61 protein-coding genes and 1 riboswitch (2 of these 62 only partly in view) are annotated in these 57,139 nt (G+C 43.7%); of the genes, 37 read left to right on the top strand and 24 right to left on the bottom strand.

Translation table 11 applies throughout. The features are described from left to right. The 4 genes in view from gspK to AC4MRV_RS07660 are tightly spaced (at most 9 nt apart) and all read left to right on the top strand, a layout consistent with a single transcriptional unit that may run on beyond the window. Positions 1-187, top strand: the 3' end of a protein-coding gene (gspK, locus tag AC4MRV_RS07675; RefSeq protein WP_491186836.1) for a type II secretion system minor pseudopilin GspK. Its footprint begins 833 nt before the window's first position; the window shows 187 of its 1,020 coding nt (coding positions 834-1,020); its start codon lies off the left edge, out of view; its stop codon occupies positions 185-187. Then, positions 153-1,364: a type II secretion system protein GspL gene (gene gspL / locus AC4MRV_RS07670; protein WP_491186835.1), complete on the top strand. Its 1,212-nt coding sequence runs from the start codon at positions 153-155 to the stop codon at positions 1,362-1,364. Before gspK ends, gspL begins: the two co-directional genes overlap by 35 nt. Before the next feature lie 9 nt (positions 1,365-1,373). Beyond that, positions 1,374-1,865, top strand: a complete 492-nt coding sequence (locus AC4MRV_RS07665; RefSeq protein ID WP_491186834.1) for a type II secretion system protein M — start codon at positions 1,374-1,376, stop codon at positions 1,863-1,865. A gap of 3 nt (positions 1,866-1,868) precedes the next feature. Next, positions 1,869-2,630 carry a type II secretion system protein N gene (locus AC4MRV_RS07660; protein WP_491186833.1) on the top strand — a complete coding sequence of 254 codons (762 nt, stop codon included), beginning with the start codon at positions 1,869-1,871 and terminating at the stop codon, positions 2,628-2,630. Between the two features lie 40 nt (positions 2,631-2,670). Here AC4MRV_RS07660 and envZ read toward each other — a convergent pair whose 3' ends face one another. Together envZ and ompR are read right to left on the bottom strand one after the other, a co-directional pair. Continuing rightward, positions 2,671-3,990 (bottom strand): two-component system sensor histidine kinase EnvZ, encoded by a 1,320-nt coding sequence (gene envZ / locus AC4MRV_RS07655; RefSeq protein ID WP_491186832.1) that lies wholly within the window; start codon positions 3,988-3,990, stop codon positions 2,671-2,673. A gap of 68 nt (positions 3,991-4,058) precedes the next feature. Then, the gene (gene ompR, locus AC4MRV_RS07650; protein WP_005472616.1) at positions 4,059-4,778 is read right to left on the bottom strand and encodes an osmolarity response regulator transcription factor OmpR; all 720 of its coding nucleotides are present in this window, start codon (positions 4,776-4,778) and stop codon (positions 4,059-4,061) included. 171 nt (positions 4,779-4,949) lie between these two features. On the opposite strand from ompR, the gene greB reads away from it, so the two are divergent. Next, positions 4,950-5,432 (top strand): transcription elongation factor GreB, encoded by a 483-nt coding sequence (gene greB, locus AC4MRV_RS07645; protein ID WP_491186831.1) that lies wholly within the window; start codon positions 4,950-4,952, stop codon positions 5,430-5,432. Between the two features lie 55 nt (positions 5,433-5,487). After that, positions 5,488-7,818, top strand: coding sequence for a Tex family protein (locus tag AC4MRV_RS07640; protein ID WP_491186830.1), 2,331 nt, complete (start codon positions 5,488-5,490; stop codon positions 7,816-7,818). 85 nt (positions 7,819-7,903) lie between these two features. Here the strand turns inward: AC4MRV_RS07640 and AC4MRV_RS07635 are convergent, their stop codons facing one another. Both AC4MRV_RS07635 and bioH read right to left on the bottom strand, forming a co-directional pair. Further along, a complete protein-coding gene (locus AC4MRV_RS07635; RefSeq protein WP_491186829.1) occupies positions 7,904-8,374 on the bottom strand; it encodes an ATP-dependent Lon protease in 471 nt (156 codons plus the stop codon). Between the two features lie 117 nt (positions 8,375-8,491). Next, positions 8,492-9,289, bottom strand: coding sequence for a pimeloyl-ACP methyl ester esterase BioH (gene bioH / locus AC4MRV_RS07630; RefSeq protein ID WP_491186828.1), 798 nt, complete (start codon positions 9,287-9,289; stop codon positions 8,492-8,494). 227 nt (positions 9,290-9,516) lie between these two features. Between bioH and AC4MRV_RS07625 the strand changes: the two genes are divergently transcribed. The 4 genes from AC4MRV_RS07625 to cysQ all read left to right on the top strand — a co-directional run bounded on the left by AC4MRV_RS07625 (position 9,517) and on the right by cysQ (position 12,285). Continuing rightward, complete coding sequence (locus AC4MRV_RS07625) at positions 9,517-10,062, top strand: ComF family protein (RefSeq protein WP_491186827.1); 546 nt, start codon at positions 9,517-9,519, stop codon at positions 10,060-10,062. Positions 10,063-10,154: 92 nt separating this feature from the next. Next, on the top strand, positions 10,155-10,742 hold the full coding sequence (gene nfuA / locus AC4MRV_RS07620) for a Fe-S biogenesis protein NfuA (RefSeq protein WP_491186826.1): 588 nt from the start codon (positions 10,155-10,157) through the stop codon (positions 10,740-10,742). 139 nt (positions 10,743-10,881) lie between these two features. Then, positions 10,882-11,430 (top strand): ADP compounds hydrolase NudE, encoded by a 549-nt coding sequence (gene nudE, locus AC4MRV_RS07615; protein ID WP_491186825.1) that lies wholly within the window; start codon positions 10,882-10,884, stop codon positions 11,428-11,430. A 27-nt stretch (positions 11,431-11,457) separates the two neighbouring features. Next, positions 11,458-12,285, top strand: coding sequence for a 3'(2'),5'-bisphosphate nucleotidase CysQ (gene cysQ, locus AC4MRV_RS07610; protein ID WP_491186824.1), 828 nt, complete (start codon positions 11,458-11,460; stop codon positions 12,283-12,285). 63 nt (positions 12,286-12,348) lie between these two features. Here cysQ and recG read toward each other — a convergent pair whose 3' ends face one another. The 5 genes from recG to gmk form a co-directional block, all read right to left on the bottom strand. Beyond that, positions 12,349-14,427 (bottom strand): ATP-dependent DNA helicase RecG, encoded by a 2,079-nt coding sequence (recG, locus tag AC4MRV_RS07605; protein ID WP_491186823.1) that lies wholly within the window; start codon positions 14,425-14,427, stop codon positions 12,349-12,351. 80 nt (positions 14,428-14,507) lie between these two features. After that, entirely contained in the window at positions 14,508-15,191 is a 684-nt protein-coding gene (gene trmH, locus AC4MRV_RS07600; protein WP_491186822.1) for a tRNA (guanosine(18)-2'-O)-methyltransferase TrmH, read from the bottom strand. 63 nt (positions 15,192-15,254) lie between these two features. Beyond that, complete coding sequence (gene spoT, locus AC4MRV_RS07595; protein ID WP_491186821.1) at positions 15,255-17,375, bottom strand: bifunctional GTP diphosphokinase/guanosine-3',5'-bis pyrophosphate 3'-pyrophosphohydrolase; 2,121 nt, start codon at positions 17,373-17,375, stop codon at positions 15,255-15,257. A gap of 39 nt (positions 17,376-17,414) precedes the next feature. Then, positions 17,415-17,687 (bottom strand): DNA-directed RNA polymerase subunit omega, encoded by a 273-nt coding sequence (rpoZ, locus tag AC4MRV_RS07590; protein WP_047049053.1) that lies wholly within the window; start codon positions 17,685-17,687, stop codon positions 17,415-17,417. Positions 17,688-17,839: 152 nt separating this feature from the next. Further along, positions 17,840-18,463 carry a guanylate kinase gene (gene gmk / locus AC4MRV_RS07585; protein ID WP_491186820.1) on the bottom strand — a complete coding sequence of 208 codons (624 nt, stop codon included), beginning with the start codon at positions 18,461-18,463 and terminating at the stop codon, positions 17,840-17,842. Positions 18,464-18,756: 293 nt separating this feature from the next. After that, a riboswitch (purine riboswitch) is annotated at positions 18,757-18,856 on the top strand. A 66-nt stretch (positions 18,857-18,922) separates the two neighbouring features. On the opposite strand from gmk, the gene AC4MRV_RS07580 reads away from it, so the two are divergent. Together AC4MRV_RS07580 and AC4MRV_RS07575 are read left to right on the top strand one after the other, a co-directional pair. Continuing rightward, complete coding sequence (locus AC4MRV_RS07580; protein ID WP_491186819.1) at positions 18,923-20,293, top strand: NCS2 family permease; 1,371 nt, start codon at positions 18,923-18,925, stop codon at positions 20,291-20,293. Positions 20,294-20,396: 103 nt separating this feature from the next. Continuing rightward, complete coding sequence (locus tag AC4MRV_RS07575; RefSeq protein ID WP_491186818.1) at positions 20,397-20,822, top strand: phosphate-starvation-inducible protein PsiE; 426 nt, start codon at positions 20,397-20,399, stop codon at positions 20,820-20,822. Between the two features lie 62 nt (positions 20,823-20,884). Here the strand turns inward: AC4MRV_RS07575 and AC4MRV_RS07570 are convergent, their stop codons facing one another. Next, positions 20,885-21,751 carry a YicC/YloC family endoribonuclease gene (locus AC4MRV_RS07570; protein WP_491186817.1) on the bottom strand — a complete coding sequence of 289 codons (867 nt, stop codon included), beginning with the start codon at positions 21,749-21,751 and terminating at the stop codon, positions 20,885-20,887. Positions 21,752-21,893: 142 nt separating this feature from the next. Between AC4MRV_RS07570 and rph the strand changes: the two genes are divergently transcribed. Next, on the top strand, positions 21,894-22,610 hold the full coding sequence (gene rph, locus AC4MRV_RS07565; protein WP_004410877.1) for a ribonuclease PH: 717 nt from the start codon (positions 21,894-21,896) through the stop codon (positions 22,608-22,610). A gap of 219 nt (positions 22,611-22,829) precedes the next feature. Further along, positions 22,830-23,471 (top strand): orotate phosphoribosyltransferase, encoded by a 642-nt coding sequence (gene pyrE / locus AC4MRV_RS07560; RefSeq protein WP_005472617.1) that lies wholly within the window; start codon positions 22,830-22,832, stop codon positions 23,469-23,471. A 56-nt stretch (positions 23,472-23,527) separates the two neighbouring features. On the opposite strand, the gene lpxL is transcribed toward pyrE, so the two are convergent. The 4 genes from lpxL to coaBC all read right to left on the bottom strand — a co-directional run bounded on the left by lpxL (position 23,528) and on the right by coaBC (position 26,957). Further along, positions 23,528-24,466: an LpxL/LpxP family Kdo(2)-lipid IV(A) lauroyl/palmitoleoyl acyltransferase gene (gene lpxL / locus AC4MRV_RS07555; RefSeq protein ID WP_491186816.1), complete on the bottom strand. Its 939-nt coding sequence runs from the start codon at positions 24,464-24,466 to the stop codon at positions 23,528-23,530. After that, the gene (locus AC4MRV_RS07550) at positions 24,450-25,055 is read right to left on the bottom strand and encodes a YrbL family protein (protein ID WP_491186815.1); all 606 of its coding nucleotides are present in this window, start codon (positions 25,053-25,055) and stop codon (positions 24,450-24,452) included. The genes lpxL and AC4MRV_RS07550 overlap by 17 nt, the downstream gene beginning before the upstream one ends. A 12-nt stretch (positions 25,056-25,067) precedes the next feature. Next, positions 25,068-25,658, bottom strand: a complete 591-nt coding sequence (slmA, locus tag AC4MRV_RS07545) for a nucleoid occlusion factor SlmA (RefSeq protein WP_491186814.1) — start codon at positions 25,656-25,658, stop codon at positions 25,068-25,070. 99 nt (positions 25,659-25,757) lie between these two features. Further along, positions 25,758-26,957: a bifunctional phosphopantothenoylcysteine decarboxylase/phosphopantothenate--cysteine ligase CoaBC gene (gene coaBC / locus AC4MRV_RS07540; RefSeq protein WP_491186813.1), complete on the bottom strand. Its 1,200-nt coding sequence runs from the start codon at positions 26,955-26,957 to the stop codon at positions 25,758-25,760. Between the two features lie 223 nt (positions 26,958-27,180). Between coaBC and radC the strand changes: the two genes are divergently transcribed. From radC to AC4MRV_RS07485, 11 genes are all read left to right on the top strand, one after another. Beyond that, positions 27,181-27,849: a RadC family protein gene (gene radC, locus AC4MRV_RS07535; RefSeq protein ID WP_491186812.1), complete on the top strand. Its 669-nt coding sequence runs from the start codon at positions 27,181-27,183 to the stop codon at positions 27,847-27,849. Between the two features lie 277 nt (positions 27,850-28,126). Continuing rightward, on the top strand, positions 28,127-28,363 hold the full coding sequence (gene rpmB / locus AC4MRV_RS07530; protein ID WP_006881432.1) for a 50S ribosomal protein L28: 237 nt from the start codon (positions 28,127-28,129) through the stop codon (positions 28,361-28,363). A 14-nt stretch (positions 28,364-28,377) separates the two neighbouring features. Then, entirely contained in the window at positions 28,378-28,548 is a 171-nt protein-coding gene (gene rpmG / locus AC4MRV_RS07525) for a 50S ribosomal protein L33 (RefSeq protein ID WP_004410866.1), read from the top strand. 172 nt (positions 28,549-28,720) lie between these two features. Continuing rightward, the gene (locus tag AC4MRV_RS07520; protein WP_491186811.1) at positions 28,721-29,203 is read left to right on the top strand and encodes a hypothetical protein; all 483 of its coding nucleotides are present in this window, start codon (positions 28,721-28,723) and stop codon (positions 29,201-29,203) included. Positions 29,204-29,225: 22 nt separating this feature from the next. Beyond that, positions 29,226-30,035 carry a bifunctional DNA-formamidopyrimidine glycosylase/DNA-(apurinic or apyrimidinic site) lyase gene (gene mutM / locus AC4MRV_RS07515; protein WP_491186810.1) on the top strand — a complete coding sequence of 270 codons (810 nt, stop codon included), beginning with the start codon at positions 29,226-29,228 and terminating at the stop codon, positions 30,033-30,035. A gap of 176 nt (positions 30,036-30,211) precedes the next feature. Continuing rightward, a complete protein-coding gene (locus tag AC4MRV_RS07510; protein ID WP_491186809.1) occupies positions 30,212-31,243 on the top strand; it encodes a glycosyltransferase family 2 protein in 1,032 nt (343 codons plus the stop codon). Between the two features lie 8 nt (positions 31,244-31,251). Continuing rightward, positions 31,252-32,679 (top strand): ArnT family glycosyltransferase, encoded by a 1,428-nt coding sequence (locus AC4MRV_RS07505; RefSeq protein ID WP_491186861.1) that lies wholly within the window; start codon positions 31,252-31,254, stop codon positions 32,677-32,679. Next, positions 32,666-33,055: a GtrA family protein gene (locus AC4MRV_RS07500; RefSeq protein WP_491186808.1), complete on the top strand. Its 390-nt coding sequence runs from the start codon at positions 32,666-32,668 to the stop codon at positions 33,053-33,055. Before AC4MRV_RS07505 ends, AC4MRV_RS07500 begins: the two co-directional genes overlap by 14 nt. A 44-nt stretch (positions 33,056-33,099) precedes the next feature. Next, the gene (locus tag AC4MRV_RS07495) at positions 33,100-35,079 is read left to right on the top strand and encodes an LTA synthase family protein (protein WP_491186860.1); all 1,980 of its coding nucleotides are present in this window, start codon (positions 33,100-33,102) and stop codon (positions 35,077-35,079) included. A 15-nt stretch (positions 35,080-35,094) separates the two neighbouring features. Continuing rightward, a complete protein-coding gene (locus AC4MRV_RS07490; protein WP_491186807.1) occupies positions 35,095-35,637 on the top strand; it encodes a YrbL family protein in 543 nt (180 codons plus the stop codon). After that, on the top strand, positions 35,627-36,382 hold the full coding sequence (locus AC4MRV_RS07485; protein ID WP_491186806.1) for an acyltransferase: 756 nt from the start codon (positions 35,627-35,629) through the stop codon (positions 36,380-36,382). Before AC4MRV_RS07490 ends, AC4MRV_RS07485 begins: the two co-directional genes overlap by 11 nt. A 43-nt stretch (positions 36,383-36,425) precedes the next feature. Here the strand turns inward: AC4MRV_RS07485 and coaD are convergent, their stop codons facing one another. Continuing rightward, complete coding sequence (coaD, locus tag AC4MRV_RS07480) at positions 36,426-36,899, bottom strand: pantetheine-phosphate adenylyltransferase (protein ID WP_491186805.1); 474 nt, start codon at positions 36,897-36,899, stop codon at positions 36,426-36,428. A gap of 46 nt (positions 36,900-36,945) precedes the next feature. Here coaD and AC4MRV_RS07475 point away from each other — a divergent pair, with 46 nt between their 5' ends. Further along, complete coding sequence (locus AC4MRV_RS07475; protein ID WP_491186804.1) at positions 36,946-37,971, top strand: glycosyltransferase family 4 protein; 1,026 nt, start codon at positions 36,946-36,948, stop codon at positions 37,969-37,971. Position 37,972: 1 nt separating this feature from the next. Here the strand turns inward: AC4MRV_RS07475 and AC4MRV_RS07470 are convergent, their stop codons facing one another. Then, on the bottom strand, positions 37,973-38,755 hold the full coding sequence (locus tag AC4MRV_RS07470; protein ID WP_491186803.1) for a glycosyltransferase family 2 protein: 783 nt from the start codon (positions 38,753-38,755) through the stop codon (positions 37,973-37,975). 13 nt (positions 38,756-38,768) lie between these two features. Beyond that, a complete protein-coding gene (locus AC4MRV_RS07465) occupies positions 38,769-39,812 on the bottom strand; it encodes a glycosyltransferase family 9 protein (protein ID WP_491186802.1) in 1,044 nt (347 codons plus the stop codon). 94 nt (positions 39,813-39,906) lie between these two features. Here AC4MRV_RS07465 and AC4MRV_RS07460 point away from each other — a divergent pair, with 94 nt between their 5' ends. From AC4MRV_RS07460 to AC4MRV_RS07450, 3 genes are read left to right on the top strand one after another with little or no spacing between them, the layout of a single operon-like run. After that, positions 39,907-40,296 carry a diacylglycerol kinase gene (locus AC4MRV_RS07460; protein ID WP_491186801.1) on the top strand — a complete coding sequence of 130 codons (390 nt, stop codon included), beginning with the start codon at positions 39,907-39,909 and terminating at the stop codon, positions 40,294-40,296. A gap of 57 nt (positions 40,297-40,353) precedes the next feature. Then, a complete protein-coding gene (locus AC4MRV_RS07455; protein WP_491186859.1) occupies positions 40,354-41,061 on the top strand; it encodes a 3-deoxy-D-manno-octulosonic acid kinase in 708 nt (235 codons plus the stop codon). 53 nt (positions 41,062-41,114) lie between these two features. Next, entirely contained in the window at positions 41,115-42,947 is a 1,833-nt protein-coding gene (locus AC4MRV_RS07450; protein WP_491186800.1) for a DUF3413 domain-containing protein, read from the top strand. Between the two features lie 34 nt (positions 42,948-42,981). On the opposite strand, the gene waaA is transcribed toward AC4MRV_RS07450, so the two are convergent. From waaA to rfaD, 7 genes are all read right to left on the bottom strand, one after another. Beyond that, positions 42,982-44,232 (bottom strand): lipid IV(A) 3-deoxy-D-manno-octulosonic acid transferase, encoded by a 1,251-nt coding sequence (waaA, locus tag AC4MRV_RS07445; protein WP_491186799.1) that lies wholly within the window; start codon positions 44,230-44,232, stop codon positions 42,982-42,984. Continuing rightward, positions 44,229-45,413: a glycosyltransferase gene (locus tag AC4MRV_RS07440; protein ID WP_491186798.1), complete on the bottom strand. Its 1,185-nt coding sequence runs from the start codon at positions 45,411-45,413 to the stop codon at positions 44,229-44,231. The genes waaA and AC4MRV_RS07440 overlap by 4 nt, the downstream gene beginning before the upstream one ends. Next, complete coding sequence (locus AC4MRV_RS07435) at positions 45,403-46,152, bottom strand: O-antigen ligase family protein (RefSeq protein ID WP_491186858.1); 750 nt, start codon at positions 46,150-46,152, stop codon at positions 45,403-45,405. Before AC4MRV_RS07435 ends, AC4MRV_RS07440 begins: the two co-directional genes overlap by 11 nt. A 430-nt stretch (positions 46,153-46,582) precedes the next feature. After that, positions 46,583-47,260: a CatB-related O-acetyltransferase gene (locus AC4MRV_RS07430; protein ID WP_491186797.1), complete on the bottom strand. Its 678-nt coding sequence runs from the start codon at positions 47,258-47,260 to the stop codon at positions 46,583-46,585. After that, positions 47,257-48,288, bottom strand: coding sequence for a lipopolysaccharide heptosyltransferase II (gene waaF / locus AC4MRV_RS07425; protein WP_491186796.1), 1,032 nt, complete (start codon positions 48,286-48,288; stop codon positions 47,257-47,259). The genes AC4MRV_RS07430 and waaF overlap by 4 nt, the downstream gene beginning before the upstream one ends. A gap of 21 nt (positions 48,289-48,309) precedes the next feature. Then, positions 48,310-49,275: a lauroyl-Kdo(2)-lipid IV(A) myristoyltransferase gene (gene lpxM, locus AC4MRV_RS07420; RefSeq protein WP_491186795.1), complete on the bottom strand. Its 966-nt coding sequence runs from the start codon at positions 49,273-49,275 to the stop codon at positions 48,310-48,312. Between the two features lie 12 nt (positions 49,276-49,287). Beyond that, positions 49,288-50,229, bottom strand: coding sequence for an ADP-glyceromanno-heptose 6-epimerase (rfaD, locus tag AC4MRV_RS07415; protein WP_491186794.1), 942 nt, complete (start codon positions 50,227-50,229; stop codon positions 49,288-49,290). Between the two features lie 446 nt (positions 50,230-50,675). Here rfaD and AC4MRV_RS07410 point away from each other — a divergent pair, with 446 nt between their 5' ends. The 8 genes from AC4MRV_RS07410 to AC4MRV_RS07375 form a co-directional block, all read left to right on the top strand. Further along, positions 50,676-51,782, top strand: coding sequence for a hypothetical protein (locus AC4MRV_RS07410; RefSeq protein ID WP_491186793.1), 1,107 nt, complete (start codon positions 50,676-50,678; stop codon positions 51,780-51,782). Between the two features lie 94 nt (positions 51,783-51,876). Continuing rightward, positions 51,877-52,893 carry a glycosyltransferase gene (locus tag AC4MRV_RS07405; RefSeq protein ID WP_491186792.1) on the top strand — a complete coding sequence of 339 codons (1,017 nt, stop codon included), beginning with the start codon at positions 51,877-51,879 and terminating at the stop codon, positions 52,891-52,893. Next, a complete protein-coding gene (locus tag AC4MRV_RS07400) occupies positions 52,890-53,654 on the top strand; it encodes a hypothetical protein (protein ID WP_491186791.1) in 765 nt (254 codons plus the stop codon). The genes AC4MRV_RS07405 and AC4MRV_RS07400 overlap by 4 nt, the downstream gene beginning before the upstream one ends. Beyond that, positions 53,647-54,459: a glycosyltransferase family protein gene (locus tag AC4MRV_RS07395; protein ID WP_491186790.1), complete on the top strand. Its 813-nt coding sequence runs from the start codon at positions 53,647-53,649 to the stop codon at positions 54,457-54,459. Before AC4MRV_RS07400 ends, AC4MRV_RS07395 begins: the two co-directional genes overlap by 8 nt. Then, a complete protein-coding gene (locus AC4MRV_RS07390; protein WP_491186789.1) occupies positions 54,434-55,294 on the top strand; it encodes a hypothetical protein in 861 nt (286 codons plus the stop codon). The genes AC4MRV_RS07395 and AC4MRV_RS07390 overlap by 26 nt, the downstream gene beginning before the upstream one ends. Before the next feature lie 62 nt (positions 55,295-55,356). Then, a complete protein-coding gene (locus AC4MRV_RS07385) occupies positions 55,357-56,118 on the top strand; it encodes a glycosyltransferase family 2 protein (RefSeq protein WP_491186788.1) in 762 nt (253 codons plus the stop codon). A gap of 27 nt (positions 56,119-56,145) precedes the next feature. Then, positions 56,146-57,060 (top strand): NAD-dependent epimerase/dehydratase family protein, encoded by a 915-nt coding sequence (locus AC4MRV_RS07380; protein WP_491186857.1) that lies wholly within the window; start codon positions 56,146-56,148, stop codon positions 57,058-57,060. Between the two features lie 3 nt (positions 57,061-57,063). Beyond that, positions 57,064-57,139, top strand: partial view of a sugar transferase gene (locus AC4MRV_RS07375; RefSeq protein WP_491186787.1) — the start only. Its footprint extends 473 nt past the window's final position; 76 of the gene's 549 nt are visible here — the first part of the coding sequence; it begins with the start codon at positions 57,064-57,066; its stop codon lies beyond the right edge, outside the window.

Here is a 57,139-nt window from a genome sequence, read left to right as displayed (position 1 = left end):
GCCCATCAAAGGCTATCTATCTGTAGATAGTAAGTATTTTGAAATGGATGCAGAGATATTAGTTGGTGATTCGCGAGTAAGGATTCGCAGCCTGCTATTTAGTAATAATCGAGAAACTGCCACGGTAATTAGCCGTCGCTTTGGAGGTATCGGTGAACGAGTTTCTGATCGTTCGACTGAGCAATAATGCTAAGGCAGCCATTCAATGGTTGGTTTGGTCTGAGCAGCAAAAGGAAGTGATCGCCAGTGGAGAGTTGGCGAATTGGGAGCATATCTCTGAACTGACTGATTATGTCGAAAATCGCCGCACAATCTTGCTCTTATCAGCGGCGAGTATGGTGCTGACCGATGTCGAAATCCCAGCGGGAGCAAGCCGTCAATTTGAGACAATGCTACCGTTTATATTGGAAGATGAGTTGGCTCAAGAAGTCGATCAACTTCATTTTACTATCATGAATAAACAGGCCGGATACGCACAGATTTGTGCGGTTGAGAAAAGCTGGCTTAAGCAGGTTTTACACTCGTTGGCCGAGTTGGGCTGCCAAGTGCAAAAAGTATTGCCTGATGTCTTGGCATTACCTAGCACTGAAGGGATCAGTGCAGTCGAGTTAGGTAACAGTTGGTTGTTAAAGAAATCAGCGCATCAAGGCCTAGCGATTAATGCGGAATGGTTAGCCATGGTCGCTCAGTCTGACTGGGTGAAACAGGATGATGAATTCCTTCCACTTACGGCGTATTCTCCGTTGCCTGCACTTGAGCTTGCACAAGAGCAGGTATGGCAAAACGGTGAGCCTAAGTTGGTCATGCAAATGTTGGCGGAAGAGTCAGTAACGAGCAAGATCAACTTATTGACTGGTGACTTTAAAGCAAAATCTTCACTTTCACGTTACTGGAAAGTGTGGCAGAAGGTCGCGGTTGCAGCTGTGTTCCTACTGGCGGTGGTGATGGTTGATTACATACTGCAAATCCAGCGTTATGAAGCGCAAGCCGCAGTCTACCGTGCAGAAAGTGAACGTATTTTCCGTCAGTCTTTGCCGGGTAAAAACAAAATTCCTACTGTCAGTTATCTTAAGCGTGAAATGGAGCGTGAGGAGAAGAGGCTATCCGGTGGTAGCGTTGATGAGTCGATACTAGATTGGATGGCAGGTTTCCCATCATTGTTAAAGCAAGTACCGGAATTAAATCTTACCAGCTTTAAGTTTGATAGCGCTCGTGGTGAAGTTCGTATTCAAGCGCAAAGTAAGGACTTCCAAACATTTGAGAAAGCACGCGAACTGTTTGCAGGCAAGTATCAGGTAGAGCAGGGGCAGTTGAATCGCTCTGGCTCACTAGTAAACGGCTCTTTTGTGTTAAAGCCATTGTAAGGAGCGAATATGAACGCATTATTAGTCCCGCTCCAAAGTTGGTGGAGCAAAATTACCCCACGTGAGCAGCGTTTAGTGATTATCTGCTCGGCGTTTATTGTATTGGGTGGCTTATATTGGGGCATTGTCCAGCCCGTATCTGAACGTGCTGCGGCAGCGCAAATGCGTATTCAGAGTGAAAAGCAGTTACTGTCGTGGGTAAAAGACAAGGCTGATTCTATTAGTCAGCTACGTAGTCAAACGGGTCAGGTGGTTTCTGGGCAACCTCTAAATCAGGCGGTGTCGTCATCTGCTCGCCGCTATAAAGTTGAGCTAGTACGTGTACAACCTCGTGGTGAGCAATTGCAAGTATGGATTGCGCCTATGCCGTTTAATCAGTTCGTTGAGTGGATCACGGCACTGCAGGAAAACCATGGCATTTTGGTCAGCTTTCTGGATATCGATAAAGGCGACCGTGAAGGCTTAATTGAAGTGAAGCGCTTGCAGCTGACTAAGGGGTAATCGGTGAAAAAAGTAATCTTACTCTCTTTAGGTTTAGTTCTGATATTTATGAGCAGTGCTCTCATTCACTTACCGGCTCAGTTGGTAGTGAAGTATGCGCCGATACCCGCACAATTGCAGCTGTCTGGTGTTGAGGGAACGTTGTGGAATGGTCGAGCTGCGGCTGTTCGTTGGCAAAGAGATAACTTAGGTCAAGTTCAGTGGCAATTCCAGCCAAGTAAATTATTGGCAGGTAAAGCAGAAGCGCAAGTGCGTTTTGGTCGCGGTAGTGACATGCAGTTAACTGGCCGTGGCTCTGTCGGCTATGGATTGTCAGGTGCCTACGCAGAAAATTTGATCGCATCGTTACCTGTTGAGCAGGTGATGGAGTTTGCTCCTCGCTTGCCTATTCCTCTCGACTTAACGGGGCAAGTTGAGTTGAGTGTGAAACATCTTACTTACGCAGCGCCATACTGCCAAACGGGTGAAGGAAGCATCGTTTGGAATACGGATAGCATTGGTACTCCTCTGGCTAGCTTAAAAGTGGGCCCTGTGGTCGCCAACTTTACGTGTGCTGAAAGTACGATTACTCTGAAAGGGGATCAGCGCAGCTCGCATGTAGAGAGTGAAGCAGAAGTGGTGTTGAAACCGAATCGAAGTTATCAGAGTACAGCTTGGTTTAAACCAGGAGAGCAGTTTCCAGCATCGTTTCGTGAGCAGCTAGGATGGCTGCCTAAGCCTGATGGGCAAGGTAAATACCGTTTTAATTACAACGGACGCTTGTAATCATTGACTAAAAAGGCCGCTGAATCAGCGGCCTTTTTGATTAGCGATTAGTGCTTTTCATTACTGGGAAACTAATCTGAACTTTTAGACCGCCACCACTGCGGTTGTTTACGATAACCGAGCCATTGTGCTGGCTAACGATACGTTTCACTATTGCTAAACCTAAGCCTGTTCCTTCACTGCCGCGAGCTGTGTCGCCTCGAGTAAAGGGTTCAAACAGTTTACCGATCTGGCTTTGTTCAATACCGGGCCCGTTATCTTCTACGCAGACCCAAACGAGTTTGTTATCTGCGGTAATACCAGTGCTTACCTTCACCCATCCGTTACCATAGCGAAGCGCGTTGACCACTAAGTTGCTCACCGCACGTTTTATGGCTATCGGACTGCCGAGGGTTTCTTTCATTGGTTGATGGAATTGGGTTTCTATTTGAACCTCGTATCCGCCTTCTGATGACGCAACGTCTTCAGTGATATCATTGAGGTCAACCTCGATGAAGGACTGTTTGTTTACTGGTTTTAGATAGTCCATAAACTGGCTGATGATTTCATTACACTCTTCGGTATCTCCGATGATCCCTTCTGCTAAGTAGCTATCTTCAGGTGACATCATCTCTGTCGCAAGACGGATACGGGTTAGAGGTGTGCGTAAGTCATGGCTGATGCCCGCCATTAGTAGTGCGCGATCTTCTTCGAGCGCTTGGATACCTTTGGACATCTGATTGAACGCACGAGTCACGGAACGAATTTCAGACGGGCCTTTTTCCGGTAAAGGTGGGGGAATTTCGCCACGTCCAACGCCTTTGGCTGCGCGCTCTAAAGCGATCAGAGGGCGGTTTTGCAAACGGATAAACAACCAACCACCAGCGATGATCAGCAGCGCCATAATTAAGCTGTTACGAAACAGTGGAGTGAAGTCTTCTTCCTGTAACTCTGATAAAGGGATACGCAACAAGGAGCCGGGCAGGGAATCGATCTTCATCCATAAAATGTAACTCTCAGCTCCGAGCATCATGCGTACGTCAGTAGGCGTACCAAGCTCATTACTCATCTCCTCACTCATGAGATCGATACTTACCGCGTGGTAATACTCATCGGCGATGGCGCTATCTTCCGCGTGAATGGTGACACCTAGTTGCTCTAATACTCGGCGGCGCAGCGGAGCATCCAGTGCCAGCTCGTCTCCAAGCTGGGCTGAGTCGTCGAGCATCAAGTTAATCTCATGGCTGAGGATTTTATTGAACTGCTGCAAACTTGGCATTAACGCGTAGTTGAACACGGCGTAGTAAGAATAAATCTGACTGGCAATTAACAGCGTCAGAAAAATAATGATCGATTGAGTAAATGAGCTGCGAATACGCATACCAACAACCTTGCTAGTGGGAAAACAAAAAGTGCGAGACAATGTCTCGCACTTTAGCAGAATTCAGATTAGGCTTCTTTGCCGTCTGGGACAAATACGTAGCCCAATCCCCACACAGTCTGAATATAACGCGGTTTGCTTGGGTCAACTTCCAGCATGCGGCGTAAGCGAGAAATTTGTACGTCGATAGAGCGCTCCATCGCTGAGTACTCTCGGCCGCGAGCCATGTTCATTAGTTTATCTCGAGACATTGGTTCACGAGCATTGGTGACCAGTGCCTTCAATACTGCAAACTCTCCCGATGTCAGTGGCATCGCTTCTTCACCGCGGAACATTTCACGGGTTCCGAGGTTTAGACGAAAATCGCCAAACTCAACAACCGACTCTTCACTACTCGGTGCGCCCGGCAGTTCCGTTGTTTGACGACGCAGCACAGCTTTAATGCGTGCTAGCAACTCGCGTGGGTTAAACGGTTTTGGTAGGTAATCATCCGCACCCACTTCAAGACCTACAATACGATCAACTTCATCGCCTTTGGCTGTTAGCATCAAGATTGGCAACATGTTGTTAGCATTACGTAGGCGACGGCAAATTGACAGGCCATCTTCACCCGGTAGCATTAGATCGAGCACCATAAGGTGAAAGTTTTCACGAGTCAGTAAGCGGTCCATTTGCTCGCTATTGGCGACGCTGCGCACTTGGAATCCCTGCTCAGACAAGTAACGCTCTAGCAGTGCACGTAGGCGTGCATCGTCATCAACGACTAAAATCTTGTAATTTTCTTGCATGTAATGATTCCACCTATCAAATAAGCTTGGCGCTCAGGACCGGGCTCTATTGCCCTTTTTAACCAGTCAAAATGTAACACTGTTCTGACTAAAGTGGCGCAAAGAATTGTTAACGTTTATTTCCTTTTTAGCTAATGTATACGTCATATTCAATTCAATATCGTCAGAAATATGAAAACAAACCTAATTACGCGTGAAGGCTTTGATCGTCTTAAGAAAGAGCTCGATTTCTTATGGAAGGAGGAGCGGCCGGAAGTGACTAAGAAAGTGACTTGGGCGGCAAGCTTGGGTGACCGTAGTGAGAATGCAGATTACCAATACAACAAGAAACGTCTGCGTGAAATCGATCGCCGTGTCCGCTACCTGCGCAAACGCTTAGAGCAGGTCAAGGTGGTGGATTACTCACCGCAGCAAGAAGGTAAAGTCTTCTTTGGGGCTTGGGTTGAGATTGAAAACGAAGAAGGTGATGTAAAGTCGTTTCGCATTGTTGGTCCAGATGAAATCTATGGCGATGTGAAAGGGTATATTTCTATCGATTCGCCTATGGCGCGCGCGCTGCTAAAAAAAGAAGTGGACGATGAGTTTAGTGTCAAAACACCGGATGGTTACAAAGAGTGGTTTGTTAACCGTATCGACTACAAGCAGTCACTTTAGATTCCGCGTCTGTGCCCCCATATACAACTAAAACATAATTAAAGAGATTCAACGGATGAGCCAAGCTATCTGTCATATGATTGCTCAAGAACTGAATGTTCGTACTGAGCAAGTTACTGCTGCTGTTAACCTGATTGATGATGGCAACACAGTCCCCTTTATTGCTCGTTACCGTAAAGAGGTGACGGGGGGATTAGATGATACCCAATTGCGCAATCTTGATAGCCGTTTATCCTACCTTCGCGAACTGGATGACCGTCGTCAGACCATCCTGAAATCGATTCAAGAGCAGGGTAAATTGAGTGCGGAACTTGAAGCAGAAATCAATCAAGCTGACAGCAAAACCCGCCTTGAAGATTTATATCTACCATACAAGCCTAAGCGTCGTACTAAAGGTCAAATCGCGATTGAAGCGGGTCTAGAGCCTTTGGCAGACATGCTGTGGAATGAACCTCAAACCAACCCTGATAGTGAAGCTGAACTCTACATTGCAGCCGACAAAGGCGTAGCAGATACCAAAGCGGCATTAGATGGTGCCCGTGCAATCATCATGGAGCGCATTGCTGAAGATGCCAATCTGCTAGAAAAGATTCGTCACCACCTTAACCGCAATGCAGAGCTGGTGGCTCGTGTTGTTGAAGGCAAAGAGCGTGAAGGCGAGAAGTTTAAAGATTACTTTGAGCACAACGAAGCGTTGAGTAAGGTGCCCTCACACCGTGCTTTAGCGATGCTGCGTGGTCGCAACGAGGGTTTCCTCACACTTGCGATGAACGCCGATCCTGCTCAGGAAGAGGGTGTTCGTCAATCGTATTGTGAAACTATCATCGCAGACCATTACGGTATCTCTTTAAGCAGCGCGCCTGCTGACGGCTGGCGTAAACAGGTCATTAGTTGGGCTTGGCGCATCAAGGTTTCGATGCACATGGAAACCGAACTGATGGGGGCGATGAAAGAGCGCGCCGAAATCGAAGCGATTGAAGTGTTTGCTACTAACTTGAAAGACTTACTGATGGCAGCCCCAGCGGGTCCGCGTGCCACTCTAGGTCTTGATCCAGGTTTGCGTACTGGCTCTAAGATAGCGGTGGTGGACTCAACGGGTAAGGTGCTAGCGACTGAGACCATCTACCCACACCCACCTCAGAACCAGTACGACAAATCCGCCCAAGTTGTGGCGGTGATGGTTAAACAGTTTAACGTTGATTTGATTGCGATTGGTAATGGTACGGCATCGCGAGAGACAGACAGCTTCGTGGCAGATCTCATCAAGCGCAATAACCTCAAAGTACAGAAAATCATGGTCAGCGAAGCGGGTGCATCGGTTTACTCAGCTTCCGAGCTTGCAGCGAAAGAGTTCCCGAATCTGGACGTATCATTGCGCGGCGCAGTATCGATTGCTCGCCGTCTCCAAGACCCTCTAGCTGAGCTTGTTAAAATTGACCCGAAATCAATCGGTGTAGGCCAATACCAACATGATGTTAGCCAATCTATGCTGGCAAAACGTCTTGATGCCGTGGTTGAAGACTGTGTAAACGCGGTGGGTGTTGATGTGAATACGGCCTCTCCTGCTTTGCTGACACGCGTGGCTGGTCTCTCAAGCACCATCGCGCAGAACATTGTCGATTACCGTGATGAAAATGGACGCTTTGAAGCACGCACAACCTTGAAGAAAGTGGCGCGCCTTGGGCCTAAAGCATTTGAACAGTGTGCAGGCTTCTTAAGAATTATGGATGGCAAGAACCCACTTGATGCCTCTTCTGTTCACCCTGAAGCGTATCCAGTCGTTAAAGCGATCGCAGAGAAAAACAGTAAAGATGTGAAATCGCTGATTGGTGATACTCAATTCTTACGAGGATTACATGCGGTTGATTACACAGATGATAGCTTTGGTCTGCCAACCGTGACGGACATTATCAAAGAGCTCGATAAGCCAGGTCGAGACCCGCGCCCAGAATTTAAAACCGCAACCTTTGCTGAAGGGGTTAACTCGGTATCTGATTTAGAGCCGGGCATGGTACTTGAAGGGGTGGTTTCCAACGTGGCTAACTTTGGTGCATTCGTTGATATTGGTGTTCACCAAGATGGTTTGGTGCATATTTCCGCACTGACGGACAAATATGTCTCGGACCCACGTGAAGTGGTTAAAGCGGGTGATATCGTCAAAGTGAAAGTGATGGAAGTGGACGTGCAGCGTAAGCGTATTGGTCTCTCGATGCGCCTGAGCGATGAACCTGGTCAAAATAACCGAGCGCAACGCTCTTCAGCTCCACGTGGTCAGCAACGTCAAGCACCGAGCAAATCTGGCGGTCAGCGTCGCCGAGATGAGTCGAGTGGTAACAGTGCGATGGGCGGAGCATTTGCGGCGGCATTTGCTAAAGCGAAGCGCTAAAGTTCGATCGTAACCGCTAAAAGACAAATCCCCGTCCTTTTCAGGAGCGGGGATTTTTTTCGGTATTTCCTAACTTATGTAGGTACTACAACACCGCTATGACATCAGAAGGTGTGTTGGGCGCTACCGAGTGACCATAGTGAAACTTAATCACAGTTCGGCGCTTTTCCATCTTACCCTCTGTTATCGCCGCATCGATGATGCGTTTGGGTAACCGAAAGCGCATTGCGTAGCCTCGACCCTGACTTTTACTGTAACTGTCGAGGGCAAGCAGTTGGAAGATCCGCTCAAGCGTATCTTGAGGGGCTTCCTGAATCGCAACGCTCAGTTCGTCTTGTTCACCAGTTTCATAGCCGGGATGCTCCGCTGGGTCCCAAGATGACTGTTTGCGTCGTTTATCGTCTGCTTTGACTTGTCGCTCTGCATTACTCTTAGCCAATGCAATCGCTGCAGGGACAGGTTCGCGAACTTTATTGTCACGAGCTGTTTGCTCCGTTTGAACATTCACCGATGGGGCGATTAGCGGCACACTTACGTTAGTAGGTGATACGAGCATCGCTTTACCTCCTCACGCCCAGCCCATACTCATAACGCTCTTTAGCGATATTTTCCTGGCTCGTTTATTTATCGACCATAATGGTCAAAAATTTAGCGCATTGAGTGTAATAAATTGTTATTTCTCGGTGATAAAGCGGCTAACTTGCTGACAAAACTCGTTAAATTCCGTCATAAATGGTGCATGGGATGAAGCGCCAAACATATAACTTTCGCTAAGTGGCATTAGGTCGTCCACATCACTAGCTACCTTAGCAGGAACAAGTCCATCTAAGCGTCCATATAAACGTAATGTAGGCACTTTAATATGACTAAGGGCGTCTCGATAGTCGATATCTGCTAGGAGTTGCAGCCCAGCGAGTAACGATTTTGGATTTGGAGTAGGGCGTGAAAGAACGGCTTTCTTTAGTGCTTTCACATCTTGGCGTGCAGAGGGGCTTCCCATAGCTTGAAGCGCCATAAAGCGCTCGATCGTGAGTTGAAAGTCTTCGACCAATTGTTCAGTGAACGCACTGAGCACGTTAGGCTGAATACCTCGCCACGGACGCTCAGCAGCAAACTTAGGAGAGCTGGCAACCGTGATCAGTTTGCTGACACGTTCAGGATGATGGGCTGCAATGTGGGTCGCGAGCAAACCGCCTAATGACCACCCTAACCAAACCGCTTGTTTTGGTGCGTCAGCTAGAACAAGCTCTGCCATTTGTTCAATGGTCTCAAAATGATGTTGGTGACTGTGGCCAAATCCCGGTAGGTCAACGACATGGACTCGATAGCTTTTGCTTAGCTCTTCCACTGCTTGATGCCAAACAGCACCATTCATTCCCCAGCCGTGAAGCAATACCAAATCTTGGCCTTCGCCAGAGGTTTGCCAATGTAGCGGTGCTGCAATGCTCTCGGTCTGTACCACTTTTCTCATCCTTTTGCTCTGCTTAGTTGCGACACAATAGCACGATGTATTGCTGATAAATCGTGCAGAGGGCTATGTTATCGTATTGGGGAAAGAAGTACATAACAGACCTGTTGCCTGTGCAATGCGAGGTTTGTGGGCTCAGGGTCATCGGTGAGCAAAAGTTCTCTTGGTTGTGTGATCACTGTTTGGGTTACTTTGAACCTGTGGCAAGGTGTCAACGTTGCGGATTACCAATGCAAACCTTTGTTGCTGAGTGCGGAGTCTGTTTGAAAAATGCCCCACTCTGGACGAGGCTATTCTGTGTTGGCGACTATCAAGCGCCCTTATCTGATTATGTGCACAAACTTAAGTATGAGCGTCAGTTTTGGCAAGCAGAAAAGCTAGCTGAACTGTTTACGTCAAGAGTCAGTTCTCCTGCACCTGTGATTACCAGTGTACCCTTGCACTGGCGCCGTCATTGGTTGCGCGGGTTTAATCAGAGTGAGTTACTCGCTATTGCGATGGCGAAGCAACTTGGTTCAAGTTATCAACCCTTGTTTAAGCGGGTGAGGGCGACAGAGCCTCAGCAAGGAAAAAACCGTCAGCAACGCATGGCAAACCTTCACAGAGTGTTTGCGCTGCGAAATCAGGTTAATGCGCAGCATGTCGCGATTGTTGATGATGTTCTCACTACAGGCAGTACTGTGCATCATTTATGCAAATTACTGCTTGATGCTGGGGTTAAAAGCGTTGATATTTACACGATATGCCGTACTCCTGAGCCAGCAGATAAAAGCTAGAAAGCGAGTTTTCGTCTTTAAGGGCTAGATCTTGGCAAAATCAGGAGTAAAATGGTGACTAAATAGCCTACAAATTTACTCAGGTATTCGTCGTGTCAAATCCTATTACAATTACAGAAAATGCTCAGTCGCATTTCGCTAACCTTCTGAGCCAACAGCCGGAAGGTACTAACATTCGTGTATTCGTTGTGAACCCAGGAACTCAAAATGCGGAGTGTGGTGTTTCTTACTGTCCACCTGAAGCTGTGGAGTCATCGGATACGGAACTGACATACGAGCATTTTTCAGCTTACGTTGACGAGCTAAGCCTACCGTTTCTAGAAGACGCGGAAATCGACTTTGTTACTGATAAAATGGGCTCTCAGCTAACGCTTAAAGCACCAAACGCCAAAATGCGTAAAGTATCGGATGATGCTCCACTATTAGAGCGCGTAGAGTATGCGATCCAAACTCAAGTGAACCCTCAGCTAGCTGGGCATGGTGGCCACGTAAACTTGGTAGAAATCACCGATGAAGGTGTGGCAATTGTTGCGTTCGGTGGTGGCTGTAACGGTTGTTCTATGGTTGATGTGACATTAAAAGAAGGCATCGAAAAAGAACTACTTCAGCAATTTGAAGGTGAGCTGACGGCTGTACGTGATGCAACAGAGCATGACCGTGGTGAGCACTCTTATTACTAAATTTGTTTAGATAGTGAGAAACGCTATTTAACCATATGGAATACAAAGGGTTGACGATAATGTCAGCCCTTTTTTTGATTTCAAAGTCGACTAATTTCTCATATATTAATAGCTTCATCTTATGCTAAGGAGCGCGTTCATGGCGAAACGGAACCCACCAGAGATTCTGGCTAAACAAACCGTTGCACAATCACGATTGTTTACCATTGAGGCGATGGAGTTGCGCTTTAGTAATGGTGAAGAACGTACTTATGAGCGCATGAAACCTAGCGGACGTAATGCCGTTATGATGGTACCTGTGACCGCGCAAGGTGACTTGCTGTTGGTGCGTGAGTATGCTGCAGGAACGGAACGCTATGAGTTGGGTTTCCCTAAGGGGTTGATTGACCCTGGTGAAACTCCACCTGAAGCGGCTGATAGAGAGCTAAAAGAAGAGATTGGCTTTGGTGCACGTAAGCTGACACCATTGAAAGATGTGGTCTTAGCTCCCTCTTATTTCTCCAGCAAAATGACTCTGTTTATCGCAGAGGATCTATACTCAGAACAACTAGAAGGTGATGAGCCTGAGCCGTTAGAGATCATCCGTTGGCCTCTAGCTCAAGCTGAAGAGCTCCTTACCCATCTCGATTTTTGCGAAGCACGCAGTATTACAGCGTTGCTACTCGCTCTGCGTACCCTAAAACCATAAATTAATGCAGAGCGATAAGGATTTACTATGCCAATGACAGAAGACCTTTCCCATCATTTGCCTGCAGTGATAGAAGTCGCCCGCTCGGCAGGGCAACTTATCCTCGATATCTACGAGAAAAAAGAGTACGAGGAATACACTAAAAGTGACGAAACCCCAGTGACCAGTGCCGATATTGCTGCTCACAAGCTGATTGTAGAAAAGCTAACTGAGCTGACGCCTGACATTCCGGTATTGTCAGAAGAAGCGGCGGATATTAGTTTGGAAAAACGTTCGCAGTGGAGCCGTTACTGGCTAGTGGACCCGCTGGATGGTACGCAAGAGTTCATAGCACGCAGCGGTGACTTTGCCACGATTATTGCCTTAGTTGAAAATCATAAGCCTGTGATGGGCGTGGTTTATGGCCCAGTATCTGGGGTGACCTATTATGCTTATCATGGCAAGGGGGCATGGAAGATCCCTGATATGAGTGAAAGCGTGCGAATTAAGAGTCATCAGCATGATGGTCAAGCACACCCGATCGCTATCGCTATTAGTCGTCGTCAAGATATCAATCGTATTACGAGTCGAATGAGTAGTGCGTGGAACTATGATTTAGTGCCGCTTGGATCGGCCGCATTAAAAGCCTGTTTAGTCGCGGAAGGGGCGGTGGATTGTTATCTTCGCTTAGGACCAACCGGTGAATGGGATACTGCAGCAACGCAGTGCATTGTTGAAGAGGCGGGCGGGCGTATTCTCAGTACTCAACTCGCCCCATTGTCATACAATGAGCGTGAATCATTGGAAAACCCGAACTTTATTGTGCTTGGTGATGAAGACTTACCGTGGGACGAGATTCTGCAAGTTAAGGATTAACGCTACACTTAAAGCGATATGGATAAGAAAGGCTTGGTGGACAATACCAAGCCTTTTTTGATTCTAGGCTTTCGAGTAAACGTCTCTATCGCCTAACCAACGGTCAATAATGGCCGTAGCATTCTCCGGATAATTGTCATGAATATGACGAGCGATACGCTGAACTTCTGGAATTAAGCGCTGATCACGGACTAAATCTGCAATCTTAAAGTCTGCCATGCCCGTTTGTTTAGTACCCAATAGCTCACCTGGGCCACGAATCTCTAAATCGCGCTGAGCGATAACAAAACCATCATTACTTTCACGTAATACCGACAAACGCTTTTGTGCGGTTTTTGAAAGTGGCGAGTGGTATAACAATACGCAATGGCTGGCGACACTCCCTCGACCTACACGGCCACGCAACTGGTGAAGTTGAGCCAAACCGAGTCTCTCTGGATTTTCGATGATCATCAAACTGGAATTTGGCACGTCGACACCGACCTCAATGACGGTGGTCGCCACTAACAATTGCAGTTTATTGTCTTTGAAGTCCTGCATTACGGCTTGCTTCTCTGCTGGCTTCATTCGACCGTGCACTAAGCCAATTTTTACATCTGGCAGTTTACGTTGCAGATCTTCAGCGGTCTCTGCTGCGGCTTGAGCTTCGAGGACTTCTGATTCGTCGATTAAGGTACATACCCAATAAGCTTGTTTGCCTTCATTTAGGCAGGCATTGCGCACTCGCTCGATAATGTCATCTCTTTTGGTGTCTGGGATAGCGACCGTTTGAATGGGTGTTCGACCAGGAGGTAGCTCATCAATTACAGATGTTTCCAGATCAGCATACGCGGTCATTGCCAAGGTGCGAGGAATTGGGGTTGCTGTCATGATTAACTGATGTGGGTACGCGCCTTGTTTTTCGCCTTTCTCACGCAGTTCAAGACGCTGGTGGACACCAAACCTGTGCTGCTCATCGATGATAACAAGGGCGAGGTGATTAAATGCTACGTGTTCTTGAAATAGTGCATGTGTACCGACCACCATCTGCGCTTCGCCGCTGGCAATTCGAGCCAATTCGGCCTCTTTTGCTTTACCTTTTAATTTGCCGGCTAGCCAACCGACTTTGATGCCCATGGGTTCAAACCAATTGGCAAAGTTGATTGCATGCTGCTCAGCGAGGAGTTCGGTTGGCGCCATCAGTGCGACTTGGTAGCCATGTTCGAGTGCGCGGACCGCTGCCAGTGCAGCGACTAATGTTTTACCTGAACCCACATCCCCTTGCACTAAACGCATCATAGGGTGCGCTTGCTCTAAATCTTGCTCAATCTCTTTTACTACGCGAGTTTGTGCATTGGTTGGAGAAAAGGGGAGTTGTTGAAGCAGTTGGCACTTCAGTTGATTTCGTTCGCCCAGAGGTAACGCTGCGTCTTGTTGTCCTTTGCTTCTTACTGAAAGCATTGATAAGTTTTGCGCGAGCAGTTCTTCCATGATCAGTCGAATCTGAGCTGGATTTTTGCCTTCATCAAATTGGTCTAAGTCCATACTTGGTGGTGGGCGGTGAATCGTGTGCAGCGCTTGGCCAAGTGTAATTTGGTGGTCGTATAGCCCAGCAGGTAGTAACTCTTGTACAGCCGCTTTATCTAGCAGTGCTAGGGCTTGGTCAGTGAGGTTGCGCAGCGTAACTTGGCGTAGCCCTTCAGTCGTTGGATAGACAGGCGTTAACGTTTCTTCAATGTCTGCTTTTTGGTTAGGTGCGTAAAACTTGTAATCAGGGTGAACAATTTCTAGACCAAAGCCACCTCGTTTGATCTCACCATATGCATGGACCGTTTTGCCCTCTGAGAAGTTATTCTTCATCGCGGCGGTAAAGTTAAAGAAGCGTAAGGTAATTGTGCCATTCCCGTCGCTGAGTTTAACCGTCAGCATTTTGCGTTTGCCAAACAGAGTATCAACAGCCATAACTTTACCCTGGACTGCTGCCCAAAGGCCGGCATGTAACTTTGCTATAGGATAGATTCGAGTCCGGTCTTCGTAGCGCAGTGGAAGATGGAAAAGCAGATCTTGGACGGAGTTCAGCCCCACTTTTCCCAGTTTCTCAGCCACTTTTGCACCGACACCAGTCAGTGAAGTCAGAGGAATTGCAGATAGCAGTTGGGACATAGCAGGGCTCGGTAAGTCATTCAATCTAATCTAGATAGTTAACCACCGAGCTGTGTTTTTGTACAGGGATTTTTGACTGGTTACTTCTTCTGCATTTCAGCCCACCAAGCATCATCAGCAACGATTTGCCCTTGTTCATCAAGCGGTGGGTAAGCTAAGCCTTTACGTTTGGCGACTTTCGCCAGCACAGGATGGCCGCGTTCAAACAGTAGGCGGTGAATTGTTTCTTCAGGAACAGAGCTGACCTCATTGTCGTACATGCCAGCAGCTTCACGTTGGCGCTGCGCTTCATACAAGATCACGGCACTGGCAACAGAAACGTTAAGTGATTGAACCATCCCAACCATTGGCACAATGATGTCTTGATCGGCCAATTGCTTGGCTTGCTCTGATGCGCCTGTTTTTTCACTGCCCAGAATGATGGCAGTCGGTTTGGTGTAATCGATCTCACGAAAGTCGACAGCTGCCTCTGACAGGTTGGTCACTAACACCTGCATACCTTGAGACTTAAGCTCACTGATTGCCTCTTCGATACTATCGTGGGTTTCAACATCAACCCAGTTACGTGCGCCCGCGGATGTGTGACTTAGTGTGCGCATCTCGTTTGGCCACACAGCGTGAACTTTGTGGACACCCGTTGCGTCGGCTGTGCGGATCACCGCGGATACGTTGTTTGGTTTGTGAACTTCTTCTAAGCAAAGCGTTAGATCTGCCTGACGTGCTTTGAGGACTTCTTGGATTCGGTTGTAGCGTTCTAAATTCATAATCTATAAAACAAAAGCCCTTGAGGCATAAGCATCAAGGGCATTTTTAATCTCAAGTAAACATTAGTTCTTACGACGGCGAACCTTGAGCGTTTGAGGCATTGATTTGATTTTTCGCATAATGCCAGCCAAGTGAACGCGGTCTTTGGTCGTCAGCAGTACTGTGACTGTGTAAAGTCGACCGTCACGCTCTTCTGTTGATAGGCCATGGATATTCGAGCCAGTCTTAGAAATAACGTTGGTTAACTCTGCGAGCGCACCTTGTCGGTTTTGTACATCCACATTCAGTTCAGTGATGAACTCTTGCTCATAGTCTTCTGACCATTCTACCGCCATGTACTTATCTGGCTCTTTTTGGTAGCCACGAACATTTGGACAGGTTTCACGGTGAACCACTAAGCCACGACCTGGAGATACGTGCGCAATGATGTGATCGTCCGGTATTGGATGACAACAGTTTGCAAAAGTAAGCAATAAGCCTTCTGCACCACGAATCGGGAGCTTTTTCTTCGACTTATCGTCAGGGCCTGAAGTTTCAGTAAGTTCGTCCGCATCGCCTAGTAGGCGACGAGCAATAACGATACTCATGAGTTCACCCAAACCAATATCAGCCAGTAGATCTTCTACCGAAGCGATTTTTAGCTCGCTAAGAACGTGAGTAATATTCTCTTCGCTAATGTCTGACAAAGACATTTCACCTAACGCATGGTTGAGTAGGCGGCGACCTAGCGTGATTGATTCTTCACGGCGCATGGTCTTAAGCACTTGGCGAATCTTGGTACGTGCACGGGATGTCACGACATAGTTGAGCCACGCTGCATTTGGTCGAGCCCCCGGTGCGCTGATGATTTCGATAGTTTGACCGTTCTTTAGTGCCTTACTTAGTGGGTAAGGGTTACGGTCAACACGAGCACCAACACAAGTATTACCTACATCAGTATGAACCGCATAAGCAAAATCCACTGCAGTTGCGCCGACAGGAAGTTCTACGATACGGCCCTTTGGCGTAAAGACGTAAATCTCATCTGGGAATAGATCAGATTTCACGTTCTCAATGAACTCAAAAGAGTTACCGGCACTTTGCTGTAGTTCAAGTAAGCTTTGCATCCAACGCTGCGCTTTGACTTGAGCTGTAGTCCCCGTGCGTTCACCACTACCTTTATAAGACCAGTGGGCTGCAACACCTTTGTCCGCCATTTGGTCCATATCTTCGGTACGGATTTGGACTTCAACAGGCACACCGTGCGGGCCAACCATTGAAGTATGGAGCGACTGGTAACCGTTCGCTTTTGGTACCGCAATGTAGTCTTTCATGCGGCTTGGACGCGGTTTGTAGAGGCTGTGAACTTGGCCTAAAACGCGATAACAGGTATCGGCGTCTTCAACTACCACTCGGAAAGCGTAGATATCCATAATGGTATGGAAGCGCTGCTCTTTGGTTTTCATCTTGTTGTAGATGGAGAAAAGGTTTTTCTCTCGGCCAAAGACACGAGCTTTAAGTCCGACTTCTCCAAGTCGACCTTCGATCTCATCATGAATACGTTGAATCATCTCCTTACGGTTACCACGCGCCGCTTTTACTACCTCTTTAAGAACACGATAACGGTTCGGGTATAGCGCTTCAAAACCAAGCTCTTCCAGCTCTGTCTTGATGTTGTGGATACCTAAGCGGTGGGCTAATGGAGAGTAGATTTCTAAGGTTTCGCGAGCAATTCGACGCTTTTTATCAGGACGAAGAGCGCCTAAAGTACGCATGTTGTGCGTTCGGTCAGCAAGCTTGATGAGGATTACGCGGATATCTTGCACCATGGCAAGAACCATTTTGCGAAAGTTCTCTGCTTGCGCTTCTTTGCGATCACGAAATTTAAGCTTATCCAGCTTAGATACACCATCCACAAGTTCAGCAACGGTATTACCAAATTGCTCTTCAAGTTCTTCTTTGGTGACTTCAGTGTCTTCAATCACATCATGAAGAAGTGCAGCTTGTAATGTCTCAATATCTAGGCGCATTTCGGCCAAGATACGAGCTACAGCGACAGGGTGGATAATATAAGGTTCACCGCTAGAGCGGGTTTGCCCTTCATGGGCGTCTTTCGCTACCACATAAGATTGACGCAGAGCCTCAATTTGAGGCTCTGTTAGGTATTCTTGGGCAACGTCTTTGAGGCTATCGAATAGATACAAATTATAGGCCCGGGAGGTTGTTGAATTCTAAAGTCAGAATTAACGGTTGTGAGCGATGCTGCTTACTGCCGCTAGCTCTGCCGCTTCTTGCTCTTGCTGTTCTTGACGTTCACGAGCGTCTAGAACTTCTTTAGTAATTAAACCTTCTTCGATTTCGCGTAGAGCGATAACCGTTGGCTTATCGTTCTCTTCTGGCACTAGTGAATCTTTACCGCCAGTTTGCATTTGACGAGCGCGGCGAGCCGCAATAAGAACTAGGTCGAAACGGTTGCCAACTTTTTCAACAGCGTCTTGAACAGTTACGCGTGCCATGAGGACTCCAAATAGTTAACTAAAATTTTGTATGACGAGAAATTATACAGGCTGACTATTCCCAGTGTCTAGAGTTATGTCGCTCGCTTAGCCAGGAAAGATCATAAAAAGATCTTAGGATCGTTTGACTACTCAGCCTGTAAAAGTAGGGGTTACTCTGCTAATAGAGCATCAAGCATGCCTTTATATTTAGCAGCTTGTTTGTCTTGCTTCAATCTTTCCGCTCGAATAATAGATTTAAAATCCGTTAGGGCATTATCGAAGTCGTCGTTGACGATGACATAATCGTACTCACTGTAGTGAGAGATTTCAGATTTAGCTTCAGCCATGCGTTTTGCGATGACTGCTTCGCTGTCTTGACCACGAGCATTTAAGCGGCGTTCAAGCTCACCGTTTGATGGCGGCAAGATGAACAGGCTTTTCGCTTGTGGCATTTGCTCACGGATCTGACGCGCGCCTTGCCAATCAATATCTAGGAATACATCGATACCTTTTTCTAGGTTCTCTTCAATCCAAATGCGAGAGGTACCATAGTAGTTACCGAACACTTCAGCATACTCAAGAAAAGCACCTTGCTCGATCAACTCTTCAAAGTACTCTTTTTGTACAAAATGGTAGTGCACGCCATCTTGCTCCCCAGGACGCATGCCACGAGTGGTATGTGATACAGACACTTTCATTGCGTATGTAGGGTTGGTTTCTAGCATTGCTGAAATCAAGCTCGATTTTCCCGCGCCACTTGGTGCAGATACGATATAAAGAGTGCCTTTGCCCATAGGTCCAATTCCACGTTTGGTTTGATGTCGCCGATGAGAAGTTATCGACATATTTTAAAGATAGCACTGACCATGTCGGTTCACCGAATTGGTGAAAAATAGGTCAGAAAAATGGAGGCGAAGAATAGCACAAATCACTATTTTAGAACAACTAGAACCCATCTTGTTGTAAGAACCGGATTTCTCGTTGAGGTGAACGTTGAATCACGAATAATACCCCTTTCAGGCAAACGTTTGCTTTTTGTGTGAATTTCAATAAAAAGGCATTGAGTTTTTACTCGGGATTCGTACAATTCGCGCAAACGATTAAATGCTGTATATATCTAGTGATTTGGACTAGACGTTTCTACCACTGAGCCTATCTTAGTGACTACAGTTTTTGTCTTGTCAGTGGATACCATACCCACATATACAGCATTTGATTCCGATAAAGTCTATTCATTTAATTAAGGTTTCACCGTGAGTCTCGACACTGCTGTTAAAGCCCAGAACACCCCAGGTATTCTTGAGTCCATCTTTAAAATTTCTGAGCGAAAAACCACTCTAGGTACAGAGCTATACGCTGGCTTTATTACCTTCCTTGCGATGAGCTACATCCTAGCGGTTAACCCTGCTATTTTGGGTGGCATCCCTGGTATGGATAAGGGGGCGGTATTTACAGCAACGGCTTTGGCTGCGGCAATCGCAACCTTCATCATGGGTGTATGGGGGAATTACCCAGTTATGCTGGCACCTGGCATGAGCATGAACGGTTTCTTCAAAGGCATGCTGCTAAGTGGCTCGGTGGCTTTGGTGTGGAATGAAGCGCTGTTTGGTATCTTCCTCTCTGGTGTGCTCTACCTGCTGCTTTCTCTGACCAATATTCGTAAGTCGCTGATTGAGTCGATTCCGGAAGACTTAAAAAATGCCATCACGGTATCGCTTGGTCTCTTCATCGCATTCTTAGGCCTGAAGAACGCGGGTATTATCGTTGACAACAAATTCGTACTGGTTGGCATGGGTAACATTGCCGACCCTCAAGTGATCATCGCTTACATCAGTATCTTTATTGCGCTAGGTTGTATGGTCCGTGACATCAAGCTAGCGACCTTTATTTCATTCGTTTCTGCAATCGTACTGACGGTTATCGCTGACCTGATGATGGGCACAAACAATGCGCCAGTACCAAATGAAATCGTGACAATGCCGCCTAGTATAGCGAGTACTTTTGGGGCGATTTTTGACTTCTCTGGCTTAACCGCAGAGAAGATGTTCGACCTACTGTTTATCGTTGTTATTTTCCTGATTGTCGACTTCTTTGACGGTATGAGCACCATCGTTGGTGTAGGCCGTGACGCAGGCATCATCGACAAAGACGGCAAAGTGCCAAATGCACGTTCTGCACTGGTGGCTGATGCAGGTGGTACCGTGATTGGTTCGGTCTTAGGTACGACGTCTATTACTGCATTCTCAGAGTCAGGTATTGCTTCTTCTCAAGGTGCGAAAACAGGTTTAGCGGCGGTTGTTGTTTCAGGTCTGTTTCTTGTTTCTCTATTCCTATACCCACTGTTCTCTATCTTTTCAGCGGCGATGGTTGCGCCTGCGATGGTGGTTGTTGGTATCTACATGATTGGCCGTTTAGGTCAGATTAACTGGGATAAGAAAGAGTCTCGTATTGCGGCGTTCTTTACCATCATGTTTACGGTTCTGAGTTTCTCTCCTGCCAACGGTATGGCGATGGGCTTTATCAGCTACGCCTTCACTATGGTGGTTGCTGGTAAAGGTAAAGAAGTTCACCTAGTCATTTATGGCTTAGGTGTGGTGTTCTTAGCGTACCTATTGCTGCTTTAGTGATAAAAACGGGCGAGTATTGAGGAATCGATACTCGCCCGCTTTCTTGTCCTTTTTCTCGTGGTAAACTGATTGCCTATTAGATTTCCTACGGATAGAGGTTATGCCTTCCAATCTTCCTAAGTCTTTCAGTAAACCCTTTCTTAAGACTTTCCACGCGCTCGAAGCCGTTCTTCTGGTGGCGATTACTCTTGCGACCTTGTTTGCGATGGTCGAAGAGTTTGTTCATGTCTTTACTGAAAAACGTGTTCTACTGACCGACATTCTTTTGATGTTCATTTATCTCGAAGTGCTGGCGATGGTGAAGCAGTTCGTGATGAACGGTAAGATCCCAGTTCGATACCCTATTTATATTGCGATGATGGCGATCGCTCGCTACATCACGCTCGGTATGAAAGAGCTGGATGCAGTATTGGTCGTTTGGCTATCCGTGGCAGCATTGATTTTGGCAATAGCGACTATGGTGATTCGAGTGGGACACCACTATTGGCCATATATCGATAACAATACTGCCGAAAAAGATGAGTAGGTTAGAGACAAAATAAAAAAGCCCCGCCAATTGTGCGGGGCTTTTGCTATCAGAAGAACTGATTATTCAATATTTTGGATCTGCTCACGCATTTGTTCGATTAGAACTTTAAGTTCAACACCAGATGCTGTGATGTCTGTGCTGATTGATTTAGACGCTAGTGTGTTCGACTCGCGGTTAAACTCTTGCATCATAAAGTCTAAACGGCGGCCACAAGCGCCACCTTTCTTCAGGATGTTGGTTGCTTCTTTTACGTGAGAGTCTAGGCGGTCTAGCTCTTCAGCCACGTCAGATTTTTGCGCGAGAAGGATCAGTTCTTGCTCTACACGTGATGAATCTAGCTCAATTTTCGCTTCTTCAAACTTCGAGAACAGGCGCTCACGTTGCCACTCTAAAATTTCAGGCATACGCGCACGCACTTTAACCACTTCGTCAGTGATCGCATCTAAACGCTGAACAATCAGCGCTTTCATGTTTTCACCTTCACGGCCACGCGCTTCAATAAACTCGCTTACGGCTTCATCGAATGCGCCCAGCAGGTCTTTGTTTACCGCGTCCATATCTTGTTCAGACGTTTCCATTACGCCAGGCCAGTTCATGACTTGGAATGGGTTTAAGCGGCTTTCTTCGCCCGTCATCTGCATCACTTGGTTAGCCGCATTGATCACTTGCTGTGCTAGATTTTCGTTGATGCTCAGTTCGCCTTTTGCCGCTGGGTTCGCTTCAAAACGCAACGCACATTCAACCTTGCCGCGAGCCAAGCGCTTACGGAAACGCTCACGAAGTACTGGCTCTAGGCCACGGAACTGCTCTGGCAGGCGGAAGTAGGTTTCAAGGTAGCGTTGGTTTACACTACGAATTTCCCATACGGCGCTGCCCCAATCGCCTTTCACTTCTTTACGTGCGTAGGCTGTCATACTGTAGATCATCGAATTTTCCTGTTTAATCATCTTTGAAAATAACGCGAGGCAATAGTAGCACAAATCCCAGACCGATAGCTTTGAAGAGCAAACTTCGCTATAATCCTGCTCCAACCAAAAACGTCTCCCCCTTCATATAAGGTAGATGCCCATGCGTCCAAACGATCGCAAGGCGGACCAAGTTCGCCCAATCAAAATTACTCGTAACTACACAGCTTATGCAGAAGGTTCTGTATTGGTTGAATTCGGCAATACAAAAGTACTTTGTAATGCGACCGTTGAAGAGAACGTTCCACGCTGGCTAAAAGGTCAGGGTAAAGGCTGGGTAACGGCTGAATACGGCATGCTTCCACGCTCTACACATTCGCGTATGCGTCGTGAAGCAGCAAGTGGTAAGCAAGGTGGTCGTACGATGGAAATCCAACGTCTGATTGCTCGTAGCCTACGTGCAGTGGTTGATCTGGAAGCAATGGGCGAAATCATGGTGACAGTAGACTGTGATGTAATCCAAGCGGATGGCGGTACGCGCACTGCGTCTATCTCTGGTGCGAGCGTTGCGATGGCAGATGCATTCCAACACTTAGTTGAGAAGGGCAAGCTAAAAGCGAACCCAATGAAAGGCCACGTAGCAGCTGTTTCTGTGGGCATTCTAGGTGAAGATATCCTTTGTGACCTTGAGTACACAGAAGATTCAGCAGCTGATACCGATATGAACGTAGTGATGACCGAAGATGGTCGCATGATCGAAGTTCAAGGCACAGCAGAGGGCGAACCGTTCACCCACGCTGAGCTGATGAAGTTGCTGGAGTCGGCGACCAAAGGTATTACCGAGATCGTAGCGGCGCAGAAGGCGGCGTTAGAAAATTGATTTTTAAAATAGCTTCCATTTGGAAGCTATTTTTTTATTTTCGTTATAGATAGCATTGCAGCGTTGTTAACTGCACTCTTTCCCCCTAATCACATAGGTTCCCTATGCTCATAGGGCTGAAAGCGCTTGTTGCCTAGCTGCCAAGCCATCTATTTAGAAAATGTTTCTTTATGTTATGAACCGTCTAGAAAACTAGACCTTTTATTTAGAGAGAAAGTAATGAAAGCATACCAGCGTGAATTTATTGAGTTTGCACTAGAGAAAGAAGTCCTAAAATTTGGCGAGTTTACTTTAAAGTCTGGCCGTAAGAGTCCGTACTTCTTTAACGCTGGTCTTTTCAATACGGGTCGTGACTTAGCGCGTTTAGGTCGCTTCTACGCAGCTGCGCTAGCGGATTCTGGCATTGAGTTCGACGTACTATTTGGCCCTGCGTACAAAGGTATTCCTATCGCGACGACAACAGCGGTTGCACTAGCGGATCACCATGATGTGGATACGCCTTACTGTTTCAATCGTAAAGAAGCGAAAGATCACGGTGAAGGTGGCAACCTAGTAGGTAGCGCACTTGAAGGTCGTATCATGCTGGTGGACGATGTAATCACTGCGGGTACGGCAATTCGTGAGTCGATGGAAATTATCCAAGCTAACGGTGCAGATCTGGCTGGTGTTTTGGTTGCAATTGACCGCCAAGAAAAAGGTAAAGGTGAGCTGTCTGCAATCCAAGAAGTTGAGCGTGACTTTGGTTGTGCAATCATCTCCATTGTTAGCCTGACTGATCTAGTAACTTTCCTAGAAGAGAAAGGTACTGACGCAGAGCACTTAGAAGCAGTTAAAGCGTACCGCGCTGAGTACGGCATTTAAGGTGCTGAATCACTGGTAAGACTAAAAAGGCATCCAGTTGGATGCCTTTTTTGATGTTATTTATAGCGTGAACCTTTGCCCATGGCTCTATCGACCATCGTTTTGTAGCGTTTATGCACCCACATCCACTGATCCAATCCGCGTAGGATCACCTTTTCAATAGCTCGGTTCATCACCCTTGCTGCACCTTCTGCGTCTTTACGCGGGAAATCTGCGCTGAATTCGTCGTCCACCTGTAGTGTGTAGATAGCCCCTTTACGGAAGCTAGAAGCAGTCACGACGGCGCACTTACTTGCATCAATTAGTACCCCAGTTCCTGCTGTTGTACATGCATCTTCAATTGCGAAAAATGGCACGAAAACAGCGTTTTTGCGCCCATAATCATGATCCGGAAGGTACCATAGTCGGCCGCCGCGGCGCAGGATCTTGAGCATACCTTTTACATCTTTTCGATCGACCATTTGGTTACCAAAACGAGTACGACCCCATGTTTGAATGAAGTCATACACTGGATTGTCATGGGGGCGATATACGCCATAACCCGGAGCAAAGGTTGCAAATGCACGAGCCGTGATTTCTAAGTTAAGCGCATGTGTACAGACAACCAGCACGCCTTTCTTTTGTTTATCGAGGTCAACAATCTGCTCAATATTCTTAAATTGAATTAAGCGCTTGAAGCGCCACTCTGGCCAAAACCAAGCAATACCTGTCTCAATTAGAGCGAGTCCAGTATTTTTTAAGTTCTCTTTGACGATTGCTTCGCGTTCAGCCTGTTCCATTTCAGGGAAAGCAAGCTCTAGATTTCGTCGAACAATGTGGGCTCGGCTCTTCAGCGCAATCGCAGTGAGTGAACCAATTCCTCGGCCTAATTTGAGTAAAACCGCATAGGGGAGCACGGTAACGATAAGACCAAGTAATCCAAAGCCTAGCCAAATTCCCCAATTCTTGGGATGAACCTTTTGAGTAAAGGTGAGTTTGTTATTTAGTGTGTTCATGGTTAAGCATCATAGAAATAAGTTTATGCCAAAGGGACTTGGTTTTACGACGGGCAAAAAAATGCGCAAAAGTCAGTAAGTAGAGTTTCCAATCGTTGTAACGACTCCCAACACCGTCAATGACCTGCGGTATGAGTTGAGTGCCTTTTTTTTGCATCAGTATATGGCCCGGGCTAACGTCACAAATGCTAATTGCATATTTTAGTAAGTAGCTTTCAATACGTTTAAGAACCTCTAACGCTTCGTCTCTCGATATCGAACCATCAGCTAACATCTCTTTTAAGGGTTTGCCGGGAGAACCATCTTCATTGATGACTCTATCAAATACTAACCCAGGTCCTAAACTCGTGTTAATCCAACCATGGCAGCGAGGGATATAGGTGAATGGTACTCCACGCTTTTCGAGCTGCCCAAAATAGTACGACTCCATTTCATTTTGTTGTCGCACCACTTTGGTGTGTTTCATGATCTCTTCCATCGGATGGTAAACTTTGATGCACAGGTTTGGGTTTTCGGGGTGTTCGAAGCATATCCTTTCATTCCCGGTACCAATTCTTGGGGTCTGTGATAAGTCTAAAATAGATGGCATGAAATTCCTCGATTATTGAATCTGCGCACTAAGCAGTGCCCAGTATTCTTCGAAATTTGCTGTAGGTTGATATTTAAAGTCTGAGCGAACAAAGCGATTCAAACTGCCTTCGACCTGGCCTAACAATTGCGCAGCTAGGATCTTTTCATCTACAGGGAAGGATTTACCTTCGCGTAATTTACGCTCACGCAAAATCTGGCGCAGTGACGTCTCGATACGCTCATAAAGTTGATTAATACGGTCGCGCAGGCGTTCGTTTTCAAACATCAGTGCGTGACTAGAAAGAATTCGACTTAAACCAGGGTTACGCTCAGAGAAGGCTAAAATCAGCTGGAGAACAAGGCGAATGCGAGTTAGCGTATCTTTTTCTTCATCCAATATGCGGTTGATACGTGACATTAAAGATTCTTCGATAAACTCGATTAACCCTTCGAACATGCGCGCTTTACTTGGAAAGTGGCGATATAGAGCCGCTTCAGAAACACCAACCTGTTTGGCGAGTTTGGCCGTGGTGATGCGAGAAGCGCCTTCATTGGACTCCAGCATCTCTGCTAGTGCTTGTAAAATTTCTTCTCGGCGGTTGGTTTTTCTTGTGCCTGCCATGAATACTTTCCTTTTTTACCCATTCTGAATAACGACTATAGGCTCGCCTAAACGAGCCCAAAGTCAAACAACCTATGCGTAGTGCTTTATTATATTGCTTTATAGCTTGTCAGCGATTGCTGTCATGATTTGACGAGCAATCAGCTGTTTGCTGGCAAGAGTAAGTGATTGCTCACCATCTTTCCAGTATACGGTGATCGCGTTATCGTTGCTATTGAAGCCTTGGCCTTCAACCGAGACATCGTTAGCACAAATCATATCTAGATTTTTCTTTGCGAGCTTTGTTCGTGCGTAATGGGCAACGTCTTGAGTCTCAGCGGCAAAGCCAACAGTAAAAGGTCTAGACGCATCGAGTGCCGCTACGGATGCGATAATATCAGGGTTTTTTACTATAGTGACCGTCATGCGATCGCTGTCATCGGTTTTCTTAATTTTTTGCTCTGCAATATTATCAGGTCGATAATCTGCAACCGCTGCACAACCAATAAAAATATCGTGCTTGGTCGCTTGAGCCATTGCGGCGGTATGCATACTGATTGCACTGTCTACATTAATGCGTTCAACGTTATGAGGGGTAGGTAAAGAAACAGGCCCCGCGATAAGAGTGACGCTAGCACCAAGTAATTGAGCGGCCTCCGCCAGTGCGAAGCCCATTTTGCCGGAGCTGTGGTTAGATATGTAGCGCACCGGGTCTATCGCTTCCCGAGTCGGCCCAGCGGTAATTACAACGGATTTACCTTCTAAAGGCTTATTTGAGAAAAACTGCTCACAATGCTCGACTAACTGCATCGGCTCTAACATGCGACCTGGGCCTACATCACCACACGCTTGTTCACCCGCCGCTGGTCCCCAAATCGCCATGCCACGACGTTGTAAGGTGGAGATGTTTTCTTGAGTTGCGATGTTTAAGTACATCTGTTGATTCATTGCTGGTGATACAGCAATAGGTGCGTCGGTTGCTAAAACCAGTGTTGTTAGCAGGTCATTACCCATGCCTGCAGACATACGAGCAATGAGATCCGCCGTTGCAGGTGCCAGCAAGACTAAGTCAGCCCACTTAGCTAGTTCAATGTGTCCCATTGAAGCCTCAGCGGCAGGGTCAAGTAAGCTGTCAGACACTGGACGGCCAGAAACGGCTTGCATGGTCAGCGGCGTAATAAACTCTTTGGCTGCATTGGTCATTACGACTTGTACTTGAGCGCCACGCTCTATAAGACGACGAGTGAGCTCTGCACATTTATAAGCCGCAATACCGCCGCTGATGCCCAGAAGGATCTTTTTACCCGCTAATGTTTGCATGAGGATCTCCCTAAATATTACTGCGCGTAAGATAACACGCCTCATGTTTGTGTGCCTAGATGGTCATTGATGCGCAGTGTGGCACCTGTCACCAATACTATAACTCGGCTAGTAGTGACCGTTGCAGAGAAGTTTATATTGCCTCGCAGTGGCGATTATTGATCAGGATCTGTTGGAGGTTTTACGGAAGTCTATGTGAGTGTCTGAATAGCAGAGTCCCAATATGCCGCCTTTTCCTTTTGAATCTATGCCGCGAGAAAAGTTGATGTCTCACGGCCCCCAAGCGTTAACTGACGCCGAATTACTGGCAATATTTCTTCGTACTGGAACGCAAGGCATGAATGTCCTTGAGTTGTCTGATTTCTTGATTAAGGACTTTGGATCGTTACGCAAGCTGTTTGGCGCTAGTCGGGACGAATTTTGTCAGCATAAAGGTTTGGGCACCGCCAAGTATGTGCAATTGCAAGCTGTCCTCGAGTTAACACAACGATATCTTGCGGAAACACTCCAACGCGGTGATGCATTAACCAGCCCAGAACAGACGAAACTTTACCTTTCAGGATTGCTGCGTGATAAACAAAGAGAAGAATTTTATGTTCTTTATTTAGACAACCAGCATCGAGTGATTATTGGAGAGTCATTATTTCAAGGCACAATAGATGCAGCTTCGGTTTATCCAAGAGAGGTGGTAAAGCGGTCTTTAGAGCACAATGCAGCGGCTTTAATTCTTGCGCATAATCACCCTTCAGGCATTGCAGAGCCTAGCCAGAGTGACCGCAGAATCACGCGTCGAATCAGTGATGCATTAGCGTTGGTCGATATACGTATACTCGACCATTTTGTGGTTGGAGATGGTGAGATTGTTTCCTTCGCAGAACGTGGTTGGATTTAAATCACATTTTTAGTTGTGAGTTCGCTGAATTCTGCTACAATCGCCCGACATTTTTTAGCACATAAATCAGCTCTGCCTAAAAAAGATCACGAAAACCTGTAAAAAGGATCTGTTCGGGTCTTGAGCAATGCATATCAAGTTAGTATAATGCGCGACCTTTGATAGCCTTGTATGGATTTTCCATAGCGGTTCTTAACCTCTAACTTCTTTCCGAGAAATAGAGAGGTTCGGCCACCAAGGTTGATATCGAGCTGAAACGATTTTGGAGAAGACATTCATGTCACGAGTATGCCAAGTAACTGGTAAGCGTCCAGTAACGGGTAACAACCGTTCACACGCACGCAATGCTACTAAGCGTCGTTTTCTGCCGAACCTACAAACTCATCGTTTCTGGGTAGAGAGCGAAAAACGTTTTGTTAAACTACGTCTATCTGCTAAAGGTATGCGTATCATCGACAAGAAGGGCATCGATGCTGTTCTTGCTGACATTCGCGCAAACGGCGAAAACGTTTAAGAGGAATATAGGCAATGGCAAAGAAAGGCGTTCGTGAGAAAATCCGTCTAGTATCTTCTGCAGGTACAGGCCACTTCTACACAACTGATAAGAACAAGCGTAACATGCCAGGCAAATTTGAGATCAAAAAGTTTGATCCAGTAGTTCGCCAGCACGTTATGTACAAAGAAGCTAAAATCAAGTAATTGATTCTTCTTTGAACTTCCTTCGGGAAGCGTGAATTGAAACCCAATCATAGCAATATGATTGGGTTTTTTATTATTTAGCGTTTGCCGATGTTAAGGACAACCAGCTCCTCGCCTCATTTCATCTTTTCTGCTACTTTTGATTCAATTCATAGCAGAGAACGAAAATACGATGCGAGTTCCTCCTTCACGGCGTAGACGCTGGAACAATATTCTTATTCTGGGCATCATTGCATTTATTGGCTTGCTCAACTTACCTACGTTGATTAAAACCTACCTTATCGATGAGCCAGTGGTCGTAAGCTCACACCCTCATTTACTTAACCCTTCAGCAGACTTGCAAGCCTTACACTTTTCCACTTGGTCATTGGAGAGAAGGCAAGATGAGTGGCACAGCTCAGTACTCAGTAATATTTCAGCACATGAGCTAGCGCAGCGCTGGCAAGGTTTGATTGGCACAGAAATTAGCCAAGACAACTTTGATAGTTTGAAGCCTCAACTGAGCCAACCCCAATCCATTGAAGTGTGGTATTTCGATCAAGAAGAACCGCAAAGGATCACTTACTATCAGACACCACAGTTTTGGTTGCTCAAAAATTGGCAAGATAAGTGGATAGCCATTTCGGTCGATACTCGTTACCTTATGCCAGAGTAAAGAGAACCCACTAGGAATCACAATGCCTGAATTACCAGAAGTCGAAGTAAGCCGAATGGGCATATCCCCACACCTTGTCGGTGAGACGATCGCAAAACTGACTTTTCGTACCCCGAAGCTTCGCTGGGATATCCCACAAGAGTTGAAACAACTAGAAGGCCAGAAAATCCGCAGTATCACCCGCCGAGCTAAATACCTACTAATAGAGACGAGTGCGGGATCAGCAATCGTTCATTTAGGGATGTCTGGCTCATTAAGAGTGTTGGATGCGGAGATATCACCCGGTAAACATGATCATGTTGATCTCAAACTCACCAATGGCAAGGTATTGCGTTATAACGACCCAAGGCGCTTCGGGGCCTGGTTGTGGACAGAAGATGGCCAACACAAGGTACTTGAAAATGCAGGACCTGAACCATTAACGAATGAGTTTAGCGCAGACTACATAGCAGCGAAGGCGGTGAATAAAAAAGTTGCAGTTAAGCGTTTCATTATGGACAACAAAATAGTCGTGGGTGTCGGTAATATCTATGCCAATGAATCGCTATTTAGTGCTAGAGTTCACCCCACTAAGCCCGCAGGCAAGCTAACCAATAAGCAGTGGGCTTTGCTTGTGACAGAAATAAAGCAAGTCCTGGATACGGCCATTAAACAAGGCGGCACGACCCTCAAAGATTTTGCTCAAGCGGACGGTAAGCCTGGCTACTTTGCTCAAGAGCTGCAAGTGTATGGGAAGAAAGGGGAACCTTGCCCAGTTTGTAGTGGTCCAATCGAAGAGCTTAAAATTGGTCAGCGAAACACCTTCTTTTGCAATCATTGTCAAAAGAAATAGCACTGAATACGTTTCTTTTAGTAACGTTTTTCATTTCATTCAGCCAATGTTCATTTACTTTCGCCTATCCTAGACTTGGGCGAATAGTGTAGAATATAGCCCCTTTTCGTGGTGAGTAGTGGATAGATAACTGACGCTACTCATCTATAGTGAAATTCGTACATAAGGTACCCTCCATGACAGAGCTTGCATCTGCGGTAACTTGCCCACATTGTGGACCATCAACAGAGAGTGAATCCGAAATTCTACTTTCTGTACTTGTTCCTTATTTTAATGAAGAGGAAGTTTTACCGGCTTTTCATGAAAGGCTAATGCCTGTATTGGATAGCATCGATGGATTGTGTGAAGTTATCTATATTGATGACGGCAGTAGCGATAAAAGCCAAAGCATTGTGGCTGGTTTTGAAAGTGAAAACAGTAATATCGTTAGCCTCAACCTAAGTCGTAACTTTGGTAAAGAAGCCGCAATGAGTGCAGGCTTAGAGTACAGCCGCGGCCAAGTCGTGACTATTCTGGATGCGGACCTGCAAGATCCACCAGAGCTGCTCCCTGAAATGCTTGAAAAATGGCGTGAAGGGTACGATGTGGTTAACATGCAACGTAAAGAGCGTCATGGTGAGACTTGGATGAAGCAAAAGTCTGCCGCCTGGTTCTATCGCGTGATGAACTCAGTGTCGCAAATGGATGTGCCAGAAAATGTGGGTGACTTTCGACTACTGAGTCGTCGCGTTGTGGAGCATATTAATCAGCTTCCGGAGCGTAACCGCTACATGAAAGGCCTATTTTCTTGGCCTGGATTTAATACCATTACACTGCAATTTGAGCGTGATCCTCGCCTAGTTGGTGAGACAAAGTGGAATTACCTCAAGTTGATTGGTTTGGCAATTGATGGCATCTCATCTTTCTCAATCCGTCCATTACGTCTCGCGACGTTGTTGGGTGCGTTGATGGCGGCTTTTGCATTCTTGTACGGCTTTATCATTATCTGTAAAACCATTTTCTTGGGTGAACCTGTGGTTGGTTACCCATCAATGATGGTTGTACAGCTTGGCCTTGGTGGTATTCAGCTTCTATGTATTGGCTTGATGGGCGAGTACATAGGACGAATTTTCATAGAAACTAAGCGCCGACCATTGTTTATCGTTCAATCGAACATTGAAAAAAAAGCGCAAGCTTCACAGCAAAAAGATCAAACTGAGGAACACTAACAGTGAATATTAAGATCACCGCTAAGCACCTATGGGGCTTATTGGCTGTCGCACTACTATTACGTCTGATTTCTTTGGGCTTGTATCCTCTCATGGATACTACGGAAGCTCGTTATGGCGAAATGGCGCGACTTATGGTGGAGACAGGTAACTGGTTAACACCTCAGTTCGACTACGGTGTCCCTTTCTGGGGTAAGCCACCACTGTTTACTTGGATGAGTGCAACAGGTGTTGAGCTGTTTGGTCTAAGTGAATTTTCTTTGCGCGCTCCACATTGGTTAGCTGGCGTACTGGTTATTGCTTTGGTTGGCTATATGGCTAAGCGAGAAGGTTTTAACTGGCTTGTAGCGTCAATTGTACTTGCAACGTGTGGTATTTTCTCAATTGCAGCGGGTGCTGTGATGACAGATATGGCACTGACTCTTGGTATGACGATGGCAATGGTAGGTTTCTACTACTGCTGGTTAGAAAAAGAGAAAGGCGGCATTAAAGACCACTGGGCTTACTTTGCTTTTGCTGGCCTGGCGATTGGCTTGTTAGCTAAAGGTCCTGTAGTGATTGTCATTATGGGTTTAGCTGTATTCCCATGGCTAGTACTACAGCATGGCCTGATTGGTGCGTTTGTACAATTGTGGCAACGCTTCCCAATTGTTAAAGGCATTTTGCTGATGCTAGCGATCGCATTACCTTGGTACATCATGGCTGAGCGTGCGACCCCTGGCTTTATCGATTATTTCATCGTAGGTGAGCACTTTAAACGTTTTGTTGTGAGTGGTTGGGAAGGCGACTTGTACGGTAGCGCACATGATGAGCCACGCGGCATGATCTGGTTATTCTGGTTACAAAGTGCAGCACCTTGGTCTATCGCTCTACCTATTCTTGCTTGGTTCCGTCGCGATCGTATTAAAGAAACCAATCAAGCAAATAAAGGCCTATTTTCGTTTGCTATTTTCTGGCTAATTTCTCCGCTGCTGATGTTTACTATGTCAGGAAATATTCTTCCTGCGTATGTTCTACCTGGCATTCCTGCATTAGGTATCCTAGCGGCCATTATGGTGATGGAGAAAGACTGGAAGTGGTTCAGCGTGGTGTCTTTAATTCTTCCAGTTGTTCTGTTTATCGCTTTAATCTTGCTCAATACAGGTATGGAAGACAATAAGAGTGATCGTGTGTTCTTTGACGCTCAAACTGAGCAGTTAGACACTTACTACGCTCGTAGCCGACCATTCTCTGGCCAATACTACAGTTTAGGTCAAGCGATTAAAGTCACTACACCAGCTGAAATCGAAGCCGACGAGTTTTATCTAATAGGTCGTGAGCGCCACATGCAAGGTTTCCTAAATAGTGACAGACTTGAGTGTGAGTTGCTATTAGAGCCAGAAAACTCAAGACGCTCTATGTATCATTGTTCGACAGTGACCAATGAAGCTCCTTAAGTTCGCATTTGTTGGAGGTATCGGCTTTGTTGTCGATACCTCAATTTTTACTTTGTGCCTTCACGCGTTTGAATGGTCATTGATGACCTCGCGCGTTATCGCATTTTTCTGCGCAGCAACCTCTACTTGGTTGGGTAACCGCTATCTCACTTTCTCTGCAACTTCGCAGCATGGCTCTAAACGTAAGCAATGGCTGAAATTTATGACCTCTGCCTGTATCTCAGCAATTCCTAACTTCATTACCTTTAAACTGTCTCTAGAGTTTTTGGGCAGCGATGGAGTATGGGCTTACGTTGCTTTGGTGTTAGGCATTTTGGTGGGAATGATCAGCAACTATTTACTGAGCGATAAGTGGGTATTTAAAGCCAAATCTTAATGGGCCAGCGCCTTGCTGGCTTAAACAAACTCTATTGGGACATTATGGTTTCTTTTCAGCATAACTACCGAGCTCTCATCCGAATTGTACTTTGGGTTAATTTTACCGCGATTGTTTTCCTCTCTTTGTCCCGTGGTTTGTTTTTCTCATTAGCTGTCGAACCAGAAAAGTTGTCTGGTTTAAGCGCCGATATTCTCCGTGCCTTTTGGGTTGGTGCTCGTTTCGATGCAAAAATTGTTTTCATAGGTTTTGCTCCAGTTTTGCTGGCTGGTCTGATTCTGGCAAAAACTCGCTTTTTCACATGGTGGAATAAGGCAACGCCTTGGTATGTTGGTGCGATTTTCTTTTTGCTTTGCGGCTTCTCTATTGGTAACTATTACTACTACGTTACTTATGGTAGCTACATCGATGTCTTTGTCTTTGGTTTGTTTGATGATGACACCAAGGCGGTACTCGATAATGCATGGCAAGATTACCCAATCCTCCGTTCATTTGGTGTTTCAGTAATCGCGGCTATTGGCGGTTATCTATTGACTAAACAGTTGGTCAAACGCTCCGAATCTTGGCAATGGTCTGCACGTCACTGGGCAGTGACCACGGTATCAGTCGTATTGACCATTGTGGTTTATGTCATCGTGGCTCGTGGCTCTATTGGCAGTTTGCCGCTCAAGCGCTATCACGCCAACGTATCTCAATACAAACCACTGAACATCATTACGCCTAATGCTTTTATGGCATTGAGTTGGGCTAATGGGGATTATAAGAAGCAAGCTAAGTTTGACCCGGTGTCCCAGCAAGCCGTGACTGAGCAGATGATGAAAATGCTTGGGCAGCCAACTCCGGAGTACCGTACCGATAAGAATGACTACTTAGCTGACAATCCTCCTCATGTTGTTATGGCATTAATGGAAGGCTTAGGCACAAACGTGTTGATCGAAGATGACCCTGAGCACAATGACCTGCTGGGAAGTTTGCGTCAGGCCTTTGATGAAGACTTTGTCTTTGAACGTTTTATGGCTGGGACGACGGCGACCATCGACAGTATTGTGATGATGTTACTCCATAGTGATGTGCCGACAATCAGTCATTCAGGTGCTCAAAAAGTTGCGTTGCCGAGCTCTGCGGTATTGCCGTATAAGCGTGCGGGATATGATGTCGTGTTTATCTACGGCGGAAACAGCATGTGGCGTAACTTGGCAAATTACCTTCCGCTTCAAGGTTTCGATACTGTGTACGATGAAAACAGTATTAAAGCGGCCTTCCCTGAGGCTAAAGAACACGCCGATACTTGGGGCGTCGCGGATGAATACACATTCAAGTTTGCTCGTAAGTTGTTGGGTGAAGCGACCAAACCGACTCTGATTTACATTATGACGGTGACTAATCATTCTCCATACCGCCCGCCAAGCGATTATCAACCTAAGGTAACCCATGCGAGTGAGCGTCTCAAAGATGTGATTGGTAGTATTGCCGGACAAGAAATCGAGATGCTTGAGGCGTACCAATACGCAAATGATTCGCTAGGGAACTTCATTCAAGACATCAAAGATTCTAGCTTAGCTCAGAAAACACTGATCGCAGCTTCAGGTGATCACCGTGTACGTTCTATTTCGACTAAGAATTTGGATGAATTTGCGGTGAGCTACGCGGTTCCATTCTATTTATATGTACCTGAGGCTATCCTCGAACATAGCCAATACCAGTACCAACCGGAGAGAATCGGTTCACATCGCGATATCTTCCCTACGTTGTACCAATTTAGTTTATCCGATCAGAGCTACATTAGCTTAGGTGGTGAGAATATGCTCTCAGTGGATGGTGTGAGCAACCGTGGCTACAACAAAGTGCGCAGCATTAATCAGTGGGGAGCTTATGAGAATGGCAACCCGACGAAACTTTATGCTTGGGATGACGGGGTGATGACGCAAGATACACCTACTGAAAATCCAGAGTCTGACTGGGCGCAAGAGTACCATAAGCTGCAAAACTATTACTTACGCTCGCAAGTCGCTGGCGTGAAGTAAAGGGTAGGAGAAAGTATGCTTGATCTGACTGATGCGGTAGTCATTGGAAAAGGCTCTGAGAGAATTTGTTACCAACATCCGAATGACGCCAATCTCTGTATTAAGGTGCGTTATCGAGTGAAACGTTCACGTGACGAAAGTCAACGTGAGTTTGAATATGCCCAAAGCCTCAAGCATCCAGATTTGGTGCCCTATGCGTTGCCAATCGAGTGGCTTGAGACCTCAGAAGGTAAGGGGCTTGTTTTTCCTCTAATCCGAGATGATGATGGTAGCTTGTCGATGTCACTAGGCAAGCTGGACATTAAATCAAAGCTTTCTGAGTTGTTTGATGAGTTCGAAGATTCGATTTTAACTAACAATCTTTCGTTGACGGACCTGCGCTTACAGAATTTAGTGCTACAGAAAAATGGTGACAACGAGCGTATCGTTATGATTGATGGCTATGGCTTTACCAATGACTTTTTGAAGAATGTTTTTAAAGTCACAAGGGTCATTACTTATATTCAAACCAAGCGCCGGCTTGAGAAATTTAGAAGGAACTTTATTGATGCTCGATAATAAACAGATTCGGCAGTATATCGCCAAATTTCCTGACTCTTTTCAGCATGGTATGAGTCAATTTGCTTTGCTGATTAAAATGGTTAGCGGTTTGTTTCGCAATCAGGTGTTGTTTGTCAAAGGGGCAAAGGGCAATCAAGTTTCGATAGGTAAAACCAAGCATCGTTCACGCATTGTGATTAAATTTGATAAGCGCGCGAAGGGAAATCGTGTCGTCATTGGCGATAACTTTAACGGCAATGTCAATATTCTGATCAAGGGCTGCAATAGCACGCTCTATATAGGCGATGATGCTGTGATTAAGAAGAGTAAGTTCTCTTTGCTTAGGGATGATACTCTTTTCGCTGTTGGGGAGCATGTTGGTATTCGAGCTGGTGCAAACATTAAATCGTATGGCCAACTGGTATTAGGTGATGATGCCATGCTGTCAGCCAATATATTGATTCAAGAGTACGACGGACACCCTATCTTTGACGAACAAGGAAATGTCATCAATCAACGCATCTCTGGGGTGTTTGTTGGCCCTCATGTTTGGCTTTGTCGTGATGTTAAGATCATTAAAGGTGTGACGATTGGCAAAGGGTCGATTATTGGAGCGTTTAGCACTCTCACTAAAAGTGTTCCAAGTGATGCTATTGCGGTTGGCGTTCCTGCCAAAGTGGTAAAAGAAGGTGGAATTTACTGGGCACGTAACCACTCAGAAAAAGAGCTTTCTAAGGCTAAGGCGTTTTACGCGATGGATTAGAGACATTAAAGGCTGTCATCCGACAGCCTTTATTGTATGACTTCTATTTATTTTGCAGTTGCTTTGCCACATATGGGTGAACAAAGTCTGCTACATCCCCACCGTGAAGTGCGACCTCGCGAACAATGGTCGAAGACAAAAACGCGTATTTTTCATTTGGTGGTAAGAATAGGCTCTCTATTTCTGGCATCAGCTTCTGGTACATTGTTGATAGCCCCAACTCGTACTCAAAATCGATTGTGGTGCGTAAACCACGGATGAGAATATTGGCATTTTCCGCTTTCGCGAAATCGACAAGTAAACCTGAAAAGCCCTTAACGACAATATTAGAGTGGCCCTTGAACACTTCTTGCACCATATCGATACGCTCATCCAGTGTGAAGAGCGTATTCTTACGTGGGCTTTCTGCTACAGCAACAGTCACCTTGTGAAACATTTTTGAAGCGCGTTGAATGATGTCTACGTGCCCATTAGTTATAGGATCAAAGGTCCCTGGGTAGATAACGTTCGTGTTCATTTTATTGTATAGTTCGGCGTAATAGAGAGTATCAGCTGGTTATTATATGACAGATAAAACCCTTATACACATAAACTTGGCATCCGGTTTTGGTGGTGGCGAAGTTCAAACCTTAAACCTGATCGCGAATCTATCCGGTTTCCGCCAGCTAATCTTAGGTAAAAAGGATAAGCCTTTTACCCTGAAGGCAAAGGAGAGCTTCTCTCAATCTCACAGTATTAAGGTCGCCAGCTTTTGGAGTGTGGTGTACACCGCCATGATGTCAAAAGAAGTGCTGATTCATGCTCATGATGGACGAGGGGCTCATTTAGCTCGGCTAATAGGTTGGTTGACGGGCAAGCCTTACCTTATTTCACGCCGAGTCGATAAAGCCTTAAAGGGCAAAGCCTCTACCAAAACTTATCAAAAAGCAGCCGCTCTGGTCGCGGTCAGTCAGAAAGTGGCTGACAATATCCGACATCTTAATAGTCATGTGTCTATTGTACATGACAGTTACTCTAACCTTCCTTCAGATAGGGCGGTTGATAAAAAGCTGACTGAACTTAAGAGTAAATTTGTAGTGACTCAGCTTGGAAGTCTGCTTGAAGTGAAAAATATCCCTTTTACCATTGAACTGGCTAAGCAAATTGAGCACACCCACCCAGGTATTCACTTTCTAATCGTTGGTAAAGGAAAGGAAGAAGCGTCGTTAAAACAGTTGGCGAATGGCTTATCGAACATCACTTTCTTTGGTTTTACTCCTTATGTGGGGTCGGTGTTAAAACGCACTGATGTATTGATGATGCCGTCAAACAGTGAAGGGCTAGGCTCTGCTGTGCTGGAAGCTTACCAACATGATACGCCCGTGATCACTTCAAAAGTGGGAGGGTTACCGGAGATTGTAGAGCATGGGACGACAGGTTATTTAGTGGATACGGATAGCTGCGAACAAGCAAAACAGTACTTAGTAGATTTGGTTTCCAGTAAAGACTTGTATCAGCAGATCCAACAAAACATCCAACAGAAAAAGCAGCAATATAGCCCTGAAAGTATGGCTGAGCGCTATATTGCTTGTTATGACCAAGTGTGGTGAGTTACCACACTTTATTGAAGTCTTCTTTCTCAAGTACTTTAGGGTCGCGTTGGAATTCGAGTAAGCGTGCGTACTTTAAGTAACTGCTAAGAGAAGCACTGATAGAGACCGTTAAACCGTCTGCGCCACCCAAAAAGCCCTTTTTGATAAAGTAAGATTTGATAAATGCGTTCAAGCCGTGCAGAAATGGACTCATTGCATTCACGCGTTTGCCTTTTTGGTACATGATCTTAGCGGCGCGACCACTGAAGTCTCGGCCAGGTTTGGCAAACAGCTGGCCTAGATTTTCAAATGAATAGTGAATCAAATCTGCGCTAATGCGCTCCGGGTTTTTAGCTTGGACTGCCGCGTGCTGCTTAACTTCAGCAAAACGAGTTTGAGTTTTATCGTAGAGACGAATACAGAAATCTGGGTACCATCCACAGTGTTTAATCCATCGACCGCCAATGTAGTTACGACGACGGAACGCGAAAGCATCGTGCTTGGTGGTAATGAGATCTAGGTTATTGATTGCGGTAACCATTTCATCAGTCAGCCTTTCATCGGCATCAATACTTAAAATCCAGTTATTTTCGGTATGCTCTAGACCGACATTCTTCTGGAAGCCATCACCCAAATAGCTTTGAATAACAACCTTTGCGCCAGCCTGCTCCGCAAGTTCGCGAGTATTATCAACACTATTTGAATCTACCACGACAACCTCTGAGCAAACTTGTTTTAGAGATTGAATGCACTCAACAATATTTTTTGACTCGTTAAGAGTAATAACAACGCCCGTAATCATAGATTTGCCTTCATTAGTGTTGATTTAATAGTGGTTTGAGCTGGGATTGTACCATGTCCAAAGTGATGGACTGCATAACATGATCGCCTTTCACTCGGGTACTCCATGGCAGTTGCTCGGCTGGCTTGCCTTGTTGCTGCTCGACAAAGTGCTCATAGACGCTCACGATAGAGTCTAAGTTGTTGTAAGGACCTGTCCGTTTGGGGTTGCTGTGGCCATAGAGACCAATCACAGTAGTTCCTTGCGTTGTGGCGATATGCGCGGGGCCTGAATCAGGAGCAATAACCACTTTAGCCTTTGCCAAAACCGCCGTGAGCTGCTTTAAGCTTGTTTGACCGATTAGATTGACTGGCGTATGCGTCATTTTCTCTTTAATCGCGTTGCCGAGTTTTATTTCACGCTCCGCGGGTGAGCCGCACAGGGCAACTTGGTAGCCTTGGTCAATAATCCAATCGGCTAGCTCTGCGTATCGAGAGGTCAGCCAATTACGCTCGTCTTTACTTGCTGCCGGGCTAATCACCACTGTTGGCTTAGAGCCCAAGGTATCTTGAGCAAAGCGGATATCATTCTCGCTGATGGGTAATTGCCAAGTGGGCTTAGTCTTAGGGACGCCAAGATATTCAGTGAAAGAGAAGAAGCTATCTAAGACATGAGCCGATGACGTGTCTGAGATTTTTTTATTGGTAAAGAGCCATTGGGCTTCTTTCGCTCGCTTAAAGTTGAAACCTACTTTGTAGCGCGCTTTGATACCAAGAGTTAATAAGCTAGCTCTCAGAGCCAACTGCATATGTACTAACACATCAAATCGGCGGCTACTCAGTTGTTGCCACACATCTTGCATGCCTTTAAGGCCAGCTTTTTTATCAAAAACAACCAGTTCGACATTCTCTAAGCCATCCAGTAGCTGCGCTTCTATTTTTCCTACTACCCAAGTCACTTTGGTTTCTGGCCAATAACGTTGCAAAGCCTGAATGGCAGCAACAGCATGGCAAGTGTCACCAATGGCAGATAAACGAAGAAAACACACTGACTTAGGCGCAGCATTGAACAGAGGCATGGCAAGGGCTCAAAGATTTAAGTTGGCTAGAATTATGCAGATAAGCTCAAGAAATGTAAAATAGCCAGCAATTCTCTTATTCAAAAGGTTAGCTATGAACCCTGAACAAAGCGGCAAACCAGGAGCAACGGGTATCACTCGTATTGTTAATGCTACTGGGTACTCGATACAAGGTTTAAAGGCGGCATTTCGCCACGAAGCTGCAATCAGGCAAGAAATTGGGTTGTTGGTCGTCGCAATTTTGGCGTTGTTGTGGCTATCTCTACCAGTAGTCGAAACTATCTTGATGCTCGCAACAGTTGTCTTAGTTTTGGTCGTGGAATTAATCAACTCCGCTATTGAAGCTGTTGTTGATCGAGTTGGTACCGAAAGACATGAGCTTAGTGGTCGCGCAAAAGATATTGGTTCTGCTGCGGTACTTGTAGCTCTCACTTTAGCGGCCTTTACTTGGGGCTATATCCTTTACCACCACTTTTTCGCCTAATTACAATCTTAGAATTGATTAAATTGAGTTTCGTAATCCGCAATGAGGCCGCTAGTGATTAAACAATATAAGTCTTCTCATCAGGTTATCTGGTACGACGATCAATTGTTACGAGAGGAACCAGAGCAAGCGTTTAATGTCGATTACTGGCAAGATAATGGGCTAGTTATTGGTAGTGCCGAAGGGCGAGGAACGACTTGGTTTGTAAAAACTCAAACTATTACAGCAGCGCTCCGTCACTACCGTCGTGGTGGTTTATTTGGCAAGTTAGTTGCGGATAGTTACTGGTTTAGTCACTGGGAAAACACTCGCAGTTACGCCGAGTTCCACTTACTTAAACAGTTAGCAGATGCTGGAGTTAATGTACCTAAACCTATTGCAGCTAGAGCAAGCAAGCGTGGCTTGTTATATAAAGCCGATCTGCTGAGTGAAAAAATCGCTAACGCCTCAGACTTAGTCGATATTCTTCAAAATAGAGCGTTGTCCGCCAAGGAATACCAAGTCATTGGTCAAGAGATTGGCAAGATGCACAAAGTAGGCGTGAATCATACGGATTTGAACATACACAATATTTTGTTGGATGCTGATGGAAAAGCTTGGATCATCGATTTTGATAAGTGTTACCAACAGCGCGGAACGAATTGGCGACAGGGTAATCTAGATAGGTTACTGCGTTCGTTTAGAAAAGAGCTCAATAAGCGTTCTATTCGTTGGACAGAAGCGGACTTTCATCATTTATTAACGGGTTACCAGCAGGAGTGCTAAGCCGTTATCACTTGCTATCAGAGCAAAAACATTAAGAGTTATTTGGATATACGATGTCTTTTAAACAAAAACTTCATGCCCACGGCTGGTTTATTCTCGTCAATGCTTTAGTGGCCATAGCGATAGCGAGTCGCTATTTTGCTTTTTTACCTGAGTTCCCATCAGACCTATTGGGGATAAGCTTTATCTTTGCTGGCACACTCGGTCAGATGACTTTGCTTGCTGCGTTGATTGGTCTTGTCAGCTTACCCGCATTATTGCTGCCGAAAAGGGCTCGCAACGTTGTTCAAGCGCTGGTGGCTTCTCTCGGTTTAGCGGTTTTATTTATCGATACCATTGTTTACGCGCAATATCGTTTCCACATTAATGCAGTTGTTCTTGAACTGGTGATGTCTGGTCAAGTCGTGAGTTTCCCGTTGATCACTTGGGTCACAGTATTAGGCTCTATTGCTGCGTTGATTGGTGGTCAATGGTGGTTAATTCGATGGTTAGAGAATGATGCTCCAGTACGTCAATGGAAGTTGGGGCGAAAGTTTACTTACGTTACTATTATTGCGTTGCTCTTAACCAACGGTATCCACATCTGGGCTGCAGCGCATGCGTATCAGCCTGTTACTATGGTGAAGCGTTACTTGCCATTATTCTATCCAGCAACGGCCAACAAATTCATGGAAAGACGCGGTTGGCTAGATAAAGAAGCGATTGCTCGCCAAAAAGCGATGCGAGTGCCGCCAAAGAGTGACTTGAACTATCCGCTAAAGCCGGTTGAATTTAAGTCAGTCAAACCAGTAAACATCATGCTGATAACAGTGGATTCATGGCGCGCTGATACCTTTAATGCGGACAATACCCCTTATATGTGGGAGTACGCGAAAAACGGCGCTATTTTCCAAGATCACATCGCTACAGGTAACGCCACTCGTACGGGTATTTTTGGCTTATTTTACGGTCTGCCGGGTACTTATTGGCACGGTTTTGTTGCCAACCACCAATCTCCGGTATTGGTTGACCGTCTCCAAGCGTTGGATTATCAACTGGGCCTATTTGCGGCTGCGCGCTTAACGAATCCAGAATTCCACCAAACGGTTTTTGTTAATGTTCCGAACTTACGCGTTGGTTCTGAAGGTCTCACACCATCTCAACGAGATAGGCATTTAACCGATGATTGGATTGAGTGGTATAAGAATCGAGATACTTCTAAGCCAGTATTCTCATTCCTATTCTATGACGCGCCACATGGTTACGATTTTCCGAAGAACTTTGAGCCTAAGTATGAGCCAATGATCCCGCGTGTGGATTATCTAAAACTGGATAACAACAGTGATCAAGAGAAGTTCTTTAATCGTTATAAGACTTCTGTCCGCTACGTTGATACTCAGGTTAAGCGTGCTCTGGATACATTGAAAGAATCGGGTGACTTAGAGAATACACTGGTGATCATTACTGGTGACCACAGCCAAGAAATGAATGATAACAAACAGAACTTCTGGGGACACAACGGCAACTTTACCCGTGCTCAAACCCAAGTACCGTTTGTGATGTTTGGTCCAGGCGTGGATAAAGATAAGTTAGCAGAAACCGTTACCTATACCACTTCCCATGAAGACTTTGCGCCGACATTGATGAACAACTATTTAGGCTCACTGAATGACGTTCGTGATTACTCGACAGGAGAAGATCTGTATGGTGATAGCGTAAAACGTAATTGGATAATGACTTCCAGCTACAGCGCCTACGGTATTATTTATGACGATACCATTATTGAAGTAAATGGGGCAGGTCAATCGCAGATTTTAGACAGCACTTATCGACCGAAGAAAGATGAGGCAATGAACTATCAGTATGTTCAAGAGGCGTTAGATAACATTAGTCGTTTTAGGAAGTAATAGAGAAAAATGGCCGGAATATCCGGCCATTTTTTTAAATGAGCTTTAATGTCTTATCAATACACCCTTGATGGCGAACCATAAATTCATTCATTCTCTCCTGAAGGCCCTCTAGAGCGGTGTTATCCCAGACTTTTAGTACACCGTTAGCTATCTCTGACTCAGAACTGGATACAGTCATGAGGCCTTCCGCCAACAACTGGTCACTGATTTCTTGGAAGTTAAAGTAACTCGGGCCTGTGATAACCGGTACTCCGAGAGCAATGGGTTCCAGCATATTATGCCCACCAACTTTATCGCCGAGTAAACTCCCCCCCATAAAGCAGACGTCTGCAGCGCCAAGCAGAGTGAGCATCTCTCCCATGGTATCACCAAGGTAAATTTGGCTTTGGATACTTACGTCGCCTTGGGTTCTGCGAGATACCGTAAAATTAGCCTGCTGGCATAGGTCATGAACAGAGTCAAAGCGTTCAGGGTGCCTAGGAACTAAGATAAGTAGAGAGTCAGGTTGTTGTTTAACGAGTTCTTTATGCACTGCGAGGACTCTCTCATCTTCACCTTTGTGGGTGCTGGCCGCGATCCAAACTGGACGACTTTTACCAATCTGGATGCGCAATTGCATTCCTGCCTGTTTCGTTTCTTCGGGAATTGAAATGTCAAACTTAACTGAGCCTGTTACAGAAACCTTACTTTTATCTACACCAAGTTTCTCAAAGCGGTCAGCATCATCTCGATATTGGCAGCATATATGAGAAAGGTTGTTTGCAAGCATATCGAACAGAGGGTGGACTTTTTGATAGTTGCGATAAGACTTCTCAGATAAACGTGCATTCAGAACGGTAATTGTGATGCCATTACGTGCCACAATATGGAGCGTATTTGGCCAGAGTTCAGTCTCCATAATCAGCATCTTACTTGGGTTGATACTTCTTAAAAAACCGCGCACAGCGAAAGAAAAGTCAATCGGCATGTAGCGATGCTCAACTAAATCTGCGAGCTTTTCTACTTGTTCTGCCCCTGTGCTGGTGGTTGTGGTCACCACAATAGGTTTTTCTGGATTTTGGAGCTTTAATGCTTTGATGATGGGAGTAACAGCAATCACTTCACCTACAGAGACGGCGTGAATCCAGATGGGAGAAGTTTGGCTCTTTAACTTTGGAGTTATACCAAAATGCTCTTTCCATCTTGGACCAAAAGAGGGTTTACCAGGTTTACGTTTGTAAAGTCCAAAGAGCAGGATTGGCGACACTAAGAAGAGAAGGATTGTATAAAGAAAACGAATCATTGTTTCTCCGCGAATTCGTCATTATAAGCTTCGACGATTTTCTTACCATCAAACTTATCGAGAGTCTCTTGGACATAGTCATTAAATGATGTATCCCATTCATGTTTGAGAGCAAAATAGATGGCTTCACCTAAAGACTCAGGCGTTTCTTTTGCTAAAAATGGTTCCAATGCCCCATTCATGATTTGGCGAACACCACCTCGGCTATCTGTGCTAACGACAGGGGTTCCGCAAGCCAGTGACTCAATTAACACCATGCCTAATCCTTCATGCTTAGAACTGAGAACATAAAGATCGGCGGCTTTGTACCACGGAAATGGATTGGTTTGTTGGCCTTTAAAGTGAACTCGCTCTGTGAGGTTAAGTCGCTTCACTTCAGCTTCAATGTTATCTCTATCGTTTCCTGCACCGACAATCACCAAGTCTTGCTGTAGGTTATATGTATTCGTAGCGTAGTGATACGCTTGTACCAACAGCGAGAAATTTTTTTGAGGAACCAGTCTTCCAAGACCCAAAACGTATGGCTTGTCGTGCAATTTTTCTTGAATGCACTCTGCCTGCTGCCGGATGTTGATAAAGTCATTAGGATTATTGACCACAATTGCTTTCTTTGGCGTAATTTGGTGCGTTTCGACCATATCTTGAAAGCTATCTAGTGCGCCTTGGGATACGCAGGTGACGTTTCTATTTTGGAAAAGCTTGGTGAAAACCCAGCGGGACAGTCGGCCGTACATGTTTTTCTTTTGTACGTTTTCACACACATATACAAAGCGTTTATCTTGAATTGGCCAAAGTTGCTCAAAGGTTCCTTGGCCACGAAATATAATTAAGTCAAAAGGTTGCCCGTTTTGCGCTTCGAGCTTGCTTAGCTGCTTTTTGAAAGCCATAGATTCAGCGTATGCAAACCAAAGCGGAAAGGTTTTGCTGAATACAAGATTCAATACTTTGCAAACAACGAACCAAAGTGCACCAAACCCAGTAGAAAACACTGACTTTTTTAGGTTGAAAAGGTGTACTGGAAGATCGTTGTTTTTGGGTTCAATTTCTTTCTTGCGATTCTTTAGGTAAATTAAATCTGTCTGGTGTCCAGCATCATGGAAAGCATCCGCAAGGTTGACCGCAACTCGTTCCATTCCGCCGATTTTCAGACAGTTGACGACAATCGCAACGTTATTTTTCATAAGATGCCCCTTCAGATATAGGGTTTCTACAAAAAAGAAGGATAATCATCAAGTATAATATTAGACTATTTGATTGTGATAGTGGTATATCTGTTAAAGAAGCCACAGCGTATACAATCGAAACATAGCAGGGGATCAATGAGTCTTCATTTTTGAATTTCAAATGATAATAAAATGGAAAGCATAAAGTGATAATTAAAAGTATGAACCCCAAAATGCCTTTTTTAACAAAAGTAGATATATAATCGTTATGGTAATGGCTCCATTTTACTGATATTTGCAACGCTTTACCGTCGTCTACTAATCTTTGCTTTTCTTGGATGTGGGAATCACCAAGTCCTAGCAATGTTGGTTCTTTTGACAATTCTAAACCCGCTTGCCACATTGCAATTCTATAACCGATAGAAGTGTTTAGATTTCCATTGTAAATAGATGAAATTTCATTTTTTGTAGATATATACCGTTGCTTGAAGAAATTAGTATTTATTGCCAAAAGAGTCAAAATTAAAATAGGTACTATGCTAAGTTTAACTATGTGTTTTTTACTTTTGTTCTGTATTACTTGGTAAGTGAATAGAATGATTGTTGCTGTAATTAAAGCAATTAGAGTGCCTCTTGTTTCACTCATAATTACACCGTAGAATGAAAAAATATAACCAATAATTGCAAATAATTTTTGGGTTCTTGATTTTAATCTAAAAAAATAATACAGAGATATGATGGATATGGCAGCTGCCATAGTCGTATAAGGTATTGCATTGACACTCCATTCGTGACGAGGTAAATGCCAAAGTTCTGAGTGTATATATATGTAAAAAAAAGAAATAACACCAGATAGGCTAACTAAGTACACAGAATTATTTTTTACTCTTTGAATTATTGTATTATTAATTACCATTGATAAAAGAGTTACGGATATTAATACCCTTAGTACGGATGTGCTCTGACCAACATATAACTTAGTTATGATAGCTAGAATGCTTGATGCTATTAGTATGGCAATAAAAGGAGATTGAGATATTTGGTCCCTAATATTGATTTTCCTGTTAGAAATAATGTGGAATAGAAAACAAACTACGCAGATAAAAACAAAATCTTTGTCTGAGTCGTAAATAAATAGACCAGTAAAAACCCATAACAGTGGGAGAGTAGTTATAATAGATGTAAGCTTATTTATTGTCATTATGTCTAAACCTACGCTGAAATTCATTTATATTGTAAAATGAGTCGATTTCTTCTTTTATTTCACTTGACGGTAAATTCCACCATTGTGCTTTTTGGAGAAAATCGATATGTTTTTTGCTAAATCGATAACGAATAAGTGTGGCAGGAACGCCTCCAACAATGGCATAAGGTTCAACATCTTTCGTTACTACAGCTCCAGCAGCGATTATTGCACCGTTGCCAATAGAAACTCCTGGAAGGATTGTACTATTTACACCCAGCCAAACATCATGACCTATAGTAACCTTGTCGTTGTTATCTATAGTGATATCTTTGCTTATGATCCCTCTTTTTTTTTCATATAAAAAAGGATGCGTGGAAATATAGCTTGTTGGGTGGTTGGATTTAGCAATAGTTACATTATCTCCTATAGAGCAAAAGTTTCCGATAGATGATAATAGCTGGTAAGAGCCATTGTTAAAAAACTGTTTATATCTGTATGTGTATTTTCCGACTGAGAATCCGAAATATTTATAAGCAATGTATCTATATGTATCTTTCTTATCTAAATAAATCTTGCACAGCTTTCTAATAAATAAGCTCTGTTCATTCTTCGAAGATGCTATCTTTCTCCAAAGCTTGGAAATTATCCATTTGTCAAATTTGGTTAGAGGTTTTTTCACTCTGATAACCTATTAATTACTTTGATTGGTTCCAAATTTTTTAAGCATTCTAAATGCCCCAACGGACATTCGCGCTTAAAACACGGACGGCACTCAATATCGGTACTTACAATATCCACTTTTTGTGCAAGCGGTGGAGTATATTTCGGTGATGTTGAACCATACACTCCTACCACATGACAGCCAACTGCTGCCGCAACATGCATTAGTCCCGAATCATTGCTGACAACGCTTTGACATGCTGCTAATAGGTCTACCGCTTCAATTAGCGATGTTTTTCCGGCTAAGTCAAAACAAGCGGTTTGCTGCTGTGAGGTTAACTGCTGCTTTATTGACGATGTGGTTTGTTGGTCTTTTGCTGATCCAAACAACCAGACTTGATGGCCTCGATTAATCATTTCAGCGGCAACAGCAGCGTAGTGCTCAACTGGCCATTGTTTTGCAGGGCCAAACTCTGCACCAGGACATAAACCCACAACTGGTTTATCTTTGATTAGATTAAATTTTGTTAGTGTTGCTGTTTGTATGTCTGCATCGATCGACAAGCTTGGTTTTGGCTGTGCTTCAATACCACCTAGAGACTGCGAACCGATCATATCCTTTCTAGAATGCGCTAATGCGACGTATCGCTCCACCATGTACTGAAAGGCTTTTTTGTTTGGTCTTAGGTCATTGAGTAGTCCGTAGCGCATTTCTCCTTTCCACCCCGTTCTAACCGGTACTTTGGCAAACCAAGGAATGAGTGCTGATTTGGCAGAGTTAGGCAGAATAAAAGCGTGAGTGTAATGCTCATCAATAAGTGATCGGCCAAGGCTTCTTCTTCCTGACCAGTTGAACTCACCATGACCAAATGGCATCTCAATGGCTCTGTTGACTTCGGGCATTCTTTCCAAGATTGGTTTACACCAACCCGGCGCGATAACATCAATGATTGCGTCAGGAGACTGCTGTTTCAGGGTAATGTAGAGTGATTGTGACATCACCATGTCGCCCACCCAGGATGGGCCTATAACTAGTATTTTCTTCACATTGCCTCTCTAAAGGAGATCTTATTGTTTATCACGCATTTCCCGGTAGAGGTTGCGACCATCTTGCTGGGTTCTGAGTAAGCGAAGTATCCACATGTATTGGCTTGGCTCTTTAGCAACGAAGTACTCGATTGCCTTATTCATTCCACGAGCATCTTCAGGGTCGGTATCTTGCAATTCGAGCGGCGGCATAAACTCAATGGAGTATGTGCCCGTATCAGGATCGATAGACGCAAATGTTGGGATTATCTTGGACTTGGATAGCTTCGCCAACTTTGTTAGCCCTGGCAAGGTCGCTTTAGTGGTTGCAAAGAAATCGACAAACTCACTGATATCAGCACCGTGGTCTTGGTCAGGAAGGTAATACCCAAGATAACCGTCTTTGATCGACTTGATGAAAGGTTTGATTCCTCCAGAACGCTCGTAAACACGTCCACCGTATTGCACGCGTTGACGATGCATCAACCAGTCACTCACAGGATTTTTTTGCTTTTTCGCCATGGCTGAGACAGGTAACCCTTTTGATGCAAGCAATACGGCGGGGATGTCAATCGCCCAAGAATGAGGAACTAAAAGGATCACATTTTCATTTTGTTCAGTACAGTCGGTCAAATAGTGCTCGTTCACCAGAGTACACTGAGTTTGAAGCCACTGTGGGGAGCGTAACGTTAGCAAGCCGAAACGCATCATAAAGACGCCAGCAGTTAATAGTGATTCATACACTAATTTTTCTCTCTCTTGCTCCGTTTTATCTGGGAAGCAAAGAGAAAGGTTAACTCGAATGTTATGCACTGCGCCTTTGCGTTTATTGGCCAAACGAGAAGCGACTTGGTGTGCGATCCATTTGTGAACTTTAACTGGCAGTAGGGATATTGGCAGAGAAACTAATACGCCTAGCCAAGTCCCCCAATATTTAGGCGCAAGAAACCCCCACTCAAAAGCGGGGTTGTATGCTTTCGGATCGAAATCGTTACGTGGTTTACTCACAATGCGTCGCTATTATTTGTTAATGATTGCCATGTACTCTGCAACACCTTGAGCAACTGGTTTGAAAGTATGGTTGCAGCCTGCAGCGCGAAGTTTGGTTAGATCCGCTTGAGTATATTCTTGGTAGGCGCCTTTGAGATGCTCTGGGAATGGAATAGTCTCCACTTCGCCTTTGCCATGATAAGCTATAACTGCTTTCGCGACTTCTTCAAAAGACTCCGCACTGCCAGTTCCTAGGTTGAAAATACCGGAAACACCATTTTGTAAGAACCATAGGTTTACTTCAGCAACATCGCCAACGTATACAAAGTCACGTTTGAACTGTTCGCTGCCCTCAAACAATTTTGGGTTTTCACCTGCATTCATCTGATTGTTTAGATGAAACGCTACAGATGCCATCGAACCTTTGTGCTGTTCACGTGGTCCGTAAACGTTGAAGTAGCGGAAGCCTGTAATTTGAGAAAGCGTTTCACCATGTTCTTCAGCATCTTGCCAGATTCGACGAACATAGTTGTCAAATTGCTGTTTAGAATAGCCGTATACATTGAGTGCCCCTTCATATTCTTTTTCTTCAATGAAGGTATCTGTTTCACCATAAGTCGCAGCTGATGATGCGTAAAGGAAAGGAATTTCACGCTCTAAACAGTAGTGAAGCAGCTCTTTGGAGTACTCGTAGTTATTGAGCATCATGTACTTGCCGTCCCACTCAGTTGTGGCGGAGCAAGCTCCTTCGTGGAAGATGGCGTCGATTGGACCAAAGTTTTCGCCCGACATGATTTGGACTAAAAAATCATCGCGATCCATGTAATCTGCAATATCTAGGTCAACGAGGTTCTGAAATTTCTTACCATTCTTAAGGTGATCTACCACTAAAATGTCATTGAAACCTTGTTCGTTTAAAGCCTTGATAATGTTGCTGCCAATCATGCCAGCGCCGCCAGTTACGATGATCATAGATAACCTTTTGTTAGAAGAATGGAACTTGGCAGAGTATAACATGCTCAATAGGCTAGGGGCTATAAGGCCATAGTCAAACAATCATTCGATGCGATCGATGAGTTGAGGTATAATTGACCGTTAAAGATAGACCAAATGACTTGATTTTATGAAAATTTGTTGAAGTAGTTAGAGAATTGGGAATTTGACCCAAGGGCGGTAGCGTTTCCCCGTTCGAAAAGGATTCTCTAATGGTTGATAATTAGAGGCAAATTTACTCCTAATTCTAAATAGATACACTTACTATATTACAAATTCAAATGTATCTATGTAATGATTTACTCAAATGGGCTTAGCTCTTCGTGTTTTTTCATGTGTGACTTTTATGAACATAAAAATAAACATGAACATAAACATAAACATAAACATAAACATAAATATAAACATGAATATAGAATGAGGCTATGTATAAGATAATACTATCTACGGGTGTAAGTAGAGTAGTCGATAAAGCACTTGGAATGATTAGGAACTACCTTATTGCAAATAATTTATCAGCTGAACTAGCGGATAAGTTTTATTTGATAACTAGTTTTTTGGAAGTCTTTTCTAACGCCTCTACGAAAAATGAAGAAATAAATTCAAGTGTAAATAGAAAAAACAAACACAAAAAAGTCAATAAAATAATTGTATTCATGTTTATTTTTTTTAGCTCATTTTTCAGTGCCTATCAATTAGGAGGGAGTGTAGAATTATTTTTTATAATCCTAATTAGTTTGCTGACTTATGTACTTTATCGTGGAATTGTAACTATTATAAAGTTTGAAATATCACCAAAATTGAGTGTTTACTTTGAAGTCATTTTTTCCTTATTTTTGCTTATCTTTTTATATCTGGCGATAACTGCGATTGAACATGAATATATTTATTATATGTACATGGCTTCATCTGTTACAGTATTAATATTAATAGGATTGTTATCAAAATTTAGTTCAGCATTGAAGTTTCCTAGAAATCCACAGTATGACTCAAAATTTTTAACACTAATTGGTCTAGGGTGTGCGCCATATTTAGAAAGGTTGTTGATAGAAGGTATGGGAGAGTCAACGTTAACAGGATTTGTTATTGCCTATATGATAGTAAGCATACCATTGGCTATAGTTCCTACGTCGACACTTTTAGTCGTGCTTCAAAAGTTTTCTACAGCTAATATAAAGTTTGTAGTCCTTATTCAAAGTTTATTGGTTATTGTAATTGGTGGCGGACTATATTATATAAATTACTTTGTTGAGTTGTTTCCCTATACATCAATTGAAAACTTCTCTTCTGCCACATTATGTGCTCTTATGAATATCGTAATTAGCTATTTTGAAACTAATTTTCTGATATATAAAAAAACAAAAAAAATATTAATATCAAGAAAATTCTTGGTTCTTTTTCTTATATCTTTAATAGTTTACGTTTTAGAGCTGGAAAGCATTCTTACATTTTATATTATTTACTTTTTAATGAATGTTATAAGCTTGCTTTTCTTAATCTCAAGAAATAAAAAAAATGAAATTAAAGCATGATAAAATGCTTACTTTATTATGCTATTTGTAATATTAATAAGCGATGTTAATTTTTAAATCAATATTTTATAAATTTATTTACGAGGTAATATAAGTGATCTATATAATATCACCTGACTATATGAATTTACCAGCTGAAAACTATGGTGGTATTGAAAGGGTAATTGTCAACTTAGCTCATAGTCTGATGAATTGTTCTGTGGCAGTCAAAGTTTTGTGCACATCTTTGAGTAATGATTCAGAAGTTCTAGAAAGTTTATTAGATTCTAGTTCAATTAATGAAAAGACGTTTAGTGAATTTAAGTATCACTCTAATGAATATGCAGCCAAGTTGATATTATATATATCAGAAAATATTAATGAGAATGATGTTGTTATATTGAATCATATAGAGCAACGGTTTTTGCTAGATGATTTGAAGAGAAAGACTAACAATATATACGAAATAGTTCATTATAGAAATACAGCAATCAGTAATAATTTGATCTTCCCATCTAAGCTATATAAATACATGACATTAAAATCAGGTGTGGTCATTCCCCATCCATGCTCGACAGAAGAGTTTTATCGTATGGATGATGAAATACCTATAATTAGTGAACCATACTTGTTGTGTGTAGGAAGAGTATGTAAAAATAAGAGAACACATTTAGCCTATGAAATTGCTAAAAAATTAGATATTAAATGCGTGCTGGCAGGACCAATTCATGATGAAGATTATGCAAAAGATTTTATTCACAATTGTACCTATTTAGGAAATGTGGATTCTTCAAAATTACGTAACTTATATTCGCATGCAACAATATCAGCTTGTCTAACCAATATTTTACCACCAGAGACCTATGGTTTGTTTCAAGTTGAAGCGCTATTGTGTGGAAGTCCTGTGGTTTCCTCTTGTTACGGAGGGTTGTCAGACACGAAAAATAAATACGGAGTAATTAGGTATAATGATCTCCGGAGCATAGAAGGCAATGTATCAAATATAAAAAGATTTTTAGGTTCATTTGACGAGGAATTGAGAAGGAAAAGTATTTCTTACACTGTCTCAAACTTCACTAGTGACCCAATAGCGCAAAAATACCTCAAACACATATATAAGAAGAAATCATGAATAAATCTAATTTTCCCGATTTAAACTTGAGTGAATTATCTAGCAATAATCAGTTTCTAAGTTATTTAAATTATAGAAAATTACTAAAGTCAGCAAAAAAGTCAAGATTGGATTCAGATACGTGGTTTATTTTGTCCTGTGGTCCTTCATTATCTCAATTTGAAAATGATAAAGAATTCAAAGATTTATTGTCTGTTCACCCTGTGGTTACAATAAAACAAGCTGGGAAAATATTTGAAGACTACTCTAATATTCATGTATTTAATGAAGTTAGATATGAGAAGGAGTTCAATAATATTGGTAATTACCGCTTCTCTGTCTCTCAATTTCAAGAAAAATCTAGTCCAAATATTCATTTTCCTATTAGGTCATATAAGCTAAAAAGAGCACTGTTCTGTACCAATAAATACGTGGAGAATGAGTTGAGATCATCCTACTTAAGGCCTTGGGGAGTAGGTATCCTTTTTGAATTGGCGATATTTTTACCTCTTATTTTTGATTGTAAGAGGATTGTATTAGTAGGTGTCGATATGAATAAAAAAGGAGGGTATCACTTTTATGATCAGCAAGATGAAAATAAACACTCTAACTCATATAATGTAGATGAATTTGAATTCGCATATACAAAAGGTACGTCACACTATATGCAATATTGGCTAGATTCAAAAGGGATTGAGTTGTTGAATATGAGCCCGCTCAGTGACCTTCCTATTAAAAAAGTATCTACTGTATCTGAGCTTAAGGGTATAATAAATGCTTAATTTATTAGTTTTTAACTGGAACTATAATTCATATTTAGTTGATTTCTTGGATTCTGTTTCATGCTTAAAAAATTCAAGTAAGGTAAGAGTCTTTTTTGTCGATGACGGCTCAACTGATGAAAGTATTGAAACTCTAAAGAATCATATTATTGACAAGGATATAAGCAACTTTCATCTATCTCTTAGTGGTACTGAAAATTTGGGAAGGAAATACCCAGCTTTCGGGCAATTGGAAGGGTTGAAAAGAGTTTTAAACTCCCAGGTTATTGATAGTGAGGATTTTATATGGTTTATGGATGTAGATGATGCATTTGATTTTAGTAATCTCGATATAATATATGATGAGCTTGAACGAGGAAATGATGTAACATTTTTGAATCTTCATGATAAGAACTTAATGGATGGATCTATCAAAGAGTATCCGATAAGTAGAAAGATAGATGAAGCTAGAAATAAAGAAATCTGGCCTTCTATCTCTCCTACATCATCGATTATTATTAAGGCGAGGTTCATCGACTCATGGCACAAAATTTTATTTGACTTTAGCTCTGATTTTTCTGAACTTTGGCTCGATGCTAGAGTAAATATATTAGCACAGAAGTATTGTAAGGTAAGCTATTCAGATATAGTCGTTTATAGAAATATACATGGAGGAAATGACTCCCTGAATATTGGCTTTTTCAGGGCTTTAAATAAACAACTACAAGCTTGCTCATTTTTCGATAGATATACGCCTTCGGACGTATATAGTCCTAGGTTACAGTTTTTAAGGTTTGTAAATGCATTTTTTAAAAAGTTCGTCTGAGCTAAAAAATATAATTGGTGAATGTAAGGATTTGGTTGTATTAGGGAATGGTCCAAGTCTAAAGGTAACACCAGCTAGTTTTTTAAATGAAAAAAAAATTGTTGGAATGAATCGAATAGATAAGTTTATTGTTGAAAATGATCTAGAATTATTTATTTATATATTCGTAACTGATAACATTGAAAACAAATCTTGGGGTTTACATTGGTTAGACAGTTTGGAAAAGTGTAGTAAAATTAGCAAATACACACTACTTTCTTCTGATGTGGTAGAATTCTTAAATAAATCTAGTGACCCTAAGTCAAAAGAAATACTTAGTAGAAACATTATTGTTCTTGAATGTTTGATAGAACCTCCTTTGTATAGTAATAATGCTGTTTCAAAAAGCAGTGAATCATTATCAAAATCAGGAACATCTATAAATTTGGCATCTCAAGTTGCTATTTCTCTAGGTGTGAGAGATTTAACATACTGTGGAGTTGATTTAGGCTGGAAGAAAACCTCAAAGAATAAGCAGAATGATCCAAATCATTATCATTCTAATTATTTTGCAAGAATTGATTCTGGTTATATTGAAAATTGTAGAATGCACTCTGTTCATGATCGTCTTTCAGTTATTTATAATAATCTTGATATAAAAGTAAAAAACTTTTCTCCCATGTCTACGGTAGAGGTTTATGATAATTACGATTTTGAAGGAAATATTATCTATAGTGGAAAATACAATCACTTTTCAGTTTTAAATAGATTTTTAGTGATGTCATATTCTGAAGCTAAAAATAGTTTAAAAAGAGAGATTGTTAGAGCTTTGAGATTTTTGGGTTTTAAAAAATAATATTGAATAACTGATGATTTTTATTATGTGTATGTCGATTAATGTTGAACTTTGAGGGCGATATGGATAGTTTGCCTTTAGTTTCCGTAGTTATGCCTTCTTATAACTCAGAGAAAACTATTTTAGATTCGGTAAATTCGGTTCTCGGTCAATCTTATGAAAATTGGGAGTTGATTATCGTAGATGATTGTTCAACTGATCATACTTTTAATGTTATTAAACCTCTCTTATCCGATAAAAGAATTACGTTTTGGTCGCTAGCTGAAAATTCAGGATCGCCAGCTGAACCTAGAAATTTTGGGTTGGATATAGCTAAAGGTTCATATATAGCATTCCTTGATTCAGACGACATTTGGTATAGGGATAAGTTAGAGTTTCAAATAAACTTTATGATTGAAAATAATTATGTTATCTCTTGTTCTCCCTATGACATCATCAATAGAGAGGGTAAGAAAATATCAGACTTTTTTCCCCCTAGTTGTGCCGAGTATAAAAACCTTATTACAAATAACTCCATAGGTTGTCTCACGCTCATTGTCAAAGCTGACAAATTGCAATCTGACCGATTTCCAAATTGTGGCCACGAAGATTTTGCGCTTTGGCTAAAGCTATCTAAAAGGTTGGGGCCGATCTACTCATGTGGTAGAGTTCTTGCTGCTTATAGACGAATGGATGATTCTGTATCTTCTAACAAGCTTAGAGTGATTTCTTTCTATTGGAATATATATCGAACACAAGAACTCTTTAGTATTGGAAAATCTCTTACACTTATGTTTTTGGTCTTCTATAAAGTAGCCGTTGTTAAATATATGTTTAGACAATGATTTTTAAAATTTAGTGGGGACATGATTTTGGGTATCCTTGTTACTGGTTCGACAGGATTTATCGGTAGAGAGTTAATAAGTTTAATCAGAGATGCCCGCTGTGTGGTTAGGAGCTATAATCAAATTTCAGATGATTTGTTCTTTGTAAAGAGTATAGATTTAGAAACTGACTGGAATGGAGCGTTTGAAGATGTAGAAGTTGTAGTTCACCTTGCTGGTCTTGCACACTCTTATTCCTTCACTGAACGAGAATATCAAGAGGTGAATGTTGGAGGGACATTACATTTAGCCAATGAAGCTGTTAAATCGGGTGTAAAGCGTTTTGTGTTTGTTAGCTCTATTGGTGTTAATGGAACGTCCACACATGAAGTCCCTTTTTCGTCTGATTCTACTCCCAACCCACACAATGCTTATGCTCAGTCCAAGTACGATGCAGAGATAGGACTTCAAAAAATATCGAAAGAGACCGGCTTAGAGGTAGTTATTGTTCGTCCCACTCTAGTGTATGGTCCCACTGCTCCTGGTAACTTTGGATCTCTGCATCGCCTAGTCAGTCGAGTTCCTGTTTTGCCATTTGGCTTAATCGAAAACAAGCGTAGTTTTATTGCAGTGCAAAACTTGGTTGATTTATTGATTACTTGTATGTATCACCCAAATGCCTCGGGCTGTATCTTTTTAGCTTCAGAAGGTGAACCTTTGTCAACAAAAGCATTTACCAACGCAATTGCCGAGGGAGTGGGTAAACATATTACTCAGCTTCCGGTTCCATCAAGCTTGATGCGCCTCGTTGGCCAACTTACTAAGAAATCTGCAATGGTAGAGCAATTAGTTGGTAACTTAGAGGTCGACTCATCGGATTTGCAAACAGTTCTAAATTGGAAGCCCCCATATACTATGAAGCAAGCAATGTCTTCACTTTTAGCAAATACAACTAGAGAGTAACTAATGATACGTACTATGGATTTTCTTATTGCATTTTTAGGCTTGATAGTTTTAATGCCTATTCTGATTATTGTTGCCA

Source organism: Vibrio sp. (genome assembly GCF_984391705.1).
The sequence above is the reverse complement of the archived record's forward strand: the minus strand, read 5'-3'. Positions and strand labels throughout refer to the sequence as shown.

Coding starts and splice junctions, on each gene's coding strand:
- nudE (WP_491186825.1), top strand. CDS start 10,882: ATGGCGAAACGGAACCCACCAGAGATTCTGGCTAAACAAACCGTTGCA.
- recG (WP_491186823.1), bottom strand. CDS start 14,427: ATGTCCCAACTGCTATCTGCAATTCCTCTGACTTCACTGACTGGTGTC.
- pyrE (WP_005472617.1), top strand. CDS start 22,830: ATGAAAGCATACCAGCGTGAATTTATTGAGTTTGCACTAGAGAAAGAA.
- AC4MRV_RS07575 (WP_491186818.1), top strand. CDS start 20,397: ATGCCTTCCAATCTTCCTAAGTCTTTCAGTAAACCCTTTCTTAAGACT.
- cysQ (WP_491186824.1), top strand. CDS start 11,458: ATGCCAATGACAGAAGACCTTTCCCATCATTTGCCTGCAGTGATAGAA.
- slmA (WP_491186814.1), bottom strand. CDS start 25,658: ATGGCAGGCACAAGAAAAACCAACCGCCGAGAAGAAATTTTACAAGCA.
- AC4MRV_RS07520 (WP_491186811.1), top strand. CDS start 28,721: ATGCGAGTTCCTCCTTCACGGCGTAGACGCTGGAACAATATTCTTATT.
- AC4MRV_RS07475 (WP_491186804.1), top strand. CDS start 36,946: ATGACAGATAAAACCCTTATACACATAAACTTGGCATCCGGTTTTGGT.
- rpmG (WP_004410866.1), top strand. CDS start 28,378: ATGGCAAAGAAAGGCGTTCGTGAGAAAATCCGTCTAGTATCTTCTGCA.
- AC4MRV_RS07440 (WP_491186798.1), bottom strand. CDS start 45,413: ATGAAAAATAACGTTGCGATTGTCGTCAACTGTCTGAAAATCGGCGGA.
- AC4MRV_RS07665 (WP_491186834.1), top strand. CDS start 1,374: ATGAACGCATTATTAGTCCCGCTCCAAAGTTGGTGGAGCAAAATTACC.
- ompR (WP_005472616.1), bottom strand. CDS start 4,778: ATGCAAGAAAATTACAAGATTTTAGTCGTTGATGACGATGCACGCCTA.
- AC4MRV_RS07550 (WP_491186815.1), bottom strand. CDS start 25,055: ATGCCATCTATTTTAGACTTATCACAGACCCCAAGAATTGGTACCGGG.
- rfaD (WP_491186794.1), bottom strand. CDS start 50,229: ATGATCATCGTAACTGGCGGCGCTGGCATGATTGGCAGCAACATTATC.
- AC4MRV_RS07640 (WP_491186830.1), top strand. CDS start 5,488: ATGAGCCAAGCTATCTGTCATATGATTGCTCAAGAACTGAATGTTCGT.
- rpmB (WP_006881432.1), top strand. CDS start 28,127: ATGTCACGAGTATGCCAAGTAACTGGTAAGCGTCCAGTAACGGGTAAC.
- mutM (WP_491186810.1), top strand. CDS start 29,226: ATGCCTGAATTACCAGAAGTCGAAGTAAGCCGAATGGGCATATCCCCA.
- lpxL (WP_491186816.1), bottom strand. CDS start 24,466: ATGAACACACTAAATAACAAACTCACCTTTACTCAAAAGGTTCATCCC.
- waaA (WP_491186799.1), bottom strand. CDS start 44,232: ATGATTCGTTTTCTTTATACAATCCTTCTCTTCTTAGTGTCGCCAATC.
- greB (WP_491186831.1), top strand. CDS start 4,950: ATGAAAACAAACCTAATTACGCGTGAAGGCTTTGATCGTCTTAAGAAA.
- AC4MRV_RS07510 (WP_491186809.1), top strand. CDS start 30,212: ATGACAGAGCTTGCATCTGCGGTAACTTGCCCACATTGTGGACCATCA.
- rpoZ (WP_047049053.1), bottom strand. CDS start 17,687: ATGGCACGCGTAACTGTTCAAGACGCTGTTGAAAAAGTTGGCAACCGT.
- AC4MRV_RS07395 (WP_491186790.1), top strand. CDS start 53,647: ATGCTTAATTTATTAGTTTTTAACTGGAACTATAATTCATATTTAGTT.
- AC4MRV_RS07450 (WP_491186800.1), top strand. CDS start 41,115: ATGTCTTTTAAACAAAAACTTCATGCCCACGGCTGGTTTATTCTCGTC.
- AC4MRV_RS07495 (WP_491186860.1), top strand. CDS start 33,100: ATGGTTTCTTTTCAGCATAACTACCGAGCTCTCATCCGAATTGTACTT.
- AC4MRV_RS07570 (WP_491186817.1), bottom strand. CDS start 21,751: ATGATCTACAGTATGACAGCCTACGCACGTAAAGAAGTGAAAGGCGAT.
- AC4MRV_RS07625 (WP_491186827.1), top strand. CDS start 9,517: ATGCAAACCTTTGTTGCTGAGTGCGGAGTCTGTTTGAAAAATGCCCCA.
- radC (WP_491186812.1), top strand. CDS start 27,181: ATGCCGCCTTTTCCTTTTGAATCTATGCCGCGAGAAAAGTTGATGTCT.
- AC4MRV_RS07465 (WP_491186802.1), bottom strand. CDS start 39,812: ATGCCTCTGTTCAATGCTGCGCCTAAGTCAGTGTGTTTTCTTCGTTTA.
- AC4MRV_RS07385 (WP_491186788.1), top strand. CDS start 55,357: ATGGATAGTTTGCCTTTAGTTTCCGTAGTTATGCCTTCTTATAACTCA.
- AC4MRV_RS07460 (WP_491186801.1), top strand. CDS start 39,907: ATGAACCCTGAACAAAGCGGCAAACCAGGAGCAACGGGTATCACTCGT.
- AC4MRV_RS07390 (WP_491186789.1), top strand. CDS start 54,434: ATGCATTTTTTAAAAAGTTCGTCTGAGCTAAAAAATATAATTGGTGAA.
- AC4MRV_RS07490 (WP_491186807.1), top strand. CDS start 35,095: ATGCTTGATCTGACTGATGCGGTAGTCATTGGAAAAGGCTCTGAGAGA.
- AC4MRV_RS07470 (WP_491186803.1), bottom strand. CDS start 38,755: ATGATTACGGGCGTTGTTATTACTCTTAACGAGTCAAAAAATATTGTT.
- AC4MRV_RS07400 (WP_491186791.1), top strand. CDS start 52,890: ATGAATAAATCTAATTTTCCCGATTTAAACTTGAGTGAATTATCTAGC.
- rph (WP_004410877.1), top strand. CDS start 21,894: ATGCGTCCAAACGATCGCAAGGCGGACCAAGTTCGCCCAATCAAAATT.
- AC4MRV_RS07435 (WP_491186858.1), bottom strand. CDS start 46,152: ATGGCAGCTGCCATATCCATCATATCTCTGTATTATTTTTTTAGATTA.
- coaBC (WP_491186813.1), bottom strand. CDS start 26,957: ATGCAAACATTAGCGGGTAAAAAGATCCTTCTGGGCATCAGCGGCGGT.
- coaD (WP_491186805.1), bottom strand. CDS start 36,899: ATGAACACGAACGTTATCTACCCAGGGACCTTTGATCCTATAACTAAT.
- gmk (WP_491186820.1), bottom strand. CDS start 18,463: ATGGGCAAAGGCACTCTTTATATCGTATCTGCACCAAGTGGCGCGGGA.
- trmH (WP_491186822.1), bottom strand. CDS start 15,191: ATGAATTTAGAACGCTACAACCGAATCCAAGAAGTCCTCAAAGCACGT.
- envZ (WP_491186832.1), bottom strand. CDS start 3,990: ATGCGTATTCGCAGCTCATTTACTCAATCGATCATTATTTTTCTGACG.
- AC4MRV_RS07410 (WP_491186793.1), top strand. CDS start 50,676: ATGTATAAGATAATACTATCTACGGGTGTAAGTAGAGTAGTCGATAAA.
- bioH (WP_491186828.1), bottom strand. CDS start 9,289: ATGAGAAAAGTGGTACAGACCGAGAGCATTGCAGCACCGCTACATTGG.
- AC4MRV_RS07500 (WP_491186808.1), top strand. CDS start 32,666: ATGAAGCTCCTTAAGTTCGCATTTGTTGGAGGTATCGGCTTTGTTGTC.
- AC4MRV_RS07485 (WP_491186806.1), top strand. CDS start 35,627: ATGCTCGATAATAAACAGATTCGGCAGTATATCGCCAAATTTCCTGAC.
- AC4MRV_RS07635 (WP_491186829.1), bottom strand. CDS start 8,374: ATGCTCGTATCACCTACTAACGTAAGTGTGCCGCTAATCGCCCCATCG.